Origin of the sequence: Bartonella sp. AA81SXKL, from assembly GCF_042196945.1 — a bacterium.
Lineage (GTDB): Bacteria > Pseudomonadota > Alphaproteobacteria > Rhizobiales > Rhizobiaceae > Bartonella.
Genome location: NZ_JBHIRH010000004.1, coordinates 1 through 57671, shown reverse-complemented (window position 1 = coordinate 57671; position 57671 = coordinate 1). Strand labels below are relative to the sequence as shown.

General features: G+C 36.3%; 49 protein-coding genes, 2 tRNA genes and 1 other RNA gene (1 of these 52 running past the window's edge). 19 read left to right on the top strand and 33 right to left on the bottom strand.

The window, feature by feature from the left end; translation table 11 throughout:
* The 13 genes from murD to ettA form a co-directional block, all read right to left on the bottom strand.
* Positions 1-24 carry the 5' end (the start) of a UDP-N-acetylmuramoyl-L-alanine--D-glutamate ligase gene (gene murD, locus ACFINZ_RS03615; protein WP_375633001.1) on the bottom strand. The gene continues 1371 nt to the left of window position 1, outside the view, so 24 of the gene's 1395 nt are visible here — the first part of the coding sequence; its start codon is at positions 22-24; its stop codon lies off the left edge, out of view.
* Between the two features lie 4 nt (positions 25-28).
* Positions 29-1099, bottom strand: a complete 1071-nt coding sequence (mraY, locus tag ACFINZ_RS03610; protein WP_375633003.1) for a phospho-N-acetylmuramoyl-pentapeptide-transferase — start codon at positions 1097-1099, stop codon at positions 29-31.
* Positions 1100-1120: 21 nt separating this feature from the next.
* Positions 1121-2542, bottom strand: coding sequence for a UDP-N-acetylmuramoyl-tripeptide--D-alanyl-D-alanine ligase (gene murF / locus ACFINZ_RS03605; RefSeq protein ID WP_375701174.1), 1422 nt, complete (start codon positions 2540-2542; stop codon positions 1121-1123).
* Positions 2539-3990 (bottom strand): UDP-N-acetylmuramoyl-L-alanyl-D-glutamate--2,6-diaminopimelate ligase, encoded by a 1452-nt coding sequence (locus ACFINZ_RS03600; RefSeq protein ID WP_375633007.1) that lies wholly within the window; start codon positions 3988-3990, stop codon positions 2539-2541. The genes murF and ACFINZ_RS03600 overlap by 4 nt, the downstream gene beginning before the upstream one ends.
* A gap of 23 nt (positions 3991-4013) precedes the next feature.
* Positions 4014-5756, bottom strand: coding sequence for a peptidoglycan D,D-transpeptidase FtsI family protein (locus tag ACFINZ_RS03595; RefSeq protein WP_375633009.1), 1743 nt, complete (start codon positions 5754-5756; stop codon positions 4014-4016).
* On the bottom strand, positions 5756-6160 hold the full coding sequence (locus ACFINZ_RS03590; protein ID WP_375634628.1) for a hypothetical protein: 405 nt from the start codon (positions 6158-6160) through the stop codon (positions 5756-5758). The genes ACFINZ_RS03595 and ACFINZ_RS03590 overlap by 1 nt, the downstream gene beginning before the upstream one ends.
* Complete coding sequence (rsmH, locus tag ACFINZ_RS03585) at positions 6157-7155, bottom strand: 16S rRNA (cytosine(1402)-N(4))-methyltransferase RsmH (RefSeq protein ID WP_375642927.1); 999 nt, start codon at positions 7153-7155, stop codon at positions 6157-6159. Before rsmH ends, ACFINZ_RS03590 begins: the two co-directional genes overlap by 4 nt.
* Positions 7156-7419: 264 nt before the next feature.
* An RNA gene (gene rnpB / locus ACFINZ_RS03580) (RNase P RNA component class A) lies at positions 7420-7810 on the bottom strand.
* Between the two features lie 83 nt (positions 7811-7893).
* The gene (locus ACFINZ_RS03575) at positions 7894-8403 is read right to left on the bottom strand and encodes a lytic transglycosylase domain-containing protein (RefSeq protein WP_375633015.1); all 510 of its coding nucleotides are present in this window, start codon (positions 8401-8403) and stop codon (positions 7894-7896) included.
* A 1307-nt stretch (positions 8404-9710) separates the two neighbouring features.
* Complete coding sequence (locus ACFINZ_RS03570) at positions 9711-10088, bottom strand: hypothetical protein (protein WP_375618214.1); 378 nt, start codon at positions 10086-10088, stop codon at positions 9711-9713.
* Between the two features lie 1578 nt (positions 10089-11666).
* Complete coding sequence (locus tag ACFINZ_RS03565) at positions 11667-11927, bottom strand: hypothetical protein (protein ID WP_375634630.1); 261 nt, start codon at positions 11925-11927, stop codon at positions 11667-11669.
* A 650-nt stretch (positions 11928-12577) separates the two neighbouring features.
* On the bottom strand, positions 12578-13516 hold the full coding sequence (locus tag ACFINZ_RS03560; protein WP_375634631.1) for an ArsR/SmtB family transcription factor: 939 nt from the start codon (positions 13514-13516) through the stop codon (positions 12578-12580).
* 586 nt (positions 13517-14102) lie between these two features.
* Positions 14103-15752, bottom strand: a complete 1650-nt coding sequence (gene ettA / locus ACFINZ_RS03555; protein WP_375633021.1) for an energy-dependent translational throttle protein EttA — start codon at positions 15750-15752, stop codon at positions 14103-14105.
* Positions 15753-15912: 160 nt separating this feature from the next.
* Between ettA and ACFINZ_RS03550 the strand changes: the two genes are divergently transcribed.
* Together ACFINZ_RS03550 and pncA are read left to right on the top strand one after the other, a co-directional pair.
* Positions 15913-16449 (top strand): hypothetical protein, encoded by a 537-nt coding sequence (locus ACFINZ_RS03550; RefSeq protein ID WP_375618210.1) that lies wholly within the window; start codon positions 15913-15915, stop codon positions 16447-16449.
* A gap of 46 nt (positions 16450-16495) precedes the next feature.
* Entirely contained in the window at positions 16496-17104 is a 609-nt protein-coding gene (pncA, locus tag ACFINZ_RS03545) for a bifunctional nicotinamidase/pyrazinamidase (RefSeq protein ID WP_375618209.1), read from the top strand.
* A gap of 451 nt (positions 17105-17555) precedes the next feature.
* On the opposite strand, the gene ACFINZ_RS03540 is transcribed toward pncA, so the two are convergent.
* On the bottom strand, positions 17556-18608 hold the full coding sequence (locus tag ACFINZ_RS03540) for a DUF475 domain-containing protein (protein ID WP_375633023.1): 1053 nt from the start codon (positions 18606-18608) through the stop codon (positions 17556-17558).
* A 358-nt stretch (positions 18609-18966) separates the two neighbouring features.
* Between ACFINZ_RS03540 and ACFINZ_RS03535 the strand changes: the two genes are divergently transcribed.
* Both ACFINZ_RS03535 and ACFINZ_RS03530 read left to right on the top strand, forming a co-directional pair.
* Entirely contained in the window at positions 18967-19506 is a 540-nt protein-coding gene (locus ACFINZ_RS03535) for a helix-turn-helix domain-containing protein (RefSeq protein WP_375611979.1), read from the top strand.
* Positions 19507-19896: 390 nt separating this feature from the next.
* Positions 19897-20076 carry a DUF1508 domain-containing protein gene (locus ACFINZ_RS03530; protein ID WP_142416545.1) on the top strand — a complete coding sequence of 60 codons (180 nt, stop codon included), beginning with the start codon at positions 19897-19899 and terminating at the stop codon, positions 20074-20076.
* A gap of 529 nt (positions 20077-20605) precedes the next feature.
* Here the strand turns inward: ACFINZ_RS03530 and ACFINZ_RS03525 are convergent.
* The 4 genes from ACFINZ_RS03525 to ACFINZ_RS03510 form a co-directional block, all read right to left on the bottom strand.
* Positions 20606-20776 (bottom strand): hypothetical protein, encoded by a 171-nt coding sequence (locus tag ACFINZ_RS03525; RefSeq protein ID WP_375621377.1) that lies wholly within the window; start codon positions 20774-20776, stop codon positions 20606-20608.
* 52 nt (positions 20777-20828) lie between these two features.
* Entirely contained in the window at positions 20829-21140 is a 312-nt protein-coding gene (locus ACFINZ_RS03520; RefSeq protein ID WP_375613354.1) for a hypothetical protein, read from the bottom strand.
* A gap of 306 nt (positions 21141-21446) precedes the next feature.
* Entirely contained in the window at positions 21447-21701 is a 255-nt protein-coding gene (locus ACFINZ_RS03515) for a hypothetical protein (protein ID WP_375634632.1), read from the bottom strand.
* Between the two features lie 15 nt (positions 21702-21716).
* Positions 21717-21842 carry a hypothetical protein gene (locus ACFINZ_RS03510; protein ID WP_375613352.1) on the bottom strand — a complete coding sequence of 42 codons (126 nt, stop codon included), beginning with the start codon at positions 21840-21842 and terminating at the stop codon, positions 21717-21719.
* Positions 21843-22451: 609 nt separating this feature from the next.
* Here ACFINZ_RS03510 and ACFINZ_RS03505 point away from each other — a divergent pair.
* Positions 22452-22766, top strand: a complete 315-nt coding sequence (locus tag ACFINZ_RS03505; RefSeq protein WP_007347852.1) for a helix-turn-helix domain-containing protein — start codon at positions 22452-22454, stop codon at positions 22764-22766.
* On the opposite strand, the gene ACFINZ_RS03500 is transcribed toward ACFINZ_RS03505, so the two are convergent.
* Positions 22690-22881, bottom strand: coding sequence for a hypothetical protein (locus ACFINZ_RS03500; RefSeq protein ID WP_375633027.1), 192 nt, complete (start codon positions 22879-22881; stop codon positions 22690-22692). The genes ACFINZ_RS03505 and ACFINZ_RS03500 overlap by 77 nt on opposite strands.
* Before the next feature lie 1699 nt (positions 22882-24580).
* A tRNA-Ile gene (locus tag ACFINZ_RS03495) sits at positions 24581-24657 on the bottom strand.
* 170 nt (positions 24658-24827) lie between these two features.
* On the opposite strand from ACFINZ_RS03495, the gene ACFINZ_RS03490 reads away from it, so the two are divergent.
* Positions 24828-25571 (top strand): SIMPL domain-containing protein, encoded by a 744-nt coding sequence (locus ACFINZ_RS03490; protein WP_375636812.1) that lies wholly within the window; start codon positions 24828-24830, stop codon positions 25569-25571.
* 29 nt (positions 25572-25600) lie between these two features.
* Here ACFINZ_RS03490 and ACFINZ_RS03485 read toward each other — a convergent pair whose 3' ends face one another.
* The 3 genes from ACFINZ_RS03485 to dnaG form a co-directional block, all read right to left on the bottom strand.
* Positions 25601-26062, bottom strand: a complete 462-nt coding sequence (locus ACFINZ_RS03485) for a YcgN family cysteine cluster protein (protein WP_375634634.1) — start codon at positions 26060-26062, stop codon at positions 25601-25603.
* A 610-nt stretch (positions 26063-26672) separates the two neighbouring features.
* Positions 26673-28688: an RNA polymerase sigma factor RpoD gene (gene rpoD, locus ACFINZ_RS03480; protein ID WP_375611971.1), complete on the bottom strand. Its 2016-nt coding sequence runs from the start codon at positions 28686-28688 to the stop codon at positions 26673-26675.
* Between the two features lie 373 nt (positions 28689-29061).
* Positions 29062-30999: a DNA primase gene (gene dnaG / locus ACFINZ_RS03475; RefSeq protein ID WP_375633032.1), complete on the bottom strand. Its 1938-nt coding sequence runs from the start codon at positions 30997-30999 to the stop codon at positions 29062-29064.
* A gap of 134 nt (positions 31000-31133) precedes the next feature.
* On the opposite strand from dnaG, the gene ACFINZ_RS03470 reads away from it, so the two are divergent.
* The 4 genes from ACFINZ_RS03470 (at position 31134) to ubiC (ending at position 36829) form a co-directional block, all read left to right on the top strand.
* On the top strand, positions 31134-32351 hold the full coding sequence (locus tag ACFINZ_RS03470) for a mechanosensitive ion channel family protein (protein WP_375633034.1): 1218 nt from the start codon (positions 31134-31136) through the stop codon (positions 32349-32351).
* 69 nt (positions 32352-32420) lie between these two features.
* The gene (locus ACFINZ_RS03465; RefSeq protein WP_375633036.1) at positions 32421-34112 is read left to right on the top strand and encodes a Na/Pi cotransporter family protein; all 1692 of its coding nucleotides are present in this window, start codon (positions 32421-32423) and stop codon (positions 34110-34112) included.
* An 858-nt stretch (positions 34113-34970) separates the two neighbouring features.
* Positions 34971-35222, top strand: coding sequence for a GlsB/YeaQ/YmgE family stress response membrane protein (locus tag ACFINZ_RS03460; RefSeq protein WP_375611967.1), 252 nt, complete (start codon positions 34971-34973; stop codon positions 35220-35222).
* Positions 35223-36322: 1100 nt separating this feature from the next.
* Positions 36323-36829 (top strand): chorismate lyase, encoded by a 507-nt coding sequence (gene ubiC / locus ACFINZ_RS03455; RefSeq protein ID WP_375633038.1) that lies wholly within the window; start codon positions 36323-36325, stop codon positions 36827-36829.
* A 675-nt stretch (positions 36830-37504) separates the two neighbouring features.
* Here the strand turns inward: ubiC and ACFINZ_RS03450 are convergent.
* Positions 37505-37957, bottom strand: coding sequence for a GatB/YqeY domain-containing protein (locus ACFINZ_RS03450; RefSeq protein WP_375609255.1), 453 nt, complete (start codon positions 37955-37957; stop codon positions 37505-37507).
* Positions 37958-38216: 259 nt separating this feature from the next.
* On the opposite strand from ACFINZ_RS03450, the gene carA reads away from it, so the two are divergent.
* Positions 38217-39413 (top strand): glutamine-hydrolyzing carbamoyl-phosphate synthase small subunit, encoded by a 1197-nt coding sequence (carA, locus tag ACFINZ_RS03445; RefSeq protein ID WP_375636814.1) that lies wholly within the window; start codon positions 38217-38219, stop codon positions 39411-39413.
* Between the two features lie 870 nt (positions 39414-40283).
* Here the strand turns inward: carA and ACFINZ_RS03440 are convergent.
* Complete coding sequence (locus tag ACFINZ_RS03440; protein ID WP_375636816.1) at positions 40284-41504, bottom strand: MFS transporter; 1221 nt, start codon at positions 41502-41504, stop codon at positions 40284-40286.
* A 546-nt stretch (positions 41505-42050) separates the two neighbouring features.
* On the opposite strand from ACFINZ_RS03440, the gene ACFINZ_RS03435 reads away from it, so the two are divergent.
* On the top strand, positions 42051-42890 hold the full coding sequence (locus tag ACFINZ_RS03435; RefSeq protein WP_375618194.1) for a DUF1460 domain-containing protein: 840 nt from the start codon (positions 42051-42053) through the stop codon (positions 42888-42890).
* A 716-nt stretch (positions 42891-43606) separates the two neighbouring features.
* On the opposite strand, the gene ACFINZ_RS03430 is transcribed toward ACFINZ_RS03435, so the two are convergent.
* On the bottom strand, positions 43607-44515 hold the full coding sequence (locus ACFINZ_RS03430) for a cation diffusion facilitator family transporter (RefSeq protein ID WP_375618193.1): 909 nt from the start codon (positions 44513-44515) through the stop codon (positions 43607-43609).
* A 762-nt stretch (positions 44516-45277) separates the two neighbouring features.
* On the opposite strand from ACFINZ_RS03430, the gene ACFINZ_RS03425 reads away from it, so the two are divergent.
* Complete coding sequence (locus tag ACFINZ_RS03425; protein ID WP_375680362.1) at positions 45278-46087, top strand: TrmH family RNA methyltransferase; 810 nt, start codon at positions 45278-45280, stop codon at positions 46085-46087.
* 275 nt (positions 46088-46362) lie between these two features.
* Here ACFINZ_RS03425 and mnmA read toward each other — a convergent pair whose 3' ends face one another.
* Positions 46363-47586, bottom strand: coding sequence for a tRNA 2-thiouridine(34) synthase MnmA (gene mnmA, locus ACFINZ_RS03420; RefSeq protein ID WP_375683992.1), 1224 nt, complete (start codon positions 47584-47586; stop codon positions 46363-46365).
* A 390-nt stretch (positions 47587-47976) separates the two neighbouring features.
* Between mnmA and ACFINZ_RS03415 the strand changes: the two genes are divergently transcribed.
* Entirely contained in the window at positions 47977-48252 is a 276-nt protein-coding gene (locus ACFINZ_RS03415; RefSeq protein ID WP_273790817.1) for a DUF1153 domain-containing protein, read from the top strand.
* Between the two features lie 141 nt (positions 48253-48393).
* On the opposite strand, the gene ACFINZ_RS03410 is transcribed toward ACFINZ_RS03415, so the two are convergent.
* Positions 48394-48780, bottom strand: coding sequence for a flagellar export protein FliJ (locus tag ACFINZ_RS03410; RefSeq protein ID WP_375634637.1), 387 nt, complete (start codon positions 48778-48780; stop codon positions 48394-48396).
* Between the two features lie 565 nt (positions 48781-49345).
* On the opposite strand from ACFINZ_RS03410, the gene ctrA reads away from it, so the two are divergent.
* Positions 49346-50047: a response regulator transcription factor CtrA gene (ctrA, locus tag ACFINZ_RS03405; protein ID WP_273790819.1), complete on the top strand. Its 702-nt coding sequence runs from the start codon at positions 49346-49348 to the stop codon at positions 50045-50047.
* Between the two features lie 224 nt (positions 50048-50271).
* On the opposite strand, the gene chpT is transcribed toward ctrA, so the two are convergent.
* Positions 50272-50910 (bottom strand): histidine phosphotransferase ChpT, encoded by a 639-nt coding sequence (gene chpT / locus ACFINZ_RS03400; protein WP_375632317.1) that lies wholly within the window; start codon positions 50908-50910, stop codon positions 50272-50274.
* Between the two features lie 214 nt (positions 50911-51124).
* On the opposite strand from chpT, the gene ACFINZ_RS03395 reads away from it, so the two are divergent.
* From ACFINZ_RS03395 to ACFINZ_RS03385, 3 genes are read left to right on the top strand one after another with little or no spacing between them, the layout of a single operon-like run.
* Positions 51125-51721 (top strand): DUF1134 domain-containing protein, encoded by a 597-nt coding sequence (locus ACFINZ_RS03395; protein WP_375613340.1) that lies wholly within the window; start codon positions 51125-51127, stop codon positions 51719-51721.
* Positions 51722-51748: 27 nt separating this feature from the next.
* Complete coding sequence (locus tag ACFINZ_RS03390) at positions 51749-52135, top strand: hypothetical protein (protein ID WP_375611956.1); 387 nt, start codon at positions 51749-51751, stop codon at positions 52133-52135.
* Entirely contained in the window at positions 52125-52391 is a 267-nt protein-coding gene (locus ACFINZ_RS03385; RefSeq protein WP_375634638.1) for a hypothetical protein, read from the top strand. Before ACFINZ_RS03390 ends, ACFINZ_RS03385 begins: the two co-directional genes overlap by 11 nt.
* Before the next feature lie 354 nt (positions 52392-52745).
* On the opposite strand, the gene ACFINZ_RS03380 is transcribed toward ACFINZ_RS03385, so the two are convergent.
* Together ACFINZ_RS03380 and ACFINZ_RS03375 are read right to left on the bottom strand one after the other, a co-directional pair.
* A complete protein-coding gene (locus tag ACFINZ_RS03380; protein ID WP_375618185.1) occupies positions 52746-53864 on the bottom strand; it encodes a DegT/DnrJ/EryC1/StrS family aminotransferase in 1119 nt (372 codons plus the stop codon).
* Between the two features lie 49 nt (positions 53865-53913).
* Positions 53914-54870 carry a Gfo/Idh/MocA family protein gene (locus ACFINZ_RS03375; RefSeq protein WP_375633056.1) on the bottom strand — a complete coding sequence of 319 codons (957 nt, stop codon included), beginning with the start codon at positions 54868-54870 and terminating at the stop codon, positions 53914-53916.
* A gap of 164 nt (positions 54871-55034) precedes the next feature.
* Here ACFINZ_RS03375 and ACFINZ_RS03370 point away from each other — a divergent pair.
* A tRNA-Met gene (locus ACFINZ_RS03370) sits at positions 55035-55111 on the top strand.
* A gap of 174 nt (positions 55112-55285) precedes the next feature.
* Here ACFINZ_RS03370 and ACFINZ_RS03365 read toward each other — a convergent pair.
* Together ACFINZ_RS03365 and ACFINZ_RS03360 are read right to left on the bottom strand one after the other, a co-directional pair.
* Positions 55286-56749, bottom strand: a complete 1464-nt coding sequence (locus tag ACFINZ_RS03365) for a replicative DNA helicase (RefSeq protein WP_375701173.1) — start codon at positions 56747-56749, stop codon at positions 55286-55288.
* On the bottom strand, positions 56706-57671 hold a 966-nt coding region (locus tag ACFINZ_RS03360; protein WP_375701172.1), incomplete at its 5' end, for a phage late control D family protein. The genes ACFINZ_RS03365 and ACFINZ_RS03360, both read right to left, overlap by 44 nt.

Sequence of the window (57671 nt, the reverse complement as noted above, 5' to 3'; positions counted from 1 at the left end):
TTTATAACACGTAACAGAAATCACATTCTCACCGCAATTTAAGTGTTGAAAGACCTATGAGAGCGAGAACAATTGAAATAATCCAAAAGCGTATCACGACTTGGCTTTCAGTCCAGCCTTTTTTCTCAAAATGATGATGTATCGGTGCCATAAGAAACACTCGTTTTCTTGTTAATTTGAAATAACCAACCTGAATAACGACCGAAAAAGCTTCCACAACAAAAAGCCCACCAATAAGAGCCAAAACAATTTCGTGCTTCGTAGCGACTGCAACAGTCCCTAATAATCCTCCAAGAGCCAACGAACCAGTATCTCCCATAAAAATAGCTGCAGGTGGTGCATTAAACCATAAAAAACCAAGCCCTGCCCCAACAACAGCTCCCAATAAAACAGCCAATTCACCTGCTCCCGATACATAATGGATTTGGAGATAATCAGCAAAATTCATATTACCAGAAAGATAAGCAATCAGAGCAAAAGATAAGGCTGCAACCATCACAGGAACAATAGCAAGGCCATCAAGTCCATCCGTCAAATTAACCGCATTACCCGTTGCGACAATAACAAAAGCAGAAAAAGGAATAAAAAACCAGCCCAAATTGATAAGATAATCTTTCAAAAAAGGCAAAGCGAATCCAGATGAGCCAATTTGTAGGATGACAAAAGCAGCAATTGCGGCAACACAAAACTCCAAACTTAACCGTGCTTTCCCAGAAAATCCTTTGTCTGTTTGTTTTGTGACCTTAAGATAATCGTCATAAAATCCAATTGCCCCAAAAGAAAGCATAACCAATAGCGATACCCAAAAATAAATATTCGATAAATTACACCACAAAAATGCCGATACCACAATACCGGTTAAAATCATCAATCCACCCATTGTAGGTGTTCCAGCCTTTTTAAAATGTGTTTGAGGACCATCCGCACGAATCGGTTGCCCCTTACCCTGCCGCAATTTAAGAGAAGCAATGATGCTAGGTCCAAACAAAAAGACGATGAGCCCCGAATTAAGCATAGCCGCTATCGTGCGAAAAGTAATATAACGAAATACATTCACACCTGGAAGCCAATCACTAAACGAAGAAAAAAACAGCATCATGGTACAAAAAACCTCTTAAAACTATGAAGAAACCGCTTTATAGCGGTCAAGCAATGCAGTCACAATATTTGATGAACAAAGGCTATTGGATGATTTAACCATAAGCAGATCCCCAGAAGAAATTTCTGCTAAAAGGAGAGATAAAATTTTCTCAATATTTTCAGCATAATGAACCTTAACACCAGCAGACAAATCACTGACTAAAGATTTCATCGCCTCACCAAATAGAAAAACCGGATTAGCACCGGAAAGACGTATTGGCTTTATTAAATCACGATGAAGCTTTTCACTATACTCCCCTAACTCTAGCATATCTCCTAAAATAGCAATTCGCCGCCCTTCTTCCCCGACTGGTCCTGTAGCAAGAAGCTCAAGCGCAGCACGCATAGAAGCAGGATTTGCATTATAGCTTTCATCAATGAGATAAAATTCACCCCCATTTGATAAAGACAGTCGATAACGAACACCTCGCCCCTTTTGAGAAGAAAAATAGCGAAAAGAAAGAAGAACAGGCTCTAACTCAACTCCCATAGCATCACAAGCAGCAATAACCCCTAAACTATTTTGCACAATATGGCGTCCTGGAGCACTAATTTGAACCTTCCTATCCCGCCCCCCAATACGCACAATCATAGAAGTACTATCAGTTAGAAGACGTATATCTCGCGCTTGATAATCAGCATCTTTAGTCTCACCAAAGCTTAAGATCTTCTTTACACCGTATTTCTTTGCTTTTTGAACAAGATAAGAAAAAAAATCACTATCCGCATTTAAAATGGCAATTCCTTTTTCATCTAATCCTTCAAAAATTTCAGCTTTTGCCTTTGCTATTTCTTCAAGATCTTTGAAAAAACCCATATGTCCTGCACAAATATGCGTAATGAGAGCAACATGCGGACAAACAAGTTTGACCAGAGGGCGAATCTCATCTCTATGATTCATGCCAATTTCAAAGATACCATAATCACTCTCCATAGGCATCCGCGCTAAAGTGAGTGGAACCCCCCAGCAATTGTTTAAAGAAGCGAGATTCGCATGAACATTCCCAACCGTTGCAAGTGCTTGTTTCAAAGCCTCTTTTGTCGTTGTTTTTCCCACCGATCCTGTTATCGCGATAATCTTAGCTCTTGAACGTTTGCGTGCAGCTTGTGCAAGTTTTTCTAAGGCTTGCAAAACATCAGGAACAACAATAAGTGGAGCCGATATCTTTTTCATATCCCTCAAACGGTGTTCCGCAACGATAAGAACGCCTGCACCTCGTTCATAAGCTTGCGCAGCAAAATCATGACCATCAAGATGATGCCCTTTAATGCAGAAAAAAACATCCCCTTCCGCAAGAGTACGGCTATCAATGGAAACCCCAGAAAAAGTTTCTGGCAGGCTTCCCATTACAACACCATTAACTGCAGCAACAAGTGCTTGCTTATCCCATAAAGTTGTCATTTCTTTCGGTCCTCTAAAGCTTCTATCGCTTTCAGACGATCTGAAAAAGGATAAGTTGTCTGCCCTATAATTTGGCCATCCTCATGACCTTTTCCAGCAATGATTAATGTATCACCAACTTTCAAAAGCTCCACCGCGTAAGAAATAGCCTCTCCACGATCTGCTATCTCTATTGCTGTTGGCACCGCCTGTAAAATATCCTTGCGTATTTTTTCTGGCATTTCTGTGCGAGGATTATCATCCGTTACAATAACAATATCCGCTTTATCCGCCGCAATTTTTCCCATCAAAGGTCTTTTTCCTTGATCACGATCTCCTCCACAACCAAAAACAACGATCAAACGCCCTTGCGTAAAGGGACGAACAGAAAGCAAAACCTGCTCCAAAGCTTCTGGTTTATGGGCATAATCAATATAAACAGGCGCATTATTTTCTGTCTTTCCCACAAATTCCAACCGCCCAGGTGCCCCCTGCAAAGTTTCAAGCGCAGAAAAAACCTTACGAGGTGAAACACCAGTTGCAATTGCTAACCCCGCTGCCATAAGCGCATTGGCTACCTGAAAATCTCCAGCCAAAGGCAAATCAAATGTATAAATATTATTTTCCACACGACACTCAATACACTGTTTTGAGCGTTGATGTTCAACACGATTAATCGTGATAAATTGCCCCTTACGACCAATTGTCAAGACACGGCGGCGTGCTTGTGTAACAACATCAATAACCTTTTGTGAATAAACATCATCAGCAAAAATCAAAGCAGGAGAAGATACAGGCAAAAGTGTATCAAACAACCTCATTTTAGCCCGCAAATAATCCTCTACCCCCGTGTGATAATCCATGTGATCTCGCCCTAAATTAGTAAAGGCACCAGCCGTTAAACGGACTCCATCAAGTCGTCCTTGATCAAGCCCATGCGAAGAAGCTTCAAGAGCTGCATGAGTCACACCTTCATGAGAAATTTCATAAAGAAGACGGTGCAAGACGACCGGATCAGGTGTTGTGAGAGAACCATAAACATTCCGTTTAGGAGAAACAACACCAACCGTTCCTATACTCGCAGCACAAAATCCAGCATAAGTCCAAATTTGCCGAAGAAAAGAGACAACAGATGTTTTACCACTTGTACCAGTCACAGCAACGACCGTTTCAGGCTGAGAACCGTAAAAACGTGCAGCTGCCAACGCTAAACTATGACGAACATTAGAAACACGTAAAATGGGAACAGATAAATCCTCAAGAACAGCAGGACAGTCTGTAACGATTGCTCGTGCGCCACGCTTTATCGCATCATCTATATAGTGTCTTCCATCACTTTTTTTCCCCTGAACAGCGACAAAAACATAGCCCGGCAAAACTTGCCGAGAATCCACACTTATTCCTGTTATTTCTATTGAAGAAAGACTTTCATCTTCAACACATTCTGTAAAAACTGTTCCAAACAACATAACGATGCACCTTTGTATTTATTTTACTGTTGTTTAACGAAACTTGAATTGCTCTTTTTACTTAAAAGAAGCTCATATTCTTTTTTAAAATCGGGTTTTACACCAAGAAAACTAGCTGTGCGACGAACAATATTAGCAAGCATTGGTCCAGCATTCATTCCCGCTGTTGCTGAGCGCTGTCCCTCTGCAGGCTTTGGTTCATCAATAATTGTTAAAACAACATAAGCAGGATCTTCAATAGGAAAAGCAGCAAGAAAACTATTGAAATTTTTTGTTTTAGAATATTTTCCATTTTCAACTTTTTCAGCTGTTCCTGTCTTACCACCTACACGATAGCCTTCTACTTTTGCATTACGTCCAGAACCAATATCACTATTTAATTGATAAAGGTAACGCATATTTTGACTTGTTTTAGCCTGCAAAACCCGTTTTGCATGGTGCAGAGTTTGTTCTTTTGTCCGTTTTAAAAATGTCGGAGCAATTAACCAACCACCATTCATTAAAGCAGCAGCCCCGACAGCTGTTTGCAAGGGTGTTGTTGCCATACCATGCCCAAAAGAAATCGTCATAGAATGGATATCCTTCCAATGATGTGGTACAATAGGGTGGGCAACTTCAGGCAACTCTGTTGTGAGACGATCCAGTAATCCAAGTTTTTGCAAAAAACCACGATGTTTATCAATCCCTATCGCCAATGCCTCTTTAGCAGAACCAATATTAGAAGAATAAATAAAAACCTCCCATAACGTTAAGGGTCGATTTTTTCCATGAAAATCATGAATAGTATACCCACTACTTGTTTTTATTGGCTTTGAAGCATCAATAATACTGTTTAAATAAAAAATATTGGAATCAAGTGCCATGGCTGTCGTAAAACTTTTAATAATTGATCCCATTTCAAAAGCTCCTGCCGTCATCCGATTGAGACGATCACTTTTTAAAGCTTCGATAGGATTTCCAGGATCAAAATCTGGTAGTGATGCCAAAGCCAAAACTTCCCCCGTATGTATATTTAAAATAACAGCTCCTGCAGCAATTGCCTTATAACGCTTCATAGCCTGAATAAGTTCATCATGAACAATTGCCTGAACACGCACATCAATCGAAAGCTGAACTTGTTTTAATGATTCTTCCATGGCAAGACCAGCGGCACGCAAAGCACTCAACCCCGCATCATCAATATATTTTTCCATACCTGCAATGCCCTGATTATCAACATTCACCATACCGAGAATATGGGAAGTTACAGGTCCATCAGGATAAAAGCGACGAATTTCAGTCCGAAAACCAATTCCTGGTATACCAAGAGCCATAATTTGCGTCTTCTGCATTGGTGTTAACCCCCGCTGTATCCAAGAAAAACTAGATTTTCTTTTTAAGCGCTTATAGGTTTCCTGCCAATTAAGATCAGGCAAAACTGTTGAGAGCAATTCAATTGTTTCATCCACATCAATAATACGTCGTGGCTCAGCAAAAAGTGAATAAGTTTTAATATCTGTTGCCAATAAACGACCATTACGATCAACGATATCAGGCCGTGCCATCAATTGAAGAACTCCTGGCCCTTTTGCTTCTTCAATCTGTCCACCTTCCAACCCATAAGAAATAAGGCAAGCCCCCATGATGCCATATAAAATTAAAAAGCAGAACAACGAAAAAAGCAAACGTGGACGACTAGAATAGGGACGACGAACAGAAACATTATGATTATTCAACGAATTCTTTAAGCGCTTTTTCTTCTGTGAGAATAAAAAAGTCGATTTCATTACTGCGCGCCTTTTTGGACAACACTATTGATCTGAGAAGCCCGATTATTTGTCAAAATATTTTGATTATCTTCCAAGATATTTTGTTTAATCACTTCTTCAATTTGATCATGTACCCATACCGGAATGTCTTTAAACTCCACGATTTGACGGGGCTGTATAACCTCTAACCCAAGTTCTTTCTGATAACGTTTCGCAAGTTTTTGCATGCGTGAAGGACTTATCATCACAGCCCACTCAGCATGAAGCAAACTTACCGTATTTTTTGCTGCAGCAATTTCATGCTCAAGATGAAGAACTTCGTTCATTCGTTTTTGAACATCATATTTTACCTTATAAGTAAGTCCTGCCATACAAATCATAATCAACACTAAAATCATATCAAATGTACGAAAAACTGTCATTTTTTGCTGCCTTCAAAACTGGCAATCTCTGCTAAACCAAATAATTTCATATCTGCTGCAAGAGCCTCTGCTTCAGTCCGTACACCAATACGCAACCTCGCAGAACGTGAACGAGGATTTTTCTGTAACTCCTCTTTAGTTGCCGTGATCCCACCTCTAAACAAAGGAAAAAATGTTGCTGGAGCAGCCTTTATTTCTGGCAGATAGCGTGATCTCATACATTCTCCAGAACGAGCCGAAAAAAATCTTTTGACCATACGATCTTCAAGAGAATGAAAACTGACAACCCCCAAACGGCCTCCAGCTTTTAAAACGCGTTCAGCAGCAAATAAACCACATGCCAATTCACCAATTTCATCATTAACATAGATACGAAGAGCCTGAAATACACGTGTTGCCGGATGAATACGATCTCCCGGTTTACGTCCTATCAACGTTTCGATAGCATCCGCCAAATCACCTGTACGCAAAAAAGGCTGCACAACACGACGCTTTTCAATCATCCGTGCAATTCGCCCCGCATAACGCTCTTCCCCTAATATCTTAAAAATACGTGCCAAATCCCTTGCTTTTAAATGATTGACAACATCGCTGGCTGTAAAACCAGTCTGAGCCATTCGCATATCCAATGGACCATCTTTTTGAAAAGAAAAACCTCTTTCTGCTTCATCAAGCTGCATTGAAGAGACACCAATATCCAAAATAACTGCATCCACCTTCTCTTCAACGACACGATCGAGCTGTGAAAACGCCATATGGACCAAACGAAGGCGTGGAAAAAATTCTTCAACAAGCGATTGTCCTGCACTTATAGCATGAGGATCACGATCAAGAGCAATCACCTGTGCCCCTGCCTTTAACAAAGCGCGCGTGTAACCACCAGCACCAAAGGTGCCATCAATCACTTTTGCTCCAACCAATGGCATAAGCCCAGCCAAAACTGGCTGTAACAACACTGGAATATGGCGTTCAGCTCTTTGATCCTGCTTTATCAAAATAATCCGTCTTGAAGTTAGGCTGTCTTAAATCAACAGCTCTCTCATGACAACTGATCTTAGAATAACCTGGCCTTCAACTTTCACATTAATCACAATGAACGAAAAAACTAAAGTTATCCCAAAACAGATCCTAACGCATTATACTTAAAGAAATGTTATAATTTTTTAAAACACTCTTTGCTCAAGTGTCCATTTCAAACACATAGACTCCATAAAAGACCATATATAATTGATCTTATAAAATATCGCGTATCATCATGAAATATCAGTCGGCCTATAAGCCGGGTTCTGTAGAGTAAAGCTTACACTTTACATGGCAACCATTCATCTGGGACGGATGTTACCATCCGCCTCGTGCAACCTACCCGAATGACTCGCCCGGAAATCGGCTGCAAATTAAATTTTGCACGTCATTTCTATTTGGTCTTGCTCCCGGTGGGGTTTACCTTGCCACATTCATTACTGAATGCGCGGTGGGCTCTTACTCCACCCTTTCACCCTTACCTATAAAAATAGGCGGTTTACTTTCTGTGGCACTTTCCCTAGGGTCACCCCTGCCGGGTGTTACCCGGCACCGTCTTTCCATGGAGCCCGGACTTTCCTCACCTGCCGTATTTCAGTATCAGACAAGCGCGGCTGCCCAGCCGACTGACATACTAATTTATAAAACATTTTCTGCTCCGTGAAAATAGCATCTTAAAATATTTTATGACAAACCTCTCTCAACAGATGTTTTTATTTTAATGAAGCCAGATAAGTCTTTACTTTTGCGCAATATTTCGCTGAAATAGAATTCATTTTTTTTGCAGCATGGCCTGCATTATATTTAAGGATTGTACCACATGTACTTCCACCACTGAGTTTATAGGCCCGTGCCAAATAACGCATACCATATTCAAGATTGGTCGCAGGATCATACAAATCCTGTACAGAACCACTAAAGCCCAACCCTCGTGCCGTAGAGGGTTTAATTTGCATCAAACCTATTTCGCCAGCAGCCCCCTTTATACCTGCCTTATAATTACTTTCAACTTTTACAACAGCATGTGCTAAATTAACGGGAACATTATATTTATTCGCAAGTTTCTGAATAAGAAACTCATAAGGACGATCAGGAATCTTAGAAGCAACAATCACTGAGGATTCTCCTGATTCCGCAACATTTAAGACACTATGAGTCCAACTTACATCAAATACAAAAAATACAGCACACGCTGTATTTAACAAGATTTTCAAAAATTGCATTTTCTTTCTCTTTACTCAAACATTCTCAAATTCTAGCTGCAAATAATTTGCAAACGTATTGTACAAAAAAAGAAAGCAAAAGAACGGCTTGAAAAAGGAAAGAGTAAGACAATTTCAAGATAAAATTCTGCAACAAAAGAAAATCTCTTTATGCACAAATTATAGATTTATCTATATCATAAAGTAAAAAAAATAAAGAGACTATAATTAATCTTATATCGTATTAAATAAAATGATATAATTTGTAAATTTCTGCTATCACTATTGTATCACTCAATTTTTATATTAAAAAAATAGCATCTTAAAGAGAGACAAGAACATCTTTTTACCGAAGATCCTCAATATCAAAAAAGTTTCACAAAAAATATAAACTGTTATCAACACTTCTCTCTGGTTAATAAACACCCACAGCACTCTTTATGTCCGATAAAACCCCAACAAATCATAAAACAAATCCCCGCTCCCATCATTGCGCATAAAAAATTCATAAATATACTAAAACCATCATACTCTTTACCAATTCAAAATATTGCAACAGACTTTTAGCTCTCAAGATGCCTCAAAGAAGCTTTTTACTTCTTTTTTTGAAAGAGCTTTTATCCACACAAGCCTCTCACTTGTAGTGCACAAGAAAGTGATTTTGATTTTTTCACCATGAATAAATTTAAAACGAGAGAATTTTGCAATTCTTAAGATTCTCACTTAATATGAAAATGACAAATTATCATTATAAAACAATATGCTAAAAAAGCTATATCCGTCTTTATCTCTACAACAAAGCTTAACAATTACTTTTGTCTGTTTTTTTGAAAAATGTTAGGAAACTCAATACCCCCAAAGCCTTTTAAATAAAAATAAACCCTCATCTTCATTCAAATATTTTTTCTTTGTCACAGACTACCATCTTATCAGCCTTGCACCTCATTTTCAGAAATCATACAAGTGGATAAATATCCTAAAATCCGTAGAACAAAGAAAGCTTAAATCCTTTAAAAAATTTTTATTTTCTCATATCAAATAAAAAAATAACCGGCATATAAAACACGGTTAACGTGTTTTTTTATAGTCAATACTGCTTTTGTCATTGTAGCGATTGATAATGCAATTAACTTGGACCAATACCCTTGATAGACTTTCTATCACTCCTGTAATGATTGCAACATTACCCTTATACTCCAATTGCTTACCTTTTGAGAGATAAATTTTGTTAATACCTTACAAATTAATTATCTCCTCGCACTTTTCAAGACTTCACGAAAAGCTCTTGCTCCTTAAAATAAAACCCAAAAGCGCGATTAAAAAAATAGCTAAAAATAAGCATTAGCAATGGAAGGACGAGAAATCGCTTTTGAAAGAGCCATAGCAACAGTTTCACCAGATTTGTGAGCCTGCTCACGACTCTGACCACTTTTAAAAGCAAGCGCAATTACATCACGACGCAGCTGCGCAATAAACACCTCTTGCTGTTGAGGACTCATCTTAGAAAGATGCTTGATAATATCTGGAAAAGATACAGACAATCTCTCTAACAACTCCTCCTCTGTTACATCAAGCTTCTGAGAAGAAAAAGAAGAGCGACCGGAAAAAAACTGATAAACAGCACTACTTTGAGAAGCAAAAAAGACAGCGCCAAAAATAAAAAATACAAATAAAATAAAAACAATACGACGCGAAAAAGATTCCATTATCTCTTACCTAAAGATCATAGAACACAAACATAGATTCCTTTTATGATTCTCCTTATAGCATTCAACGATGCTTCAATAAAGAAAAATCAAATTATTGAAAATGAATACGCTAACACTATCCGCCCAACAAAAACTGCCCCTCTATGTATTTAGGTAGTATAGGCGAAACAATAACAGATCTTACACTTCCCCCTAATAACACGCTACAACATCCCCCAAAACAATTATAAAAAGCCTGACTGAGGAAATCCTCAGTCAGGCCAGACAATCTAGGGGATCCACGCGGGGGGGGGGAGGAGGTTCCCCGATCGTCCTCTCACATCAACCACTAAGATAGCCGATGCAATATTCTTGCTATGGAATAAAATTCTTTAAACAACAAGAAATTCTTATCATCTTCTACGCAAAAAAACATAAAAGAGTTATAAATTGTTTAAAAATGTTTAAATTTAGGCAAAAAAAGTTTAAAATGACCCAATTTGAAGCAATTTTATTTCAAGAAGCATCAATTGGAATCTACGATCATTATAACTTTTAAATAGTTTCTTTCATAACTCTGATAATCATAATCAAAAAAAACCGTAATTTCTACGTATCCACCCTATAAAAATCAAACTATATAAAAGTAGAATCACTTTTCCAACAGCAATCACCACAAAAATAAAAATGTAGATTTTTAAAATCTTATCTATCTTCATAAAAAATTCTGTAAATGATTATTAAAATATTGTCGCATCTCTCATGTAACAATCAATGAAGAATTTAAACAGCTTAATTTTATGAAAAAATGAGAACTCTGAAGGTATTTGTTTCGAATCACGTCCTATAATCATTCCAAATAACGATAAACTATTTTACAATAACCAACAGGCTCTAACGCATTTTAACATAACAAACCGAGATCAATGCAGACCGTTTCTCTTAATCTCTATCATTTAAATGATCCCGTAAAATAATACACACAGTAGTTTCTATGCTCAAAAATTGTTATAGTCTGTTCTTCTAACGTAAATAATGCATTGATTTACAATCATAACTCATCATTTTACAACTTACATGAGAGATCTCAAGAACGTGAGATTCCCTTATTTTAAACCTTCGTCTATTGAATCAATGAATAGCCATACTACGGCACATCACAAACAAGAAAAAGCATATGGATAAAAAACATAAAACGATGATGCCCTATCAATTTTACGCTATACTAACGGGCTGCATCATAAAATGAGCAGTAAGCATAAAAAGAAAAAATCACTTTTGGCAAGAAAAATGGACTTATTTAATAACCTTTTTAATAACCTTCATACTTCTCATAATAAAGAGATACGAAACTTTAGTGTAATATCACGCTTTTCTTTTCTACTTTCATCCACGGACTATCCATAGATTATCGTCAATCTTATTTTTATGAATATAATGAAAAACACATAGACAAACGCCATATATGAATGCTTGTAAGAAGAAATAAACGTAAAGTCAGATACGCTATTATAACCATTGTTGTACAAAATGTTTTTAAAATTCAGAATATCACTCCAATCCATTACTAATTTATGAGTAATTTTATGGCGTCATCTACCAAGCTTTTACGTTTTCTATTACTTGTAAATCAACACCTGCTCCTAACATGGCAATATGCTTGAGATAAAGACTAGAGCAAATGAGAACCATGTAAACAGTCCCAGCTTTTATATGCCCAATTAGAGTAAAAATATTTACGTCTGTTTGAGTAATCTTAAAAAAGCCATCATTTATTTTGAACGAAACATAAAAGCCCAAAGATAAAAAACTATTGCCATCTTTACCATCCCTTTCATTTGCCTTTACGACTTTCAAACACGCTCATAACGCTGTGTTTTAAATAATGAAAATCATGCATTGTCTTACCCTTTTATCCCTTCGTCTTTTTAGAGCATCTTTTTGCACCCCTCACTAAAAATTCCAAGGTACTTCTTATCTAAGCACCTGTTTAAAGAAACATCGTAAGATCTATTGGGTACCACCATTTTTGACATTTATGAAGGTATGAGCCATCACTATATTATATTGTGCGCTATTACATCATATCGCCGCCGCTCTCATATTTAGAAATATGTATTTCCTTTTACAAACGGTATTATTTAGATAAATATCTTCTCTTGTAACAAACAAACAGACTCTTTTGGATTCTGCAACAGGAAATTTGAAATGAAAAAATATTCCTATATTCGAGCCTCTCATTGAAATCTAAAAAATCAATATATTGGCTAATAAAACAAATATGATATCAAGACACCTTAAATAACGATCCTCATAGGCTTAACTCTATAGAAGATGCTTTCATTACACAGTACACAGCCACCAAGCCCCTGTAAAACACCAATACTCTCATATAAAAACATAATACAAATGTAAAAAACAATAGATTATCAATGATTGAATAAAGTTTTATCTCTACGCTATTCCTTAAGAAAAATCAGAGAATAAAGCAGGTCAACAAACGCGATTTATGCAAAATTGACTTGTTTATCTTTGATATCGTCAACTAATAAACGCGGATCACGAGCAAGCCAAAGCGTAACCATACCTTTCTCACTGTTTTCATTTTGTATAGGAGTAAGACAAACCGTTTGTTCTAGAACAAGTCTCGTATTTTTAAGCCATTGTTCTATTTGTAAAGCCGAAAATCCAAAACGCGTATGTGCTTGATCAGAATATGAAGACTCAATTTCATGATAACCAAAATCCACAATCAATAAACGTCCATGAGGACGCAAAACACTTGATATCTCATGAAGGAATATTTCAGGGTTTTCAAAAAAATGTAAAACCCAATGAAGAATAACTAAATCAAAAGTTGTATCTCCAACAGACAAGTGAAAAACATTGCTATCAAGCACGACTTGAACCGCATGCGTATAAAGATTAGAAAACAATTTTAAGATAGAGTCTTCACCTCTTCCAATATTCAGCATCGTCTGAAATGGTTTATCGCCAATGATTTCAAGTAAAGCGTTTTCTACACCATGATCTGCCATATAAGATGACCGTAATACATCCCGTTGCAACGCATTTTGTAAGAAATACTTCTTCCTCGTTTTTTGACGCTGCTTTTTAACATCCTTCAAACGTTCTAAATCATGCGCTAACAACACATCATTCTTTGGCAAAGCCGAAAGAACACCCATCACAATGTCTTCACCCCAAAAATCATGACAAAGCTTAAAATAAAGGCTATCCCCCTTCTGATAACGCTCAATCAATCGTGCTTCGTACAATAAACGTAAATATCGTGATATACATGCTTGCGACTGATCAAGAATAAAAATAAAATCAGGGATTGTTAAATCTTCATGATGTAAGAGCCTAAGAACACGTAAATGGCTTACTTCTGCGACCGCTTTCAGCAGCTCAACCATTGCATCTAAACTTGCACTTTTTTTCATAATTATCCCCTCAACATTCCTATAAACATTTGTTTATAGGAAAAAAATTCAAGTATACAACGCATATTCTCATCTATTTTGTGCTCTCTATTTTATCATACTATGAAAAAAATAGGCTAATGTAAAAAACGAACAGATCTTATCCATCTGCTTCTCATTATAATATTCATGATAAATCAATCCAAATCATTCTCTTACAGCTCATAAACAGAGAGGACATATAGATAAAAATATCTTTTATGCCCACCTCAAAACAAAAACTGTATACCATTGAGAAAAAATAAATAACATGATGATGCCAGCTTGCATTTTTATTAAGTAAAGATGGTAATGCTCAATGACCAGAGCATTTGTAGAAGTAGTGCTATACTCTTCATCTCCTCCTTTTCATTGCAATTTTACAAGAAATAACCGGTTATATATCATGATTAGAACAACCCTATTTAGGCTATAATTTCATAAAGTGTCTCTTACTCTTTTCAATGAATAAAAACTCCCACAGAGTACACACACTCTTTATTTATGAAATAACAAACGCAATAAAATACACTATTATTCCAACAAAGTTGAGATAAGATAAAAAATTCTAGCGTGTAAGAGGTTTATAATTTGCATGCTTAGGATTAAGAGATTCCGCCCCAAGACGACGAACTTTATCAGCCTCATATTCAGCAAAATTACCTTCAAACCATTCTACATGACCATCACCTTCAAAGGCTAAAATATGTGTTGCCAATCGATCAAGAAACATACGATCATGCGATATGATAACTGCACAACCAGCGAAATTTTCCAATGCATCTTCCAATGCACCCAATGTTTCAGTATCAAGATCATTTGTCGGTTCATCAAGAAGAAGCACATTCCCCCCCTCTTTTAGAAGTTTCGCCAAATGTACGCGATTGCGCTGCCCTCCTGATAAATTTGCCACCTTCTGCTGCTGATCTGCCCCCTTGAAATTAAAAGCCCCGCAATAAGCGCGGCTATTCATCTCATATTTGCCTAATTTAATAATGTCATTTCCACCAGAAATTTCCCCCCAAACAGTTTTATCCCCCACCAAGGAATCGCGACTCTGATCCACATAACTCATGTGAACTGTTTCACCGATACGTATCTGACCTGAATCGGGCTTTTCCTGTCCCGTCAACATTTTAAACAAGGTCGACTTTCCCATACCATTGGCCCCAATAACGCCGACAATGCCACCAGCAGGAAGTTTAAAAGAAAGAGAATCAATCAATACACGTTCACCATAAGCTTTAGAGAGATTATCAACCTCAATAACAACCTGTCCTAATCTTTCTCCAATAGGAATAATGATTTGCGCCTCTCCAGGACGGCGCTCACGTGCTGCTTGAACCAACTCATCATAAGCCTTAATCCGAGCTTTTGACTTTGCTTGTCGCCCTTTTGGACTAGAAGCGATCCATTCTTGCTCACGTGATAAAGCACGTTGACGCGCTGCCTCTTCACGGCCTTCCTGAGCCAAACGCTTGGCTTTAGCCCCCAAATAAGCAGAATAGTTCCCCTCATAAGGAATACCTCTACCGCGATCTAATTCTAAAATCCAACCCGTTACATTGTCGAGAAAATAACGATCATGGGTTATCAAAAGCACAGCCCCAGGATATTCACGTAGATGCCTCTCAAGCCAAGCCGTCGTTTCAGCATCTAAATGGTTTGTCGGTTCATCCAAAAGTAATAAATCAGGTTTTGACAAAAGCAATTTACAAAGTGCAACACGCCGCTTCTCACCACCCGAAAGTTTTGTTACATCCCCATCGGCTGGCGGACAGCCAAGAGCAGCCATAGCCATTTCCACTTGACTTTCTAAATCCCAAAGATTCTGACTGTCAATAATGTCCTGAAGCTGTGCACTTTCATCAGCCGTTTCCTCGCTATAATTCATCATCAATTCGTTATAACGCTCAAGAACTTCCTGTTTATCTGCAACACCTTCCATCACATTACCACGCACATCTTTGCTCGCATCAAGCAAAGGTTCTTGTGGTAGATAACCACAGCGAGCTCCTTCAGAAATCCATGCTTCTCCCGTATATTCCTTATCTAGCCCAGCCATAATACGTAAAATAGTTGACTTCCCTGCACCATTCGGCCCTAAAATACCGATCTTCGCATCTGGATAAAAAGACAAATGAATATTTTCTAGAACTTTTTTATTGCCGTAAGACTTGTTAAGCCCAGCCATATGATAGATAAATTGACGTGCCATAAATTTCTCTTTATATTATGCGATATTAAAGATTAGGATTTTGAAAAAACTGCTTTTGCTTTTTGAAACTGTACAGTAAATAGCACTTACGTCGTATCAAAAGCTTTCGCTCTATATTGGTACATTTTTTCTAATCTCACAAGCCCCAGTATGGTCCTGAATGCAAAAAAACATCCCCCTAAAGAGCAAAAAGCAAATCTTTTTAGCTGTACCTGAAACCTGTTATCAAACATTGCCTCTCTTTTCCATACCAGATATAACATTGTATTTTTATCGTATTAAACCGACTTATCAATGTAATATGGTACCACAAAGAAAAGCAATTCTCTATGCGCCTTCTTTTCTCGCTTTATGGGCTTTATATTACGCAGTAAAAAATCCTTCTCTTTTTTCATCGATTTTTTGCTACGGAAAGCAATGGACTTCACCCCTTGCCTTGATATGGCTTAAATTACGTTTACAAAACGACCGCCGCCTTATGGGATCTGACGTTCCAAGCCCAATGATCATGAAAGCTTTGCATCAACACGTAGCAACAAATGAATACAGTGCACTTCCCATTGGTACGTGGTTACAATTCGTAAAAAACTATAAAACCAATTGTAAAAACTTATCCATTCCCCTCTTTTGGCTTGATAATTATAAAAATAATATCAATATCCAGCATATCATTTCAAAACTTCAAGACGACATATAGCTTTTTAAAAATACGATAAAAGCTCATCTCGTATAGGAATATATTTATGGAAAAAAAAGCCTTAATCGTCATTGATGTTCAAAATGACTTCTTACTAGGTGGAGCACTTGCCGTACCACAAGGTGATGCTATTTTACCCGCCGTCAATAATCTCATAAATCATTTTGATCACATTATCTTAACCCAAGACTGGCATCCCAAAAACCATTGCAGCTTTGCTTCCTGCTATCCTGAAAAAAAGCCCTATGATACAGTCACTCTTGACTATGGTCCTCAAATACTTTGGCCTGATCATTGCATACGAGGAACACAAGGAGCAGAATTTCATCCATCTCTTAGAGTGGAAAAGGCACAACTTATCCTTAGAAAAGGCTATAATCAAAAAATGGATAGCTATTCTGCTTTTCTTGAAAATGATCAAAAAACACCAACAGGTTTACAAGTTTATCTTAAAGAACATGGTTTTACTAAGCTCATTATGTGTGGCTTAGCAACTGATTTTTGTGTCGGATTTTCTGCTCTTCACGCTATGCAATGCGGTTTTAAAGTCAGTGTTTCATTAAATGCCTGTGCTGGTATTGATGTAAACGGATCACTAAACACTATGCTTAAAACAATGAACGAAGCCGGTATAGAACTTTTAATGGTCTCTTAAAATATCCTTCTCTAATCTACCATTATAATACACTGATTTATAAAGGATAAATTATTTTGCACATATTTAAGTAAGAGTTCAGAATATCGTAAATTCTCTCATTTCAAACCTGTTTCAAAACCATTCTCTTACACGTTACAAAGAGAATCCAATGTATGAATAGAAATCATTCAAAAAAACAGCAAAAAGGCCTCTTATGAACCATTAATGCAAAAGCTTGTCATAATATTGAAAGCTGGTAAAAAGTATAGCATCAGCTTTCTGTCTTATATTTAGGTCAAAAAGTATCCTAGAGATTGTATATTATTCCCTTTATGGGTAGTATTATGCAATAAACTCAACTTAAAAAAACGCAAATAAGCAATAAAATAGTATTTTATTTTGCATAAAAGACCTCTTTCTATTCAAAGATATGCGATAAACAAAAGTTTGAAAAAGGAAGAGATCTCCATTACTTAGATACAACATGTTTATCCAATTGACGATGCTTAAAACGAATCGAAGAATATAATGCCATTCCAATAATACAGACTCCCACAAGTCCTGTTAAAACTTCAGGAACCGATATAATCGTTTGCAGATACATAATCACTGCAAGAACTAGAATTGCATAAAAAGCACCATGCTCTAAATAACGATAATGCAATAATGTTCCTGATTCAACCAACATAATTGTCATAGAACGAACGTAAAATGCTCCGATACCAAGACCTATCGCAATAATAAAAAGGTTGTGTGAAAAGGCAAAAGCACCAACCACGCCATCGAAAGAAAAACTAGCATCAAGAACTTCTAAATAAAGAAACGCCCCTACTCCCCCGTGAGCTACTGTTGTTAAAGTCTTTTGAGGAGTATCCAAAAGATGACCGACAACTTCAACACCGATAAAGGTCAAAAGTCCATAAAGTGCTGCCAATAAAAAAGTTATTTTATTTTCTGCGTCAATCTGACCTGAAACCAATAAGATCAAAATCAAAACAATTGCAATATCAATTCCAACAAGCGCCCCAAACTTTTGAGCAGGTTTCTCTATAACATTAAGCCAATGCACTTCTTTTTCAGAATCAAAAAAATATTTTAAGCCAACCATCATAAGGAAAGTTCCTCCAAAAGCAGCAATCCCCATATGCGCATCGGTTAAAACTTCAGCATATCGATGTGGTTCCCATATCGCTAATTTGACTGCCGCAATTGGATTAATCCCAACAGCAACGACAACCACCAATAATGGAAAAACAATTCTCATCCCAAATACAGCTATCAAAATGCCCCACATAAGAAAACGACGACGCCACAATGGACTCATTCTACTAAGAACACGCGCATTGATAATAGAATTATCAAAAGATAAAGAAATTTCCAAAACTCCTAAAACAAAGCAAATAAAAAAATATTTAAGAAAACCAGTAATACTTTCCGTTTCAAACCAACCAATAACCCCTCCTAAAAAGACACCAATAATCGTGAAAAAAAAAGCAAACCCAAAATAGCGTAATAGGGCCATGATCATTCCTCAAAGTTTATTTTCTACTTCATCTAAGCACACCCAGTACCAATCCAAAGTTTGCATCTCTTTAAAGTTGCATCTATTAATGCAGAGGTGTATAGAATATATATGGTAAAGTTACATGAAAATTCTCTCAAAAAAAGCAAGAGACAAATGTAGCAACAAGGAATTTTGTTTTGAAGTGAATATCAATTGTCAATACAATAAGTGCAAGATTGCTTTCTAGCTACACAAATAAAAAAACAACAAGAAATTAAAGCTATAATATTGACATTATATCATAGAATATTAATACATAGTGTGCTTTTATTATTTAATGATTTATACCATGATGATTTACCGAGGGAGATAATTCGTGGCACGTCCTGAAACTGAATCAAAAACCATATTTGGAAAACGTTTACGTTATGTACGTCTTGCTTTAGGCGATCCATCACGTGAAACCTTAGCTAAAAGTTTTAGCATGACAAAAAATTCCATTGCTTTTTATGAGCGTGGAGAGAGAGAACCCAATCTTAGTGTCTTACAAACATACCGCACGTTATATGGTGTCAATATTAATTGGCTTTTAACTGGACAAGGAAAAATGTTTGACACCGAATATACAAAAGGTGATTTTGACTGGAATTATTTTATTAAAAAAATCGAGGGGCTGGAAGAAACTCTTGCCGATAGTGATCGTAACGAAAAACTAAATCAAGAAAAAATCGACAGTTCTTATGAAAAATTGCAGCAATATTTGTCAAGACAAGGTTTATCAAATGGTTTTAACCCTAAAACTACAACCTCTCTTATCGATATGAAAGCTAAAATGGCCAATTCTTATACCCTTAGCTTATTCATTGATTTACTCATTCGAAGCGTATCCCAAAAAGAGGTTATAGCTAATCAATAAACGTCTATTTAAAAAGAAAAAACAAGAAATGATTAAACTCTACCAGTATGGAAAAAAGTATTTTTTACTTTATCCTTGCTGGTGAAATTTTATATAATTTATAAACTTTTTTCTGTAACGACAGAAAAATATTTGCGTTGTAAATGAAAGTATAGTGTCTTTAAATTAAAAAAAATAATTTTATAGTATAAAATTCTCATTCATATCTTATTGACAATAAATTTTTTCTTGTTAAAAGAATAATAGCTCTCATAGAAATTATTTTTTAAGGTCAGAAAATTTAAGGGGAATATATTGACGACTTCCTAGAGAGACATACATTAATGTTTACAAGCGGATTAGTTAAATATTTATCCTGAAAATTATCAGCTATTTTATGAGGTGGGAAGCATGTATTTTGAGGTGTTTCAAGGAGTTCACAATCAATGGTACTGGCGTTTAATCTCAGGAGATGCACAAAAAATTGCTTTTTCTAGTAAAGGTTATCCAACAAAACAAGATATCCTAATCAATATTGAGCAAATAAAAGAAATTACACATAAGGCTCTTATTAGAGAACTACAGTCCTAACGTTCTTTACCATTAAAACAAGCGTCTATTTTGTATAATGGTATGGTAGTCACTTTTGTGATAAATGAAAAGTGATTGATTTCCCCTCAATGAGAGGAAGTTCTGTATTATTTCTGACACTCACAAATAACAGTCATATTCTTACAGATTATATGTTTATTTTCAATCATACTCAAATCTCTATAGCCTTTATCAAAAAGAAAATCTTTTAAGTTTTGTATTTTTCATAAAAAATAAACGCACATGAAGAGAAGATAAATCATCAATGAGAAATATATTTACTCTACAAGATATTAATATCTTTTACGTTCATATTCCTCTTCTGTATCTGATAATCATAACTGACTTACCCATTTCATCTTCATAAAAAGCAAATATCTCTTTCTTTCTATTATCATGCAATTTTTTATACCTATTAGCTGAAACTATCGTAGCATTTATACCTTACATCTAAAAAGAACGTGCAAAATTGTTTTCAGTAATAATATAAAATTGCTGGATTGTATAGACGCGCTTTTTAATAACCAGCCTACCTATAAACTGGTTTATCATCATAAACTCTTATTTTATGATCAACGACGCTCTGTCTTATAAACTTAAATGTTGTCATAAAATCAGAGTAAACTTGAATATTCTCTTCCAATACAATCTCTCCATCAGCACCATAATTGGCTTCATTAAAGTTTATCTCTCTCGTCATTCCAATCTTCCTAACACATTTCCAAACCCTTTAATGCAAAATATGAATACAATCACTCTTTATCATCTTCAGATTTAAGCATTTTTTTATATTTCTTTTCATTTTTTTCATATTGCTTAATTTGTTTTTTCAGTTTTTCAATTGCTTGGTCACGTCTTTTAATCACCATACTTTGCTCTCTAATAGCCCTATCTCGTTCTTCAGTCATCTTCATAGAATCTCTTAAAAACTCATGCTTTATTCTTCTAGATTCCTCTTTTAAAATTTTCACTTGACTGCGATAATATAAAGAAAACCGAAATATAACCCCACTGCACAACAAAACAACAATCATTGCTCCCAATAAAATTTCGTTTACACTCATTTGGATCTCCCTTAATTGTCGCTCAAGTGATCATCTTGACCAATTTGTTTCATCCTCAATCAAAAAAAGAATGCAATAAATTGCATGTTCCAAGTGTGAACAGTCACTCTCGGCGTTCTTATTTTCTCCATTAAAGCATTGATAAATGACGCAAACAAATCTCTGAAAGCGGCTAAATCTACACTCACACCAATTATTTGCGACACGTTTATTGACACAAAATACAAAAAATAAGGAACGTCAAATAAAACTAACGACGCAATCCAATCATACAAGCCTTGCCCAAATCGTTCCTATCTTCCTTTTTTACGCCATGAGGAATGCGGCTATATATGAAAGTTTTTCATTATTACAAAAATCTTCAGTGTCACAAAGCACAGCATTTCTGTAAAATTTTTCCTTCCCACAAATCTTTACATCACCACAAACTAAAGCATCATTATAAACTCGAGCCTTTCTAAAATCACGAGTATCACCACAAAATTCAATACATTGAGCATTCAAAACTTGATCAAAAAAGACCGCATTAGCATAAACATATGCATCTCCACTCATATTCAAATAACGATAAAGTTCTTATTTTTCATAAACATGCGAACTCTTACGAACAACTAAACAACCATATGTTAATGCATTGTTATCAATAACAATATCATTATAAACACAGACTTCATTATAAACCGCAGCATCATAAAAACACATTCATCGCCATAAGGGCATTGATCGAATGTACAATTCTACCAAACAACCACCTTTGTGGATCAGATTACCTTCCTGTTTAATAAAATATCCAAGATCACTTTTTTGATATTTCCCATTTTTTTACGCATATATACGATATACCATCTGATAGTGATCTAATTTATTACAATAAAGAAGAAATCAGTATTCTTTGTCTATGCAATTTACATTTTTTCTACAGCCATTATCCTATCTCTTAAGGCTCTAAAGCTTCGTTATATTCACACACTACCTCAACGCAGAATTTTTTTTACAAATTCTGATGTTGGGGTATATCTTGATTTATAATGCTGCTACGTATACTATCATAGTGAAATCTCATAAACATACGAGTGTGTATCGCCCTTTCTGGTATACACATTTACTTTTTCACAACCGTGGAACTAAGCAACCATTTTTATTGATTCGAATCTGAAAGTGTATGGGGACATTTTGTTATTAGTTAAAAACAACTCTATATGCTTCCTTAGCGAAGAGCTACACATGGATATTTTCACGCTCCTTGTATCATATATTCTGGATTCGCAACGCAATATTAACGCTATAGCGTAAATATGTAAAGGTCTAAAAATGACAAAGACTGAAAAAGATTGGTTCCAACGCTTAGTTGAATTAATAAAAAGTGACGGACGAACAATGATTGAAATAAGCAGAGCTGCAGGCTGTGGACAAAATTACGTCCAACAAATGATAAATGGAGGCAAGAGGCCTTCTGTAGACAAACTCATGGCTATTTTGAATACACTGGGAAATGCTAGTGCCATATATGTAATAACTGGTTTCAACATCTCCGATGAAGACTTAAAACTCATAACTTTGATTTCGTCTGGAGATAAAAAGAAGATTGAAGCCTTAAATGTTCTGTTGAATGAGCAGAATCTGTAGAATCTGTAGAATTTTCTACTTTATCCAATATCGCTTGCTTTTGAGACGTCGATAAAGACTCCCATTTCACAATAATATCAGATAAAGTTGTTTCAAATTTTTTATCATTCTTCATAGTCATACTCCATGTAGTCACACTATATAACGCTAAAGCGTTTAAAATATATCTCATACCTTAGAAAAAAATATTTGCAATAGGCAGTATGGAAGCAATTGTGTACAAACTTATTTTACAAAATCAGATGAAGTTCTATTAGTCATGCACCATGGTGAAACAGAAAGCATCACACGATCCAGACCTTCTTATGAAAATTGGTATAATCTATCAAAAACGCGAATAATGTTACGCAGATCTTGCGATTCGGACCAATAAAAACTAATGTGAAAATATCCCTGAAGACACTCCTGAACTCTATATAAGAGAACACGAAAAAGCTTTTTGAAAAAAATACATCACAATTTATTCTACATAGCACCATCTATATTTTTTTAACAATATTGCAAAGCAAGAATATAACAATGTTATAGGAATAAATTCTTATAAACAGAGCCACATTACCTAAAACTCTGTAACACGTTTACAGGTAACCTCCCCTCTAAACGCCCCTTGTAAATACTAATATAAGTCTCTATCATAAGCAAAAATGATACTATTAAAAAATAAAACGAATCACCACGCACAATCTTTGTACGTAAATTTTATACAGATTTACAACAAGAGAGAAATTCCCTTATGCAAATTATGAAGAATTATATTTTCAAAGTATGACTTTGAAGAAAAAGTATACTTTTCCAAAAAAACACCCTCCCTGCCAATAATTTTTCATAAGAGAAAAAACTCATAATAAAGATAAAACTCTCTATACGATCAATACGAGAAAAATGTTAGCAATACAAAAAAGTGCTAGGGTTACCGCAATATTGCCAATTCCTTATGAGAGTAAAATCAAAAAAGACGTCTGTTCTTCAATAATAATTCGGATCACATGAAAACTCTATAATTTAAACTTTAAGCAAAAAATACACAAAAACAGAAAATGGCATTTTAATGAATTTTCTAATATCATAGAAAATATTTCTTACAGAATAATAAAATGCTTATTACAATAGAATCTGGATGATGCAAAGCGATAGAAATAATCACTCAATTGACTTTTCAAAGAACAATTAATAAAATTCTTTTCAGAGAACACGTCACCGTCACTATGAACAATATTTCTCAAAATATCAAATAGAATTCCTTTCTTGGAAAAAAAATATCAACAAATGTTATTATCATCGTTGCCCCATGATACATATGAATGCCCATAGATCACATTCTCTTATACACTAACCTTTCATCACGATGATGCTATTCGAACGTCTAAAAGACCTTAGCATCACTTAAGAAAAAAGCAAATTTACACTAAATGTTTTTTGAGCCATTTTTTCTGAACAGGTCCAATCTTTAAAATTGGTTTTATTGAGGTCTATTTATTTGCAGAACAAGTATAAATAAACTTATCCAATGAAGCTTTTAGCCTTCTATTTTATGAAGAACACCACACAGAAAAAGTACAAAACAGTATATGAATTAAGAAAGTAAATAGCGCCCCATATCAGTTAATCCAAATGCTAAAAGGTTGCAAATGAGAGAACTCCTTTGATGAGACTAAGAAAACATACCATCATATTAAAGCGACTGAGAGAAAAAACTGCAACAAACAACGACCAAAAGCTTCTAAAACAAACAGGAAAATAAATAAAAAACAAAAAAGGTAGAATCTCAAAACTTTTATATAAGCGATCCATTTTTCTATTGGACATTTCCCTATTGGTGGGCCCGGAGGGACTCGAACCCCCAACCAAGCGGTTATGAGCCGCTGGCTCTAACCAATTGAGCTACAGGCCCCACATAGGTTGTTTCTCTCTAAACTAAAATGCCCTATGATACAAGAGCTGACAAAGATTATAACCCATCTTTTTCTCTTTTCTATTGGTTTTTTTTTCAGTGCTCTAATTTCTTTACAAAAACTCTTAAAAATGAGAGAATAATTAACTGACAAATATAAAGGTATAGATATGATAGAAAAGAAAATTCAACCACTGAAGGGTTCTCTGGTTAAAACAGTTATATTAGCATTTACACTCTTAGCCACATCGTTGACTGTACGTGCTTATGCTGAAGAAAATAAAATGAAAAATGCAACGATTACAGTGACAGCAATCGGAGAAAGTCAAGCAGCACCGGATATGGCCATTATTAATCTAGCCGTTGTTACCTATGACAAAACTGCCCAAAAGGCATTAGCTTCCAATAATCAATCCATCAATGATATTATAAACGCTTTTAAAAACAATGGCATCCAAGAAAATGATTTGCAAACATCAGGCTTATCCATTTATCAGTCGACCTCTGATAAACACCACGAAAAAAAGAATAATGAAAAACTCTATCATGTTTCAAATTCTTTAACCGTGCGCATTCGTGATCTTACCAATGCTGGTAAAATCTTTGATCAAGCGATGACACTAGGTGTTAATTCAGTTAACGGCATTACTTTTACCAACGCAGATACAAAGCCATTTTATCAAGAAGCACGTAAAAAAGCCATTACTGAAGCCATTGAAAAAGCGCAAACGATAGCGCAAGCAGCCGGTTTAAAATTAGGAAAAATTATTGAAATCAATGAAAAGGATGATTACTATCACCCAACACCACGGCTCATGAGTAGAGCAGCAGATGTAAGCTACGCAAATACAAATTTTGCAGGTGGTGAATTAAATTATAACGTGAGCGTCACTGTAGTCTTTGCGATCGATTAAGTCACAAACAAGTTGTATAAAAAATCATATTACTGGCCTTCACGTAGAAGACCAGTAATATGATAAAGATAATCTTCCTCAGATAATAATTCGTCTTCGTAAATCTCTATTTGTCCGCGTGCAGAAATATGCGCTGTATGTATCGTCTGACAATCCCCTGATACCAATGGATGCCACCAATGAAGATCTTTTCCCTCATAAATTAATCTATAAGCACAACTTTCTGGAAGCCAACGCGCTGTTTTAACTATCGTAATATCTAGCGATATACAATCTGGTACAATTGATTTACGATGAGCATAATCTCGACACCTGCAAGTTTGCCCATCTAAAAGACGACAAGCAATACTGGTTGCATAAAGGTCACCCGTATCATCGTCCTCAACTTTATGGAGACAACAACGGCCACAGCCATCACAAAGGCTCTCCCACTCAGAAATGGAAATCTCTTCTAATTTTTTTACTTTCCAAAAGGGAAGTTCTCCACTCATAAACTCAGACACACCTTTTTTAATTAAGACGATCTATAAAAAATGAAACGTTTAATTTCTATAATTTCATCTATTTCTGTCTCTTAAAAAGATTCAACTCAATGTATACTTTAAACCATGTTCTTAAAAGCTATCTGAATAAAAAGAGAATATTCAAAAATAGCGCATATAAATGAACATAACCTATTGAAACATCTCTTTGTAAACTTAACGAAGAATAAAATGCGTCACCTAAAATGATAGAAAAATTCCGCAAAGAATATACATTTTTCATCAAAAAGTCCATATGTTGCAATATAAGTTTATTCCTAATAGATCTCATTTCTTAAAAACGAGCCGCGCTATACGCAAGGTAATGTTTTTATCGTTCATTTCTTGAAAGCCCCCTACTCTCTACTCCATAACCACCCTTTGCCCTATATCTATTCTTTTGAGACAGAGAAGTATAAAGCCCCAAAGCTAAGAAAAACATTAAACATCGTAAACTTTCTAGATTGTTCAAATTCTTCCTATGTTTTTCTCAAGAAAGTATCCAAGTACAACATGAAGCACCTCCCCCCTTCATTAAGAAGAAGGAGGAAGTTATTAAAATGCACACGAATTCCTTTATTTAAGAATCGAGAAAACTGCGCAATTTTCGTGAACGGCTAGGATGTTTCAATTTACGAAGTGCCTTTGCTTCAATCTGACGAATACGCTCTCTTGTAACTGAAAATTGTTGTCCTACTTCTTCCAACGTGTGATCTGTATTCATCCCTATTCCAAAACGCATCCGCAAAACACGTTCTTCTCGCGGTGTTAATGAAGCAAGAACGCGTGTTGTCGTATCTCGCAGATTAGCTTGGATAGCAGCATCAATTGGTAATAACGCATTCCTATCCTCAATAAAATCACCCAAATGGGAATCATCTTCATCACCAACAGGCGTTTCGAGAGAAATAGGTTCTTTTGCAATTTTAAGAACTTTTCGTACTTTTTCTAACGGCATAGAAAGCTTGCTAGATAATTCTTCTGGTGTTGGTTCTCGTCCAATTTCATGGAGAATCTGACGCGAGGTACGAACAATTTTATTAATTGTTTCAATCATATGAACAGGAATACGAATTGTACGTGCCTGATCAGCAATTGAACGTGTAATAGCTTGACGAATCCACCATGTTGCATAAGTTGAAAATTTGTAGCCGCGCCGATATTCAAACTTATCCACAGCCTTCATCAAACCGATATTGCCCTCTTGAATAAGATCAAGAAACTGCAAACCACGATTGGTGTATTTTTTTGCAATTGAAATGACAAGACGCAAATTAGATTCTACCATCTCTTTTTTTGCAATTGTTGATTCGCGTTCACCTTTCTGCACCTGCATAACAATCCGACGAAATTCACCAATCGAAATAGCCGTTTCTTGCGCAAGATTTTGTATCTCACTTCGCAGTTTTTGGATTTCTTTTGCTTCACGCACCGAAAACTCTTTCCAACCAGGTGTAGGCAAAGCAGCAATATAATTCATCCAATCTGCGTCCAATTCACGCCCTTGGTATTCTTTTAAAAAGTCCTCATGGCCAATGCCATAGCTATTGGCAATCCGTTTCAGCTTACCTTCATTATGAATCAATCTCTTATTGATGTCATAAAGCTGTTCAACCAAAGCTTCGATACGATTTTGGTTTAAAGAAAGAGATTTTACTGCTTGAATCAACTCACCCTTTAATTGAATATATTTCTTCTTCTGAGAAGATGTAAGGGCCCCCTCTTTACGCTCTGCCAAACTGCTTTCAACATGCTGATCTTGTAATTTTCGTAATTTTACATAGGTTTGAGCAATAAAATCCAATGTTTCCATAACTTGAGGACAAAGTTCATTTTCCATTGCAGCAAGCGATAAGTTAACATCGTCCTCGTCCTCTTCATCATCGTCTTCAATGTTTCTCTCTCCTGCGCTCTCCCCCATATTACGTATACCAGAAGACATTTTTTCTTCTACGGTCTTATCAACTTCACTTCGCTCAATAACAGGAGCCTGCTTTGCTTCTGGACCAGCATAAGTCGTTTCAAGATCAATAATTTCACGAAGAAGAATACGCTGCTCTTTTAACTCGTCACGCCAGATAATAAGAGCCTGAAAAGTCAAAGGACTCTCACAAAGTCCCGCAATCATTGTCTCACGCCCTGCTTCAATACGCTTAGCAATGGCAATTTCGCCTTCCCGCGAAAGAAGCTCAACAGCTCCCATCTCACGCAAATACATACGCACCGGATCATCCGTACGATCTGTTACTTCGCGTTTATTCGTTGTCGTTGCAATTGCGTGGCTAGAGGCTTCTACTAAATCACCCCCCTCTACCGTAACTTCTTCTTCATAATTTTCAGACTCAACTTCATCCTCATCATCCACAACATTAACCCCCATCTCAGAGAACATCGCCAAGATATCTTCAATTTGTTCGGATGTAACCTCGTCAGAAGGAAGAACTGCATTGAGTTCATCCATTGTTACGTAACCATTTTTTTTGGCAAGTTTAATCATTTTCTTGATGGCATCATCAGAAAAATCAAGAAGAGGACTATCCAAACTCGCTTGGTTTGTTACTTCTGCATTATCTTTCTGTTTAACCTTTGTTGCCATACCATAACTCCACTCGATCACTTCACAGTTTCCATGTGACCAGTTTTTTTGTTCTCACTAAAATCTACCAATAGTTACTCATATATACTTCCTGTTAAGAGATTACCATTGGAAAGAATACATTTTGTATACGCCCTGACATCCAGACAAACTTGACATCCAGACAAAAACGCGGGAAAACTCCAGAAGTTTCCCCGACACCTCTCAGCCCTTCTGAGATAATCTCTGCACCCTATCGTAAGAACCAATTTCCCGCTTTTCCTAAAATTTACCCGCTTTTCCTAAAATTTAATTGTCATCTTTATAAAAATGTCACTCCACATAAACTTCCTCATCTAAAATTTAAGTGACTGATTCGCATTAAAAAAGCGAATCATTTTATCGTATCTTGTGTATTCCCGTCTATTTTTTCATCCAACCAACTTCCAAATCCTTCAATTAACGCTTCTGTTGCCTGCATCTGCTCCAGCTCATTTTTTACCTCACGAAGCAGATCAAAAACCTCACTCTTAGGATTTTCTACAAGTTGCTCTTCAATATCCTGTAACCTCTTATGTAGGTGGTGTTCTTGAAGATGCAAGTAGACAGCTTGTTTTAATATAGCACGCGCATCTTCTATAGGGGCTCCACCAGGAATAATACGCATACCAATATTTTGCACAAGATGTTTCATACGCTCTAACAGAGCCTTTTGCCCTCTTTTTTCTAAGAACGCAACCATCGTCTCTTTATCATGAAGCTGTTGGTCCCCAAGAATTTCCAACATAGCTTGATGAAAAATTATCAATTGAGTATTTTTTAATTCTAATTCAGAAAGAATTTCAAAATTTTCATACCACAACTCAGGATAGTAAGCTAAAGTGAGTAAAATCACTGCTTCACGCAAAGGGATAGATTGCGAAGAATTTCGTACTATTTCAGAATTTGCTAACAGAGAAAAGGTTTGATCTTTAAAGGTCCTATTTGGTGAAGATTGACCATATCGCCCTTCCCCCTTTTGTTTTGAAAAAGAGGAACGAAAAAAATCAAAAAGGCGTTTTTTTACATCTTGCAAATAATAACGACGGACATCTTCATCCTTAATCGTAAAAATTTGTTGTTTTAGTTGTTTTTCTAGCGCTGCTCGTGCCTCTGGAATTTCAAAATGCTTTCCATAGGTAGCACGCCACCATAAAAGCTCACTCAAAGGAATAGCTTTTTGCAAAAAAGAAGAAAAAAGCTGTGCTCCACCAGCACAAACAATTTCATCAGGATCTTTCCCTTGTGGCAATAAAACAAAGCGTACACAAACCCCAGCCTTTAAAAGAGGCAACACACGATCAGCAACACGAAAGGCAGCTTTTAAACCAGCATCATCACCATCAAAACACAAAATAGGTTCCTTCCCCATCTGCCATAAAAGCTCAATTTGCGCTTCCGTTAATGCTGTCCCTAAGGGTGCTACAACTCCTTCAAAACCAGCTTTAGTCAATGCAATGACATCCATATACCCCTCAACAACAAGGAGTGAATGAATTTTTTCATCGCCAACAAAGCGACTATTTTTGCGAGCTGCTGCCGCGTTATAAAGTATATTTCCTTTATGAAACAGCACTGTTTCAGGGCTATTGAGATATTTTGCTTGTGTCTCTTTCTCTAATGCACGCCCTCCGAAAGCCACCACACGTCCGCGCAAATCTTCGATAGGAAACATAATGCGATTTCTAAATCGGTCATAAGAATCCGCGCTCTCCTCATGCACTGAGAGAAGCCCACATTCTTCCATTTGCTTTATTGAAATGCCCCGTGCACTCAAAGCTTCTTTCAAAGCTGTACGCCTTACCGGTGCAAAACCAATGCGGAAACGCTCTACAAGCTCTGGTGTAACACCACGTGCATCCAGATAACGACGTGCTTGCATACCTCCTTTATCGCGTAAATTATATTGAAAAAAATCTGTGGCAATTTTCATCACATCATAAAGGTCAGCTTTTTCCAGTTGACGTTTATGACTTTGTGAATCCAAAATAGGGAGTTTCATTCCCGCAAAATCAGCCAAACGCTCTACACTTTCTGAAAAGTGCAGTCCATCAAGCTCACACAAAAAGGTAAAAATATCTCCACTTACACCACAACCAAAACAATAATAGCGCCCTTTATGATCATCACAATGAAAACTTGGCGTTTTTTCACCATGAAATGGACAACAACACCAAAAGTCTCCCCGTGAAGGCTTACTTTTTCGAGGATCAAAATCCACCCGTTGACCAATCACTGTTGAAATTGGGAGTCTCGTACGCAGTTCATTAAGGAAATCGGGCGGAAAACGCATTATCTCTCACAGAGTTTGAAAATTCTTTTTTGCATATTTAACGACTTTAGAGCATAATTCCAATACTTCCTCTTAAGCAGTTGTAAAATTTTAACCCCTCAACTGCATATATTTTTAGAAATGGAGAATAAAAAGTGATCGAATTTATTGCTCAATATCCGTGGTTAGAGGCTATTTCTTGGCTTGTTATTCTTACTATAGCTGCCCTTTTAGTGAACTTTCTAGGACGAAAATTACTTATTCACGGAGCAAAAAAACTCTCTTCTTTTCTCCCAAAAAATACAACGATCGATATTAATAATGCTATTCAATACATAGCGGATATCATTTCAGCTTTTATTCTTTCAATTGGTGTTAATTTTATCTCAACATTGCCCGATGCATTTAGCACTGTCATTGGTAATGTTGCCAACGCCTTCATTATCTTCTTTGTCGTCCTGACAATTTCTTCCTGTCTCAATGTCATTAACATCCTTTACGAACAACGACCAACAGCACGACTAAAACCAATAAAAGGTTATATTCAAATTGCTAAAATTGCACTTTTTGCTGTGGCAACAATTTTAATGGTCGCTACATTGATTGACCGCTCCCCTCTTATTCTCTTCTCCGGTCTTGGTGCAATGGCCGCGGTTCTCATGTTAATTTTTCAAGATACGCTTCTTTCTCTCGTTGCCGGTATTCAAATTTCATCCACTGATATGGTTCGTGTTGGGGATTGGATTGAAATCCCCAATCTCGGTGCCGATGGTGATGTTATTGAAATTGCCTTGCATACTGTTAAAGTTCAAAATTTCGACAACACCATCACCTCAGTTCCTATCCGCAAACTTGTGACCGACCCTTTTAAAAATTGGCGTGGAATGCAAGAATCGGGTGGAAGACGCATCAAACGCTCTCTTTTTATTGATCAATCAAGTATCCATTTTCTCACAAAAGAAGAACAAAAATATCTTTCCCGATTTAATTTATTAGAAAATTATTTCACGCAAAAAGTAGCAGAAATTGATCAATGGAATGCTCAATTAGATAAAAATCATGATATCTTAGCCAATACGCGCCGTTTAACCAACATTGGAACTTTTCGTGCTTATGTTTTTGCTTATCTACAACAGCATCTAAACATCAACCCTAATATGACCTATATGGCACGACAATTACCTCCTACAGAAAATGGTTTACCCTTAGAAATCTATTGCTTTACGAACACCACCGTTTGGATCGACTATGAACAAATTCAAGGCGATATCTTTGATCACCTCTATTCCATTCTACCCTGTTTCGGTCTAAAAGTTTTTCAAAATCCAAGCGGTTATGATTTTAATCAAGTATTAAAAGCAAAAGTGAAATAAAAACAATAAACTTCAATTTATTAATTTGAGGCAACCACATTCACAACAACAAAGAAAGAATAAAGTATCATGAATGGTTCATTGGTACTCCTTCATCTTGCCGGCGCTATTTCTTTACTTCTCTGGGCCACACGCATGGTGCGCACAGGAGTTGAACGCGCCTATGGTGACAGACTTAAATATAAAATGTGCCACGTCGTTTCAAAACCATTGTTTGCCGTAAGTTTTGGGCTTTTTACAGCAATGATTTTACAAAGCTCTACAGCAATAACACTCCTCGTTGGCTCTTTCGTTGAATCTGGTTTTGTCTCTGGGGTAGCAGGACTTATGGCTGTACGTGGAGGAGAATTAGGATCAGCAATCGTTGTAAAAATTCTCACCTATGACCTCACTCTTGTTGTACCCTTGTGTCTTTTAATTGGCACTTGTATCTTCATGACAACAGAAAAACGTGAATGGCGTCAAATAGGACGTATTGTCATCGGTATTGGTCTTTTGATTTTATCTTTAGAGATGATAAGTACCGCGACAGAACCTTTACGTGAAAGCGAAATTTTGCCTAGCATCATTCGTTATCTTTCAACCGATCCTATTTCCACTTTTTTGTTGGCTGCTGGCTTAACCTACCTCTTACATTCGTCCATTGCAGGAATCATTTTGCTGGTCAATTTTGCCAACTACGATCTTATCCATACGCAACTCTGTGTTGTCATGGTTCTTGGTGTCAACTTTGGCTCTTCTCTTATAGCACCACTTTTAACGCGCAACGCCTCTCCTAATACCCGCCTCGTTCCCTTAGGAAATTTACTCATGCGTGGGGCAGGGTCAATCCTTATACTTATCTTATTTCTCTCCTTTCACCCTCCCATCACATGGCTTGGCAATAACGCCCCTACTCAAGTGATCAACGCCCATATCATTTTTAATGTTTTCATTCTCCTTGCTGGAATACCGCTTTCAAAATGGGTTTTAAAATTAACCACTCAGATCGTGAATATAAGTGCAAAAAAAATGCAAGCCGACAAAAGGCTCAATTTATCTGATCAAACAGCTCTTGATGACAGTGTTCTTGATCGCCCAACTCTCGCCCTCTCGAATGTCATGCGTGAAGTCATTCATATTTGTGATCTTGTAGACATCATGCTAGAAAAAATTATGGGACTTTATGAAAAGCCTGATCCCAATATTATTCGTGAACTCAACCAACTCAACACCATATTGGACAAAAAACATATCGCCATCAAACTTTATCTGGCCCGATTAGCGGGACAAAAATTATCTGACGAAGAAGCTCTTCAAACGCAAGAACTTCTAGGCGCCTGTATAAAATTAGACCAAGCAGGCGATATCATTATTCATAATATGTTGATGCTGGTTAAAAAGAAACAACAAAAAGGTTTACAGTTCAGCAGCGAGGGCTGGAGTGACCTCCTTCGTTTCCACGCCATTGTACTAGCCAACGCGCATATAGCATTTAACGTTCTCGTCTCACGTGATACACACACTGCACACCTATTGGTACAAAAAAAAGATCAACTACGAAACTTAGAAAAAGAGATGAGTTTAAAACATTTTAAACGTCTGCGTGAAGGGGATCTCAAAAATGTAGAATCATCCAGTCTTCATCTCGACACTGTGCGCGACCTCAAACAAATCAACTCTCTTTTGACCTCAATGATCTACCCCATTTTAGAAGAACAGGGACTTCTTCAAAGTTCTCGTCTACGCAACCCTGCTGAAGAACAAGCAGAAAAAACTTAAACTTTTCAAATAACTTGAATAAAACACACATCACATCGATTATTCAATTTTGAATATGGTCAAGATATTGATTTAATCAAAATATCTTATTATTCGACAATTTAAATGAGCTTTCTTCATCGTAAGTTTCTTTCATTTAAAATCTATTCATGATGAATTGCTCAAAGTCATTTGCTTGCACATTACAAACAAAGCAGCATGTAGAATAGAACTCTTGAAGAAAGACGTAAAAATGCCTAACCATATCAAAGCCAAAACTGTTAAACACATAAAGAATAGGTCAAGAGTATGATAGTTCTAACTTAAACCCGCCTTGTAAAAAGGGAACCGCTTCACAGTAGCAGCGAAACAGAAATACTCTATAAGGAATACAAAACCCCACAAAAATGCAACGTTTATATCAAGATTGGTAGAGGTTCAACCTATACAGCCATGCTATAACGTGTCAACGAAACAGTTTTCATTTCAAACATCATTGATATCAATTGGCAAGCTCCAAACTTTTAAATATCCATTTTACTTATTACTTTAATCACAATTGTTTTTTTAATTTAAGAGAGAGCTTAAAAAGCTTATAAATACACTTTATGAGTTCTTAGAACATTTCTACTAATATTTTCTTCTTTTATTCAATATTTATCAATTAATTTATTTATTTATAAATTAAAATGTATTATATAATTTATACTTATTAAGTATTATATATAATATAAATGTGAGTATTATTTTAATATAAAGGAAAGTAACAAGTAAAATCTCTAACAGAAATATCCTTTCCACTGGGTAAAAAAGGAATAAACCTTGATTTTTACAAAGTTTACTCTAGTTACAATTTAAATTCAGGCAAAGGAGGGTATCATGGAAAATGCAAACATCGGCTGGATTGCAGCTATTATTATCGGCGGGATTGCCGGTTGGGCTGCACAGTATATTATGAAAAGCCAAACAGGAATATTGTTAAATATTATCTTAGGGATTATTGGCGCTGCGCTAGCAAGCTTTCTTTTTAGTCTTTTAGGTGTAAGTTTTGCTGGTTGGCTTGGCTATCTTATTTCAGGTTTTATAGGAGCCTGTATTCTTATATGGATAGGACAAAAAATTCGATCATAGAGTATTTATTTTTTACACCTTTTGGGATTCAATACAAAACTAGGAAACAACTAGCAGAGTTTGAAATATTCCCCTGTAACTTGTTGTTACCAATTTTGATATGATGGTGAGATGCTTAAGCTGCGATTTTAGGCATACACCATCACCGTATTATAAAACCAAATGCAGTAAAGAACTTTATAACGCACCATTTCATACCTATATAAACTTACGCATAGCAGGAGAGATATGTTGCGTTACTTTAACAAAATACGAATTATTTTTGTACCACGTGCGCAAATCCAGCTTATCTCACTGTAATAACAACCCATAAGGTTACAAAAATCACTAACGATGATTAAAGATTTTACCGTATAATGCTTAACACCTATACACTCTATCAACAATACCCTTTTTACCGAAAAACTCGAAGCGCTTTTTTACATTCTTAAGAAATAAGAAAGAGAAGGTAAGCACAAAATGATAAATAATTTTTCCCTAATATGTGAAATAAAATAGTATATAAAATAAATATGAAATAATATTAATGCAAACTTTATTATAAAATTACTAAATACCCTGTAATATAAAGTAATACTTCACAATTTTAATAATATAATATATTTAAACGTTTTAAAAAGTATATTCATTAATATAAACTTCTTGATTATAAAGAATACGATCTCCTTTACATCTCAATTCAAAAGTTTTGAATATCTCTTCACTTTCTAAAGTATAAAATAAAGTTTTGTTCCTCTTAAAAATTCCTCTTTATATCATCTTGCATAGATGAATTTTTAGCTCTTCTTTATATGCGTTACAAACGAATTTTAAAGTACGAAACATTTTTCCCATTGCTCTCATGCGATAAAGAAATTTCCGTAACGCATTGTGAAAGCGCCTTGAACAAAACATAATACTTTATTTTGCTTTTTTAAATGAAAATAATCCTATAATATATACTTCCTGCATATCTTCTTTTAAAGACCTTTGCTTTCGATTTTCCCTTTGATATCTTCCTGTTAAAATCTTGCTGCTTTTATACTCCTTGTATTACAATAGAGCTATCTATTTAACCCAACATAACATATGGAATAAGACTTTAGCTGTGGAGTAAAACGATGTCTGATCTTGAAGATTCCATCTTACCACCTCTAAAGTGGTTTTCTGATCAAAGTCCTCCAATACCAGAAAACGTTCGCGATTGGCTCATGGAATCGGGCTCAATGACGCTTCGATTAAAGAAATATTGTACCTGCCTCCAAGTTCAACCACAACGCGAATGTTTTATTACGCGAGATAAATTAACAGAAGAAGCAGAGCATCTCCCCGAAAGTGCGCGTTATTGGCTACGTGAAGTCATATTAATGGGAGATAATAAACCTTGGCTCCTTGGACGCACTGTAATTCCACAAGAAACCCTCCTACACAATCAAGCCTTAATGCATTTGGGAACTGTACCTCTAGGACATTATTTATTTAACAATGACAAATTAACCCGCGATTACATTCATATTGGTCAACAAGGTGCACTATGGGCACGCCGTTCCCGTTTGTGGTTAACGGGTAAGCCATTATTGCTAACTGAACTATTTTTAACAGATTCACCACTGTATCCCCACAAATAGAGGTTACTCATTTTATTCTGCATAATTTATAGATTTTATATAGCTTATAAGGGATTTAATCAGAGAAAAGAATTTCAAAATTATCTCAAGAACACATTACAAACAGAGACTTCTTTTCAAAAGATCTTTTTATTTCATAAACTCAACTTAAAAATCTCTTCCCTAGAAAAAACGTTTTAAAGTTTTGATTTTCTTATCATTAAAACCAGCACTTGAATTAAAAAGATACACACCATATTGATAAAACCATCTATATTTAAATTTCTTGCTGAATAATCACCACTCTAAAATACGGAAACTTTTTATCAAAAAAATACTTTGAAACAGCAAAAAAGACAATAATACACTCCCCAAAATTGGAAATCTGTATCAATTACCTTAATCATCCTATTTTAAAATTTTTAACAGTGCTGACAATAGATCTTTTTAAAAAAGTAAAAACTCTATAATACTTTTGTTTTTTAATGGTCTAACAGCTTTGAAAAACAGAAAATATAATACATAAAAGATGTTTCATTGCTCTATAAGAGCCCAAAAAGTTTCGTTGATATCAAAAAGTTATTTTTTTTATAATAGTATGTGTGTACAAATAAATGAAATTTATCAACATTCTACTGACTTACAAAGGCGACGCACAATAAAAAATATTTTCCAATCCCCTTGAATTAACAAGATCTATTGCAATTTCTTACGAAGACTATTGCACACTTTAGAAAAATTCATTTGCCCCGCATACCGTTCCTTAAGCCATGCCATCACCTTACCGATATCGCGTAATTTTTCAGCCTTTGTTTGTGCCAAAGCTTCACAAAGAACCTGTTCTACTTCCATCTCCTTAAGTTGATAGGGAAGAAATTCACGAATAACTTCTATTTCTGCTTGTCCTCTCTCTGCCAATTCCAAACAACCAGACTCTTTATAGGCTCGCATCAATTCTTCACGCTGTTGAAGCATTTTAGTGAAAACAGACTGTATCTGCTGATCATCCACTTCTAGCTTCCCCTCATCATAATAAAGAATATCACGATCCCTAACTGCAGCATTCATTAAACGAAGTGTAGCAAGACGCGCACTATCTTGCGCTTTCAAAGCAGCCCTAAGAGCCCCATCAATCTGGTTACGCAACATAAATTTATCCAATTTTGTTCAAGAAGAAGATGCCTTTTAACCAATCTTTATCCATCTTGCAATGGAGGATAAAAAAAATAATTAAGGACTCGATCTTCGAAAAGCTAAAACAAGACTTTACCTCTTCATGGAATGTACTTATACTGCCTAATTCAAGCAAAACGTTACCAGAATAATATACACAGCATCTGCTAAAGGTATGATTTTTGTGTAAAGTTGATCATTATACCTTTCAGAGAATAAATTGTGGATACATACTATGATACAAGCGACTTCACCCAGCCACCCTTGGAGTATCAAAAAACCGACAGCCCTCTTAGTCTTAGCAGATGGAACCGTTATTGAAGGCAAAGGAGCAGGTGCTACAGGTATAGCTGAAGCTGAAGTGTGTTTTAACACCGCCATCACAGGCTATGAAGAAATCCTCACAGACCCGTCATACACACAACAAATCGTTAATTTTACTTTTCCTCATATAGGAAATGTAGGGGCAAATAGCGAAGATATTGAAGATCTCTCTCCTCTCAATTGTCATGGTGCTGTTGGCGCTATTTTCAAAGCAGACATTACACATCCCTCAAATTATCGATCCAATGAAAATCTTCATCAATGGCTTAAAACGCGTAAAATTATTGCACTTTGTGGTATTGATACACGTGCACTCACAATTCTTATTCGTGAAAAAGGTGCACAAAATGCTGTCATTGCACACGATGCTAATGGAAACTTTGATATTCCTTCTTTAAAAAAACGTGCGCAAAAATGGCAAGGTCTCGTCAATCTTGACCTTACGAAAGACGTGACATCTCAATCATCAATGCAATGGAATGAAAAACCATGGAGTTGGAATAAAGGATACGGTACAAACAATGTGCACAATCTTCATATCATTGCAATTGACTACGGTATTAAACGTAATATTCTTCGCCTTATGGCAACACAAAAAGCACGCATTACTGTTGTGCCTGCCCACACAACTGCAAAAGAAATTCTGGCAATGAACCCTGATGGCGTTTTTCTTTCTAATGGACCAGGAGACCCCGCAGCTACGGCTCAATATGCCATTCCAACAATCAAAACATTAATTGATCATAATTTACCAATTTTTGGAATATGTCTTGGTCATCAACTTCTCGCTCTTACGGTTGGTGCAAAGACCATGAAAATGCACCAAGGACATCATGGTGCCAACCACCCAGTTAAAGACCTTAACACTGGAAAAGTTGAGATTGTATCGATGAATCACGGTTTTGCCGTAGATTCTTCCTCTTTACCACAACATGTTCAAGAAACACATATTTCTCTCTTTGATGGTTCAAACTGTGGTATTCGAATCATTGGAAAACCTGTTTTTTCTGTTCAATATCACCCCGAAGCTTCTCCTGGACCACAAGATAGCCACTACCTCTTTCAGCATTTTAGTGATCTCATTATGAATTATAAAAAAATATCTTAAAATAAAAAGCCTCACCTTTTAACTTCTCTCCTTTAAATTATATCATTTTCCTACGCACAATTATATTATTTTTATACCTACAACTTATTGAATAAATATTCTTATTGATCATTCTAAAACTAAAAAGAGCGCACTGAATAACTTAAATTTTTCTCCCTCCTCTTCTCTTAAGGTCGTATCCATCAAAATCATTGGCTTCTCCCCCCAAGCAAGGTAAGTGTATCGATAAAAACTATTTTTAAAAAGAGTAAAGTGTCTAAACTTCAAATAAGCATTTGATTCACAATACAATTTTAAGCATTCTATTGTGCATGAGAAGCATAACTCCTCCTAAAGAATAAAAAAAATTAAAGTGTGAGACAATGCAACAAATCTCTACTTTTTAAAAGATATTGCCGTAGATGGTTTTGAAAACTGTAAAGCCGAATAAAAAAGTAATAGCAAAACAGAAAACATCTTTTCAATTTTACAACTTTATATTCTTCCAAAATGAGGTTTTCTTTCGATTCCAGAAGTGATGCCAACAAATATAAGCAATATTTTACTTCCAATTTGCCATATAAAATTTGGAATTGTTCATACAATACTGATACATCTAACTCAGATACGTTTTAATCTTTGTTTTCAATATGCTGCTGCATTAGCACTGGATATTAATTTGCAAGCAATAGAAAAAATACGGACTCCCCCTCTACAAACAATATCACAAAATAAAAAAATTATTTTTACTAAATGAGAAGGATATATCAATATTTTATACAACACTTTGTGAAACAAATATCACAAAAACTTTCTGCCTATAAAATGATACATTTTGTTTATCTTGTGCATTCTTTAGCAAAATAGTACGTACCAGCCCCTCTCAACAAATTAACGTACCCGCAAGGCAAAAATAACTGTCGCAACGACAAGAAGAAAAAAGCCTCCAACAAAAGGAGCACCAGAAAAATAAAACAGTGCATTTTTATCTGTAAAACATTCAAAAAGAAACACATAAAAAACAGAACCAAATGTTAAACTCAACGAAATAACAGATGTCATCGCTCCTTGCAGTTCTCCTTGTACATTTGTCGGTACCTGCGCTGAAGCAATCGCACGTATAGGTGCATGAACAAGATATTCAAGCATTGTACACATACAAACCATATAAACCATCCACCCCTGCGTCGCGAATGTATAGCCCAGCATAGCAACAGAGGCAAACAAAAGCCCCACTATAACAATATGCCAATCACTCCATCGTTTAGAAAAATAAGGCAAAATGAGAGCGACTACAATAAATTGGCCTATCCCAAAAACACTATAGGAGAGTCCAATAGAAAAAGAACTCCAATCATAGCGTTCTTTTGCAATGAAAGCCCAAATGCTTAACCATACAGATTCCGCAAACCAATAAAGAAAAAAGACCAATAACACCCAAAGAACCATCGGGTATTGTTTCAGATGCCAAAAAGCACCTAAGGGATTTGCCCGCTTAATATCAAAAAAGCGCCTATTCCATAAAGAAAGGGTTTCTGGAAGCATAACCCAAGAAAAAATAAAATTAATGAGAGAAAAACCAGCAGCAAAATAAAACGGAATACGCGGACCAAACTGACCTAAAAAACCACCAATAAACGATCCTAAAATAAACCCCAATGCGGATGCAATGCCTAACAAACCAAAATTGCGTGTACGGGTTTTATCATCGGATATATCCGCAAGATAAGCTGTACAAGTTGCAAAACTAGCGCCACTTATCCCTGACAAAAGACGTCCGATAAATAACATAGAATAGCTCCATGCTATAGCACATATGAGATTATCAAGAGCAAAGCAGATAATAGAGAGAAGCAAAATAGGACGACGACCATAACGATCAGAGAGATTGCCAATAACAGGAGCAAACAAAAACTGCATCACTGAATAAGCTGCAAGTAATTTTCCTCTTTCTACAAAAGATGTACTGACCTCTTTTCCAGTTAATTGAGAAAAATATTCAGGCAAAACAGGACAAATGATCGCAATACAAAGAATATCTAACAATAAAGTGATGAACACTAAAATGAGCCCACGCTGAACAAATTTCGGATTGAGCATTTGGTCTTGCATAACATACACACTATTTTACGCATACAATGACTCCCCCGCTCTCTTTTAACTCCCGTTTCCTTTTAAAAGTATTCTATAACCTATACTTTTCACATACAAAATAATAACAAATTAAAAATTACAAAAAGAGTCAAGATAAAAATATAAAATTATTTTTACTTGATATATAATTATCAAATTATAAAAAATATATTTTATATTAAATGAAAAAATACTTATGAGAATAAATCATTAACAATTCCTCGTAAGACATAGAATATCAAAATAATTTTATAGATATTATGATTAATTTTATAATACATTATTACCACTTATCATACTGCTAATTTTTAAAACATCAACTCTATTAGATAAATCAATAACATATAATAATTTAAATATTTAATAATCATCATAAAAATATATTAATACTGTAAAAACTGATTATATTTATTGAATCAATCAATATTATATGTTATTATTACATTCAAATCTAATAAGCATGAGAAAACAGTTCTTTTAGTACGTGTTGTCCGTGAACTGTTAAATTTAAAAATGGTGTATAAAATGCAAAAAATATCCCTATTAATTCTCACTTTAATGTTAGTGATAGGACGTGATGTCCAAAATTCTTATTCACAAGAGGGGGGGATAGAAAATAAAATAGAAACACAACAAACAACCAGCGTAGAGCTAGATCCCTATACTTTAAATAAATTAAATGCTCTTCTCAAAAAACGTTCAGAAATAAATGATCACGAAAAAGGAGCCATGATTGACTTTCTTTCTGAAGCTTTTTTAGGAACACCTTACAAAGCTAATATGTTACATGGCTCAGAAAATACACCAGAAAAACTGATTATTGATTTTAGAAGCTTAGATAACTTCACTTGTATGGATTATGTTGAAGCATTGCGCAAATCAACATCCCAAACAGAATTCATAAATAACGTCATAAAAACGCGTTATATTAACGGTAATGTTGATTTTTTAAATCGGAAACATTTTTTTACGGATTGGGCTTATAGAGAATATAAACTCGCCACTGATATTACCGCTGAAATAAGTCCCCATGCGGTAAAAATAGAAAAATATCTAAACAAAAAAGCTGATGGTGAAAGCTATCTTCCTGGACTTCCAGTTGTGAAACGCACAATAACGTATATTCCAAGTAACTTTATTAATGAAGAGGTTATAAGCCGTTTAAAATCAGGGGATTTCATTGGCATTTATGCAAAACTTGCTGGATTGGATGTAACACATGTGAGTTTCTTTATCATGACAGATAAAGGGCCGATGTTACGACATGCTCCTTCACACAAAGAAAATGAAAAAGTCGTCGATACCCCTTTTATGGATTATGTTGCAAAAACACCAGGAATCGTCGTTTTAAGAGCCCTTGAATAACATCATAGCGATATGAAATAGCTTTTCTATTCTTAATAGATATACTGAAGCTATTCAGATAAACGTCTAACTTTGTATAATCTACACGGATAAAATCATATTTGAAGAATGGCGGTTATAATTACCTTTACTGACTGAAAGCTGAAGGCAAGCAAAACTCTGTTATTTCTTGTATCATACTTTCTTTTCATATGCTCGAGCTAAGAATTATCTATAGACCACCGCCATTCTAATCTTTATGAATATAAAAAATATTTTTTGCAAGCATAAGTAAAATAAGGTATGTTATGATTATTGTCTCACAAAGTATTTTATATAAAATTTATAATTAAGCTCTATTTCCTCTCGCTCTCAAAAACAAGAGATCTATTCTTGACAGCCCCGTAAACAATACATCTTCTTAAGCCAATTTCAGCGGATAACCATTTCATGTAATTCAATTAAATGCCACCAGCAAGCCTTACTTCTCGGCATTGACCGCGCACTCAAAAAATGCTTAAGAGATCAAATTTTATAGGTCTTATCTCACCACACCTTAAATGACAGTGTACGATAACAGAATAAATCTTGCCTTAAGAGACTTTGTTTAATCTTCCCCTTTATTGATGCAAAAATACAATCAACAAAAGAGCATCATCGTATTTTCAAGAGATATGAGTTGCCACACCGTAAAAAATTAATGTTCGTAACATGACAACCCAATTGAAAAAATCTTTTTATATAAAAGGGATCACCGTTGTACCAGGAGGCAATTTTGCCTCATCTTCAGGCTCGACATGAATAGAAATACGCACATTATCAAATTCTTTTTGAAGAACAGCTTCGATTTTATCACAAATTTTATGTGCTTCTCCTACCTGCATTATAGCAGGCACAACCAAATGAAACTCTATAAAAGTAACCCTCCCAGCAACACGCGTCCGCAAATCATGGACCTCAAGCGCACCCGATGCATTTGCAGAAATCAGCTCCCGAATCCGCATGCTTTCATTCAATTCAACGCCAACATCCATTAATCCCTGAACAGCATTTCTAATCACCTTCCAGCCCTGTAAGAGAATATTAACAGCAACGATTATCGCTAAAATTGGATCTAAAGCTCCCCATCCTCCGACAAAACCAGCAATCAAACCAATTAAAATTGCAAGAGACGTAAAAACATCAGTTATAAAATGTACTCCATCAGCTTTAAGAGCCGGTGAGCGATGGAGTTTTCCCTGCCCAATAAGAACCATTCCCCACATACAGTTTATGACAGTTGCAATAAGATGAATAGCAAGCCATATTCCAGGTTTCTGCAACAATTTAACGGTAGAAAGAGCTATCCATGCTTCTCTTAAAATAACAATTGCCGCAATAATAATGAGTACCCCTTCAAGAATTGCGGAAAAATATTCCGCTTTATGATGCCCAAAGGGATGATCATGATCTGCTGGCTTCATACTCACTTTAACAGCCCACCATGCTGCCAATGATGCAAGGATATTAACGATTGATTCCAATGCATCAGAATAAAGTGCAACCGAACCTGTGATGTGATATGCCCAATATTTCAAAGCAAAAACAATACACGCAATAAAAATAGAGTATAAAGTTAAGCTTTGTATATTGATTTTTACATCCATGAACCTCATCCTTTTCTTCACGAAATAGGGAATTAATATTTTCAACCATATCATTATACTTTTGGCATAACGACGATCTTTCCTCAATATTACAGAAGCTTCATCATACAATAAACGCTTCAGCTCACCATTATTATCGTAAAAACTGCTCAGTTACACGAACAGCACCAATAAATAAAGAAGAGAAAAATAATAGAAAGAAGAGCTTTCCCAAGAGCAATCAAACACATAACCTTCATTATTAATCGTTTTCTGAATAACTTAAAGCCATCTCACTTCTCATAAACGAAAAACTTGTTTTTGCTCAAATCTATCATAATCATGCATTTTTTTAGTCTTATGATGTGCATTATAACCCATCTATAATCCATCTTTGCACCTTAGAAAAAATATCTTAGCACTCTACTGTAACCTTACAGGTCAACTGGATTTTAAAATATGATTTACTAAAAAATTTAGATATAAAAAGAAGAACAATGATTACCCTCAAAAAAAGAATCTGGGCATTGGGGACCCAGATTCTTTTCCCTTAGAAATTAAGGGCATACAGAACTTGGGAAATAGCGGGGACCCAAGATACTGCACCCGATACGAGAAAAATATATGATTCCGTATCAGTATTTTTACATTATACCTATGGTTGCATATTGTCAACATAAATTCTACCATAAGTTTTAAAAAAGTATTTTTTTATCTCTTCTTTTAAAATAAAACAAATTCTAACATCTGGAAATCATAAGAAAAAAGCACTAAAAATCTCGCATGCATTTGAATATCACAACAATCAATGAAACAGATGATCCACGCCTAAAAGCCTATCATAATATCCGTGAAAAAGATCTTGTTGGACGGCAACATCAATTTATTGCTGAAGGCAAAGTAACATTGTCCGCATTACTGCACTCAAAAGAGTTTTCTGCCATCTCACTGCTTATCGTAGCAAACCGTCTCTCTGGACTTCTACCGCTTTTAGAAAAAACACAGCCCCTATGTCCCATTTATTGCGTTCCACAAAAAATTATGGATAATATCGCCGGCTTCCATGTTCATCGTGGTATTCTGGGTATTGGTAAACGCAAAATACTGCCATCTTTACAAAGTTTTTTACAACATCTTCCAGAAAAAGCTTTGATTCTTGTTTTATGTGGTATCTCGAATCACGATAATATGGGATCAATTTTTCGTAATGCAGCAGCCTTTGCCAGTAATGGCATTATTGTCGACAAAACCTCATGCGATCCACTTTATCGCAAATCAATAAGAGTTTCTGCCGGTGCTGCTTTAAAAGTACCCTATACGCAAAACGCTGATATAGATGACATTATAGCTGCTCTAAACGATGAAAACTTTCATCTTTATGCACTCTCCCCTTCTGCCTCACACACTCTCAAACAAGCCAACAAAACCAAAAGAATGGCACTTATTTTTGGAACAGAAGGCGATGGCTTACCACCCCATATACTACAACAATCAAACACCTTACGTATTCCCATGACTGACGGTTTTGACAGCCTTAATGTTGCCACAGCCTCAGGTATTGCACTTGCTCATTTTACCAACTTTGACCACTAAAGATGATAACACTTCAAGTTATAGAACATACCTAATGTTGTGTGTTATCTACCAGTCTCCAATAATATTGCCGTTCCCTAGCCTTTGAAAGCATTGATAAAAAACATTTTTACATTTTTTTCATCACTTTCCACACCCTAACCCCACTTATGACGTGCAGAAGATATAATGTTGATGGATTCAATCATAAAACAAACTTTCAATGAGAAAATCTTCCGGAAGTCTCTCATTCAAGTTTAAGGTTAAAAGATATCATTAAATCAATTTACTATGCTTTATAAAGCTGTTGTTTTTAGTTCTGAGGAAACAGAATCTTTTGTTTCGAGATTGCATAAAACGCGCTTCAACATCATTTCAGTATCGGCTGCACGTTCTGAATGTGTTACAAATCCTCCCCCAAGAATACGCGCCTCATGACCATTTCCATCATAAAGAACGCAAGCTTGCCCTGGTGCCACACCATTTTCACATTCCAATAAATCAACGGAAAAAATACCTTCTTTATAATGTAAGCGCGCAAGATGAGGAGGACGCGTTGAACGCACCTTTACAGCCACCTCAATACCTTGAGAAGGGAAATTATCTAACGACTCATCACCAAGCCAATTCACATCACGTAAAAAAAGCTTATGCGTTTCTAACATTTCACGCGGTCCAACAATAACACGTGCATTTTCCACATCGAGATAAACCACATAAAGCGCTTCACCCGTTGACACCCCAATACCACGACGTTGACCAACCGTATAATTAACAATTCCCGAATGTTCACCTAAAATCTTTCCATCAATATGGACAATAACGCCAGGATTAGCTGCTTCTGGACGCAGTTTTGCGATAACATCTGAATATTTTCCTTGTGGAACAAAACAAATATCCTGACTATCATGCTTATTGGCAACCACAAAGCCCATTTCTGCTGCCATTTCACGAACGCGGGCTTTTGGAAGGTTACCAAGTGGAAAACGCAAATAATCAATCTGTTCTTGTGTCGTTGCAAAGAGAAAATAACTCTGATCACGATCATTATCGAGAGGACGAAAGAGTGCTCGATGCGCTCCGTGGGAACGCGAACGAATATAATGTCCCGTAGCCAAAGCATCTGCCCCCAATTCGCGTGCCGTTGCTAATAAATCAGCAAACTTAACCGTTTGATTACATGCAATACATGGTACTGGGGTCTCTCCATGAGCATAACTTTCTGCAAAAGGATCAATAACAGCTTCGCGAAAGCGCTTTTCATAATCAAGAACATAATGCGGTATTCCTAGTGTTTCTGCAACGCGGCGTGCATCCTCAATATCTTGTCCTGCACAACACGCCCCCACCCGATGCGTTGCTTCCCCATGATCATAAAGCTGCAACGTAATGCCAATAACATTATACCCTTCCTTTTTCAAAAGACCTGCAACAACCGATGAATCAACCCCCCCCGACATTGCAACAACAATGCGAGAATCCTCAGGTTGCCCTGGTAAATCAAGACTGTTTAAAAACATGTATTCATTCTCTATTTAATGCTCTGTTTAATGGCTACCCATATGTTGACATTCTGATGCACGCTCTTTAGCACTTTTACACGATTGATTGTCTTTATATTATTTTTTTATCCTTTCCACAACCATAGGCATTACTTTCTTAAGAGCTGCTGCAAACAAAAAAAGAATGATGGAAATAAGGCATAATGGTAATCGTTTAGGAGAAATCCTTTTTTCTCTTTTGAAAAATCCAGTAAAATATTGCAAGAATCTCTTCTACACACTTCAACTTGAGCTTCTTTTTACAGACCCAATCACTTTATTAATTTTTTCTTTCAGCGCTTTTAGCTCTTTTTTAAATTTCATGCTCTATAAACGAATCAAGTCCTTGACTAAAGGTAGAGGATACGAATGAGCAACTTGATAAAAACACAAATGAAATATGTTATTGGGCCAGATGGAAGTCCGCTTACAATTGCCGACCTACCGCCGCAAACAACACGGCGCTGGGTGATTCGTCGCAAAGCTGAAGTTGTTGCGGCTGTCAGAGGTGGATTGTTAAGTCTTGACGAAGCGTGCCACCGTTATACTTTGACTGTAGAAGAATTTCTTTCATGGCAAAGTTTAATCGATGAACACGGTTTAGCGGGATTACGAACGACCAAGATTCAACACTACAGGCATTAAGTTGCCATTGATTAATAAAACATAAAGCAATCTATAAAACAGCCAAACTTGATAAAAGTTTGGCTGTTTTATACTATACCCAAAAGATAAACCTGAAAGAATGGATTTTTCAATAATTGCTTTTATCATCCAGCCATTAAATTAGCCAACCATTGAATTAGATTGAATCAAAATATCCTTATCATCCGCAGCAATCTTCTTTTCTCGTGCTTCCAAAAGCTGTGCACGTTGCAGCTCTGTATTAGCTTCATGGAGAGCAATTTCAGCATTTGTTTTTTGAAGTTCTAAATCACGAATTGAATTGATCAGATTATCACGTCTTTGCCGCGCTGCACGCGCAAAAGCAGAATAAGCAAAATGGTGAACATCATTGTTTCCAGATTTACGTTCTTCATGAGTAATCTGTGCTTCCAACTCTAACACCATTCGTTCAAATTCTGCGATCATCATCTCAAGCTGTGTAATTTCACGGCGCTTTCCACGCACTTGAAACATCCTTAATCGCACCATATTTTCTCGTGGCTTCATACTCACTACTCCTTGATTGCGCCAACTCAAAACTCGCATTCACACCCAATAAATATCTTTTAGTTATATATCTATCCGACAAAAACAGTCTATTAACTTGAAATTATAATAATTTTTGCCTTTCATTAAAGCATCTGAAAATACAATCTGCTTTAATAGAGCAATAACTATTTCTTTAACTTTTCCCCCATTATAAACTGAAGAGGTTTAAAGCTCAGTAAATAAACACTGAAATTGTAAAAAAGTAATTTATAAAGCTCTTTTACAAATTTTTTTTAAGTTAAAGTTTATAGAAAAAGCCCTCCTTTTTTATTATGTTAAAAAATATAGGATTTTTCTAAAATAATTTTGTAGCCTCTTTCAAAAATAAAAATATTTTGTTAACCACTATCATGGATAGTGGGGAATTTAGTAGTGATTGTTACGCGTACTACTGAAATGTTCATAAACGCTTTGTTATAAGTGTTTGATTTAATGAATTGTTTTTATAACAGTGGTTTTGCTAACTGATATAAAATAGAAATGCTCCTTATGATTCGTGAAGGAGCAAAGTGAGGGATCTAAAATGCGCGTATTATTAATTGAAGATGATAGAGCAGTTACTCAAAGCATTGAGTTGATGTTAAAGTCGGCTAACTTTAATGTTTATATCACTGATCTGGGTGAAGAAGGTATCGATTTAGGAAAACTCTATGATTATGATATCATTTTGCTTGATCTGAATTTGCCTGACATGTCAGGGTATGATGTCTTGCGGACTCTAAGGTTGGCAAAAATAAAAACTCCTGTCCTAATCCTTTCTGGTATGAATGCCATTGAAGATAAGGTTCGTGGTTTTGGCTTTGGAGCAGACGACTATATGACGAAGCCTTTTCATAAGGATGAGCTCATTGCACGTATCCATGCAGTTGTTCGTCGTTCAAAAGGACATGCACAATCGGTTATTGTTACCGGAGATCTCACCGTTAACCTTGACACAAAAACTGTCGAAGTTGCAGGGCGCCCTGTTCATTTAACCGGTAAAGAATACCAAATGTTAGAGCTTCTCTCTTTACGCAAAGGCACCACCCTTACCAAGGAAATGTTTCTCAATCATCTCTATGGTGGAATGGATGAACCAGAACTAAAGATTATCGATGTTTTTATCTGTAAATTGCGGAAAAAATTGGAAGCAGTCTCTTCCAGTGTAAATTACATTGATACAGTTTGGGGACGTGGTTATGTATTACGTGATCCAGTTGAAGAGAACGTACGAAAAACCGCTTAAGCAGTGAATATGCACATTGTAAAATCTCGGAGTGTAGCGGGCCGAGATTTTTTCCCCGAGATCTTTTCTCTATTAAAAGTAGAGAACTCGCACACTAAAAATCTCATATAGAAAGCGCTTAAAGCTTAAGAAGTAACCACACCCAATTTACACATATAACCTTATCGCTCATAAGTTCAATCGAAGCCACTTTTCCCAACACAGCTTAAGCGCTTCTCTCTTATTCAAAGCTTTTTTACACTTTCTAAAACAATACAACCATCACTTTCATCAATATTTATTTTCATCTCTGTCATCTGAGCAAGTAACATTGTGTAATAAAATTGGATGACATGTGCATCAATAAGCTCTTCTTGAACTTCTCCACGAAATAACGCAAGAAAATGAGGGGGGATACGGAGAGTTCTACCGAAAACCTCAAATCGAAAAGAACGTTTATTTTCTTCTTGCAAAATCATAACAACAATTTCACCACCACGAGAAACTGTTGCGTTTGCAATCAATAATAAATTAAGCAAAAGTTTAACTTCATCTTTTTCTAACAATAAAGAAGAAGCTTGCCATTTTAAAGTTGCTTTTTCTTCTTTCATATATTGTTGAGCAACCTGCTCTGCAGTCCGTGTATCTATTTGTCCTCCACTTGCACCAGCAAAACCAAAAGCCAATCGCGCAAATTGTAGACGTGCAGCAGCACTCGCAACGGATAAACGCACCAATTGTAAAGCATCTTCTTCAGCTCCTCCTTCATCATAAAGCTCCATTGCATTTTGAATAGCCCCCACAGGTGAAATCAAATCATGGCAAATACGACTACAAAGCAAAGCAGCAAGATCCATAGGCTTCAAAGAAATATCTAACGTCATAATGATTGAAAACTCCTAGATTCAAAAAAACAAACTTTATTTTAAAGAAAAACTCTTAACATCTGATGCATAATAGGAAACATTAACAATCATGCTAAAAAATTCAGAAATAAATTCAAGAATTTAAATAACCTTATATCTTATTTTTTATTTGAATAGAATGAAAATTCTAATATTATCTTTTTGTTTATCACTAATAAAAGGAGAAAACTCCATGGCTCTCTCTCTGCTCAAATACTGGTACAAAAATATTATATCTTTAATCTTCCTTTTATTCATCACCATAAACACTACACAAGCTCGACTAAAACCAATAGAGCAAAACGAACCTCATTATTCACTCCAAGAAATTATTGATTCTGGTCATATTTTTTTTGGAAAAACAGCTAGTGGTCTGGCTGTTGCAATTCAAAATATTTTTTCAAAATACGGTTATCCCAATGCCTATATTTTAGGAGAAGAAGCTTCTGGTGCCTTTTTTGCTGGATTAACCTATGGCGAAGGAATGGTTTTTACCAAAAGCTATGGTCAACATAAAGTTTTTTGGCAAGGTCCCTCAGTAGGATGGGATTTTGGCGGCCAAGGCTCCCGTTTAATGATCTTAGTTTACAATCTTAATGGCATAAATAATTTATGGAGACGCTATGGTGGTATTTCAGGTTCGGCCTATTTAATTGCAGGTGTTGGTTTTCATGTCCTAAAATACCATAATACCTTGTTAATCCCAATACGTACAGGAGTCGGCGCACGCCTTGGTATCAATATAGGATATTTAAAATTAACACATAGACCGACATGGAATCCGTTTTAAACGTATTCTTATTTGAAAAGGGGTATTATGCTTATTCAATCATTTCTTTTTTTTATACTTGGAGTTGCTTTCACTTCCTGGTTACTGGTGCTTTTATCTCCTTTTATTTGGCGTAAAGCCGTTCATTTTGCGTATAAAGATGTTTGTGCGAAAATGCCATTATCACTCGCGGAAATAGAAGCAAATCACGATTTTCTTCGTGCACAACATGCTGTAGAATTAGCAAACAACCAACAAAAGTACGAATTTTTGCAAAAAAAATATGTCCAACAAAAAATACAACTGAGCCAAGTAACAGAACAGTTTTATCGGCTATGCCTCCCCACAAAAGATACTCTCACCAAAGAAGCGATAGCAATCAAACAAAATATTGCCACACTACACACTTCCAAAGGAAAGACAAATGATGCGTGAAAAAGTCGCACACTATCAGCAACGCTTACAAAAAATCCAAACTCATGAGCTGGACACGACCGCTAACCACCAATTGCTAGAAGAACTCCGAGAAGAAACAAAAGAACTTGCAGCAACATTAGCAGCTCAAATAGCGCTACAAGAAGGGAATACATCACCCATCAACACATTGATTCAAAAATCCAAAAGCAAAAATGACCTAGCATCACGTATTCGCCAAAAAATAACTTTTCTCTCCAAAATCCCCGTTAAATAAGTTATCTTTTAAAAAATCCCCGTTAAATAAGTTATCTTTTAAAACACCTTAAATGAAGAGTAAAATCAACAAAGGTTCATTGTAACTTTCATAACCCAAATCCTTTTTATTAAACGTGACTTTTTTGCTAAGCTAAAGGACAAAGTTTCTTAGCCCATACAGTTCTGTTAAAAAATATCTTCTTGTCTAGAAGCTTCACTTTCTAATCATATCACCGCTCTAAAGGACAACATTTCATAGGTCCTAGAAAGGAAATAATACCAAAACATTGGCCACACACTCTAACAAAAAATACCTTCTAAGATGGATCACCAATAAAGCTTTGACCATAATTTTAAGGATAAAAACACGCTCTCAAGAGTGATAAAAATCTCTTATTTTTTTGATAATCATATCCTGATCCGTTTGTGTCAAGTAAGGATGCATTGGTAAACTTAAAACACACTCTCCTAAAGACTCTGAAACAGAAAGGGAATCTTTTACATAAGGGAAGTGTTTATAAGCTGGCTGTTGATGTAAAGGAGTTTTATAATAAATCATTGTAGGGATAGAATTTTTTTGTAAAAAATCTTTTAATTTATCCCGTTCTTTTACCTTAATCGTATATTGTGCATAAGCAGAACGAATATTTTCTCCTATTTCTGGAACTGTAACAATATCTCTTAAGCCATTGGAATAGCGTTGAGCAATTTCCACACGCTTTTCCATTTCATCTTCAAAAATCGCAAACTTTTCTAGTAAAATTGCAGCCTGAATGCTATCTAGGCGCGAATTCATACCAATACGTACATTGTCATATTGCGTTTCACCTTTACCATGAAACAAAATAGAGCGTAAAAGTTCTGCAAAATGATCATCATTGGTCATCATAGCGCCTCCATCGCCATAACATCCTAATGGTTTTGCAGGATAAAAACTTGTAGCAGCCACATCACCAAAAGCACCACACATAGTATTACCGCTTCTCCCCCCCATAGATTGAGCAGCATCTTCAATTATAAAAAGATTTTCCTTTGCAGCCACTTGAGCAATTTGCACATAGTCAGCAGAAAGCCCAAATAAATCAACGGCAATAATAGCTTTTGGCTTTAGACGTCCCTCTTTTTTTACCATTTCGATAGCGTGAGAAAGTTTTTCAACATCAATATTGAATGTATCAGGTAAAACATCAACAAAAACAGGTTTAGCCCCCACCAAAGCAACCACTTCAGCCGTTGCTGAAAATGTAAAACTAGGACAAAAAACAGCATCCCCTGGACCAATATTTTTAGCCATAAGAGGCATCTTCAAAGCATCTGTTCCATTAGCACATGCAATCACATGTTTAACGCCAAGATATTCTGCCAATTTCTCTTCAAATTCTGTTACTTTTGGTCCCAAAATATACTTACCACTAGCGACTACATGCGCAATTGCAAAATTAATTTTATCTTCAATACGCGCACGCTGCGCCCCAAGGTCGATGAATTGCATATTAACTCCATTGATCATCACAAGAATGCAAAAGCGCTACCTATCTCTTTTATCTATCATAATTGACATCAGCAGCTGTTAAAATCCGTAAAACCGCAATAGCATCATCACCATTTGTACGAGGTGATTGACGCGTTTCAATACAATGGAGGAAATGCCGTAATTCGCAAGTAAGCGGCAAATCTTCACAAACATCAATGTAATTCAGCTCATCCATGCTAAAAGCCCACTCTTGATTTTCTTTCCAAACGGCAAAATAGTGCATTGCCAATTTACGACTCCACGGTTCCATATCATCAAAAACGAGTATAGCCTTTGTTCCAACAACAATTAAACGCCTCTCACGATAAGAACTCAAGCGTGAAGTAAAAAGATGACTACGCACGCCATTTGGAAAAATCATATGAATATGAGAAAAATCAGAAATCTGATCAACGACAGCAGCCCCCTCACCGCGAATTTCGGAAGGTTCACATCCTGTCAACGCCAAAATCATTGAGAGATCATGAGGGGCAAGATCCCATAAAGCATCACTGTGTGTGTGAAATTTTCCAAAGCCTAATCTATGAGAATAAATATATCGCACATCTCCCACATCTCCGTTTTTCACCAATTCACACATTTTTTCAAAAGCTGGATGAAAACGCAAAATATGGCCCACCATAAAAACTCGCTCATAGGCCTCAGCCTCCTGAACTTGGCGTTTAGCATCAGAAACATTCAAGGCTATTGGTTTTTCCACCAAAACATCTTTACCATTTTTAACAGCACGGAGCACATTTTGCGTATGCAATTGTGGCGGCAACGCTAATACCAGCGCATCAATATCTCGATGCGTAAAAAGATCATCTGGTGTAACAACCTCTACACCATACAGTGTTGCAAAACTAGCAGCACGATCATTATCAATATCAGAAACTGCTGCTAAAGCCCCGAGAGAGTGGAGTGTCCGTATATGATTTTCACCCCAATGACCGCATCCTAAAACCGCTACACGTGGCACCATTTTCATGCCTTACCTTACTTTATCATATGAAAATTACACTTTTACATATCGAGGATAAAATAGAATGACAAGAGAAAAGCTTAAAAACGATGCTTGACATCTTACTATTCTACCCCTTATATCCGCAAAAGATGTAATTATTGACAATTATGATTGCTTATTTTGGCGGAGTAGCTCAGTAGGTTAGAGCAGAGGAATCATAATCCTTGTGTCGGGGGTTCAAATCCCTCCTCCGCTACCATTACTTGTTTGTTGTAGCTTGTTGTAGCTTGCCAGCGGGTGTAGCTTGCCAGCGTTTTTTGTATATTTTGCCACTAGGTTTTGTACCAATTTATTTTTTCTCAAAGAGTTTTAAAGGGTCTTCAAATGCTTTTCAAAGGGTATTTAAAGCTCTCTTTAACGCATTTTTCTGCTCCTATTTTTCCAAATCACTAAAGCATGTAAAGTCGGATTGAAAGGCAAGGGGAACGATTCCTGTCGGACCATGGCGTTGTTTTGCTATAATAACCTCGGCTTTACCCTTGGCTTGCTCCATTGCATCTTGCCATTTGCTATACTCAGCGGTGCCTTCTTTGGGTTCTTCATTTTTGAGATAATATTCTTCACGATAAACAAACAAAACAATGTCGGCATCTTGCTCGATTGAACCAGATTCACGTAAGTCGGAGAGTTGTGGACGTTTATCGGTTCGGTTTTCAACTTGACGTGAAAGTTGTGACAGAGCAATGATGGGAATATTGAGTTCTTTTGCAAGTGCTTTTAATCCGGTGGTAATGGCTGTAATTTCTTGAACGCGATTTTCTAATGAACGCTTTGAACCGCTTGTCATGAGTTGGATATAATCGATAATCAAGACATCTAGACCATGTTGTCGTTTAAGACGCCTTGCACGGGCGGCCAATTGTGCAAGGGATACACCCCCCGTTTGATCAATATAAAGAGGGATTGTTTGTAAGGAACGCATTGCGTAAATGATGTTGGTAAATTGCTCTTCTGAGATATTACCACGACGCATATCAGAAGAAGAAACCTTTATTTGCTCTGAGATAATACGAGTTGCAAGCTGTTCTGTTGACATTTCAAGTGAGAAGAAACCTACAATACCCCCTTCATTGGTTTGGCTGTTATCATGACGCTTGCAAGCATTGGCAATATTAAAAGCAATATTGGTAGCAAGTGATGTTTTCCCCATAGCAGGGCGCCCCGCAAGGATAATTAAATCAGATGCTTGTAATCCTCCCATTTTTTCATCAAGGGTTTTGATATGGGTAGCTATCCCTGAAAGCTGTGAGGAACGCTTTTTCGCAGCGCTTGCCATGTTAAGTGCTTTTGCAATGGCTGTATCAAAGTTTTCAAAACCACCCCCATATTTTCCTTTTTCGGCTAACTCAAATAATTGATTTTCAATTGTTTCAATTTGTTGGGAAGGTGTGAACTCCAGAGGCGCATCAAAAGCTGTATTGGCAACTTCATTGCCAAGATTAATCAAAGAGCGTCGGATAAACAGATCGTAAATGACGCGTCCATAATCCTCAGTGTTAATAATAGTGACTGCCTCTGTGGCTAAGCGAACAACATACTGGTATACAGTAATATCTCCAATTTTTTCTTCCATTTGGATATAGGGCTTAATTGTAATGGGGTTTGCAAGATGACCCTTTTGAATAATTTGTAAGACAATCTCAAAGATCTTTTGGTGTAGCGTTTCAAAAAAATGTTCTGCTTTGAGAAAGTCTGAAACGCGATCGAGTGCATTATTATTAATCAGGATTGCTCCAAGTAATGCCTGTTCCGCTTCAATATTATGGGGAAGTTGACGAAAAGAAGAAGCAAAATTATCTCTTGGATTTTCTGTTTTTAGCATGTTCAGTGTTCTCATTGCTTTCTTTTCCCTTGTTTGGTGCCTCGAGTGTGATTTCTGTGGTGTATCCGCTTTGTTTTTCATAGCGGTGGGTGACGGTTGCAGCTTTCCATGGACCATTGATTTGCCCACGAAACCCTTGCAATAAAAGAGGTTGATCCGCCATGATTTCGGGACGCCCCTCAAGGGTCAAAGAACCACTGCCTACAGCACGACACAACCTGTCCGACTCGGAAGCAGCAGCAGCTCGTGCTTCCTCCTCACAAGTGTAACAAGTCCGCAAACGCCGCACGGGACCGCTAAACCCTGTCTGATGTTTGACTTGGCATTGCTGCCCTTTTGAGCGATCAAAATAAGAAGCTTCAATGGTGCCATATTGCGTACGTGGCTCTAGGGTAAATTCCCAGTTGGAACAGTCGTGCTTATGGATTGCTAATGCTGGTAAATTATCTCCGCTTAAAAACAAAAACTTATTGTCCTTGATCAAAAAACGCGCCCGCATGCGATCGGCAAGGCGGGTTAAAAAATCAACAGCCGATTGATCTGTTCGAATCACATAAGGCAAAGTTTGTTTGGTAAATTGGGGACTAACCTTTGCTTGATAGCCATGGCGTTTGGCAAGTGTCTCAACAATCTCCCCAACAGTTTTGTGATCAAAATGCTCACTCACCTGTTCTTTTAGCTCTTTACGCATCGAGGCACTTTTGCCACAAAGGCGCAAGATCTCTCCATCACTGCCCCCAATACTCACCACCGACTCGACAACAAAACGCCCCATGAAGGCACTGATGCTGTTCTCATAACCAAAGATCACTTGCAGAGTGCTGTTGCTTGAGGGAACCTCTAAATCATTGCCACTATCGTCAAACTCTGCTTCAAATGTATCGGCTTCATTCCCGGCATGGTCCGTAATGGTTGCGGTTAAAAGACGCTGGTAAAA

What these genes read in the sequence shown, in the direction of transcription:
- mraY (WP_375633003.1), bottom strand. Translation starts at nt 1,099, where the DNA reads ATGATGCTGTTTTTTTCTTCGTTTAGTGATTGGCTTCCAGGTGTGAAT.
- murF (WP_375701174.1), bottom strand. Translation starts at nt 2,542, where the DNA reads ATGACAACTTTATGGGATAAGCAAGCACTTGTTGCTGCAGTTAATGGT.
- ACFINZ_RS03600 (WP_375633007.1), bottom strand. Translation starts at nt 3,990, where the DNA reads ATGTTGTTTGGAACAGTTTTTACAGAATGTGTTGAAGATGAAAGTCTT.
- ACFINZ_RS03595 (WP_375633009.1), bottom strand. Translation starts at nt 5,756, where the DNA reads ATGAAATCGACTTTTTTATTCTCACAGAAGAAAAAGCGCTTAAAGAAT.
- ACFINZ_RS03590 (WP_375634628.1), bottom strand. Translation starts at nt 6,160, where the DNA reads ATGACAGTTTTTCGTACATTTGATATGATTTTAGTGTTGATTATGATT.
- ACFINZ_RS03575 (WP_375633015.1), bottom strand. Translation starts at nt 8,403, where the DNA reads ATGCAATTTTTGAAAATCTTGTTAAATACAGCGTGTGCTGTATTTTTT.
- ACFINZ_RS03570 (WP_375618214.1), bottom strand. Translation starts at nt 10,088, where the DNA reads ATGGAATCTTTTTCGCGTCGTATTGTTTTTATTTTATTTGTATTTTTT.
- ACFINZ_RS03560 (WP_375634631.1), bottom strand. Translation starts at nt 13,516, where the DNA reads ATGAAAAAAAGTGCAAGTTTAGATGCAATGGTTGAGCTGCTGAAAGCG.
- ettA (WP_375633021.1), bottom strand. Translation starts at nt 15,752, where the DNA reads ATGGCACGTCAATTTATCTATCATATGGCTGGGCTTAACAAGTCTTAC.
- ACFINZ_RS03550 (WP_375618210.1), top strand. Translation starts at nt 15,913, where the DNA reads ATGCAAAAAAACATCCCCCTAAAGAGCAAAAAGCAAATCTTTTTAGCT.
- pncA (WP_375618209.1), top strand. Translation starts at nt 16,496, where the DNA reads ATGGAAAAAAAAGCCTTAATCGTCATTGATGTTCAAAATGACTTCTTA.
- ACFINZ_RS03540 (WP_375633023.1), bottom strand. Translation starts at nt 18,608, where the DNA reads ATGGCCCTATTACGCTATTTTGGGTTTGCTTTTTTTTTCACGATTATT.
- ACFINZ_RS03530 (WP_142416545.1), top strand. Translation starts at nt 19,897, where the DNA reads ATGTATTTTGAGGTGTTTCAAGGAGTTCACAATCAATGGTACTGGCGT.
- ACFINZ_RS03525 (WP_375621377.1), bottom strand. Translation starts at nt 20,776, where the DNA reads ATGACGAGAGAGATAAACTTTAATGAAGCCAATTATGGTGCTGATGGA.
- ACFINZ_RS03520 (WP_375613354.1), bottom strand. Translation starts at nt 21,140, where the DNA reads ATGAGTGTAAACGAAATTTTATTGGGAGCAATGATTGTTGTTTTGTTG.
- ACFINZ_RS03510 (WP_375613352.1), bottom strand. Translation starts at nt 21,842, where the DNA reads ATGTGTTTTTATGATGCTGCGGTTTATAATGAAGTCTGTGTTTATAAT.
- ACFINZ_RS03505 (WP_007347852.1), top strand. Translation starts at nt 22,452, where the DNA reads ATGACAAAGACTGAAAAAGATTGGTTCCAACGCTTAGTTGAATTAATA.
- ACFINZ_RS03500 (WP_375633027.1), bottom strand. Translation starts at nt 22,881, where the DNA reads ATGAAGAATGATAAAAAATTTGAAACAACTTTATCTGATATTATTGTG.
- ACFINZ_RS03490 (WP_375636812.1), top strand. Translation starts at nt 24,828, where the DNA reads ATGATAGAAAAGAAAATTCAACCACTGAAGGGTTCTCTGGTTAAAACA.
- ACFINZ_RS03485 (WP_375634634.1), bottom strand. Translation starts at nt 26,062, where the DNA reads ATGAGTGGAGAACTTCCCTTTTGGAAAGTAAAAAAATTAGAAGAGATT.
- rpoD (WP_375611971.1), bottom strand. Translation starts at nt 28,688, where the DNA reads ATGGCAACAAAGGTTAAACAGAAAGATAATGCAGAAGTAACAAACCAA.
- dnaG (WP_375633032.1), bottom strand. Translation starts at nt 30,999, where the DNA reads ATGCGTTTTCCGCCCGATTTCCTTAATGAACTGCGTACGAGACTCCCA.
- ACFINZ_RS03465 (WP_375633036.1), top strand. Translation starts at nt 32,421, where the DNA reads ATGAATGGTTCATTGGTACTCCTTCATCTTGCCGGCGCTATTTCTTTA.
- ACFINZ_RS03460 (WP_375611967.1), top strand. Translation starts at nt 34,971, where the DNA reads ATGGAAAATGCAAACATCGGCTGGATTGCAGCTATTATTATCGGCGGG.
- ubiC (WP_375633038.1), top strand. Translation starts at nt 36,323, where the DNA reads ATGTCTGATCTTGAAGATTCCATCTTACCACCTCTAAAGTGGTTTTCT.
- ACFINZ_RS03450 (WP_375609255.1), bottom strand. Translation starts at nt 37,957, where the DNA reads ATGTTGCGTAACCAGATTGATGGGGCTCTTAGGGCTGCTTTGAAAGCG.
- carA (WP_375636814.1), top strand. Translation starts at nt 38,217, where the DNA reads ATGATACAAGCGACTTCACCCAGCCACCCTTGGAGTATCAAAAAACCG.
- ACFINZ_RS03440 (WP_375636816.1), bottom strand. Translation starts at nt 41,504, where the DNA reads ATGCAAGACCAAATGCTCAATCCGAAATTTGTTCAGCGTGGGCTCATT.
- ACFINZ_RS03435 (WP_375618194.1), top strand. Translation starts at nt 42,051, where the DNA reads ATGCAAAAAATATCCCTATTAATTCTCACTTTAATGTTAGTGATAGGA.
- ACFINZ_RS03430 (WP_375618193.1), bottom strand. Translation starts at nt 44,515, where the DNA reads ATGGATGTAAAAATCAATATACAAAGCTTAACTTTATACTCTATTTTT.
- ACFINZ_RS03425 (WP_375680362.1), top strand. Translation starts at nt 45,278, where the DNA reads ATGCATTTGAATATCACAACAATCAATGAAACAGATGATCCACGCCTA.
- mnmA (WP_375683992.1), bottom strand. Translation starts at nt 47,586, where the DNA reads ATGTTTTTAAACAGTCTTGATTTACCAGGGCAACCTGAGGATTCTCGC.
- ACFINZ_RS03415 (WP_273790817.1), top strand. Translation starts at nt 47,977, where the DNA reads ATGAGCAACTTGATAAAAACACAAATGAAATATGTTATTGGGCCAGAT.
- ACFINZ_RS03410 (WP_375634637.1), bottom strand. Translation starts at nt 48,780, where the DNA reads ATGAAGCCACGAGAAAATATGGTGCGATTAAGGATGTTTCAAGTGCGT.
- ctrA (WP_273790819.1), top strand. Translation starts at nt 49,346, where the DNA reads ATGCGCGTATTATTAATTGAAGATGATAGAGCAGTTACTCAAAGCATT.
- chpT (WP_375632317.1), bottom strand. Translation starts at nt 50,910, where the DNA reads ATGACGTTAGATATTTCTTTGAAGCCTATGGATCTTGCTGCTTTGCTT.
- ACFINZ_RS03395 (WP_375613340.1), top strand. Translation starts at nt 51,125, where the DNA reads ATGGCTCTCTCTCTGCTCAAATACTGGTACAAAAATATTATATCTTTA.
- ACFINZ_RS03390 (WP_375611956.1), top strand. Translation starts at nt 51,749, where the DNA reads ATGCTTATTCAATCATTTCTTTTTTTTATACTTGGAGTTGCTTTCACT.
- ACFINZ_RS03385 (WP_375634638.1), top strand. Translation starts at nt 52,125, where the DNA reads ATGATGCGTGAAAAAGTCGCACACTATCAGCAACGCTTACAAAAAATC.
- ACFINZ_RS03380 (WP_375618185.1), bottom strand. Translation starts at nt 53,864, where the DNA reads ATGCAATTCATCGACCTTGGGGCGCAGCGTGCGCGTATTGAAGATAAA.
- ACFINZ_RS03375 (WP_375633056.1), bottom strand. Translation starts at nt 54,870, where the DNA reads ATGGTGCCACGTGTAGCGGTTTTAGGATGCGGTCATTGGGGTGAAAAT.
- ACFINZ_RS03365 (WP_375701173.1), bottom strand. Translation starts at nt 56,749, where the DNA reads ATGAGAACACTGAACATGCTAAAAACAGAAAATCCAAGAGATAATTTT.